49 protein-coding genes, 1 tRNA gene and 2 pseudogenes are annotated in these 53,964 nt (G+C 33.6%); 15 read left to right on the top strand and 37 right to left on the bottom strand.

Annotation, left to right across the window (positions count from 1 at the left end; genetic code table 11):
* Positions 1-165 precede the first annotated feature (165 nt).
* From BKH42_RS06055 to BKH42_RS06125, 15 genes are all read right to left on the bottom strand, one after another.
* On the bottom strand, positions 166-1,074 hold the full coding sequence (locus BKH42_RS06055; RefSeq protein WP_095295732.1) for a lipid A biosynthesis lauroyl acyltransferase: 909 nt from the start codon (positions 1,072-1,074) through the stop codon (positions 166-168).
* On the bottom strand, positions 1,071-2,114 hold the full coding sequence (gene waaC, locus BKH42_RS06060) for a lipopolysaccharide heptosyltransferase I (RefSeq protein WP_095295733.1): 1,044 nt from the start codon (positions 2,112-2,114) through the stop codon (positions 1,071-1,073). Before waaC ends, BKH42_RS06055 begins: the two co-directional genes overlap by 4 nt.
* Positions 2,115-3,590, bottom strand: coding sequence for a Ppx/GppA phosphatase family protein (locus tag BKH42_RS06065; protein ID WP_095295734.1), 1,476 nt, complete (start codon positions 3,588-3,590; stop codon positions 2,115-2,117).
* A complete protein-coding gene (locus tag BKH42_RS06070; protein ID WP_095295735.1) occupies positions 3,590-3,841 on the bottom strand; it encodes a YfhL family 4Fe-4S dicluster ferredoxin in 252 nt (83 codons plus the stop codon). The genes BKH42_RS06065 and BKH42_RS06070 overlap by 1 nt, the downstream gene beginning before the upstream one ends.
* 61 nt (positions 3,842-3,902) lie before the next feature.
* Positions 3,903-4,583 carry a hypothetical protein gene (locus BKH42_RS06075; protein WP_257874278.1) on the bottom strand — a complete coding sequence of 227 codons (681 nt, stop codon included), beginning with the start codon at positions 4,581-4,583 and terminating at the stop codon, positions 3,903-3,905.
* The gene (locus BKH42_RS06080) at positions 4,580-5,851 is read right to left on the bottom strand and encodes an ATP-dependent nuclease subunit B (RefSeq protein ID WP_095295737.1); all 1,272 of its coding nucleotides are present in this window, start codon (positions 5,849-5,851) and stop codon (positions 4,580-4,582) included. Before BKH42_RS06080 ends, BKH42_RS06075 begins: the two co-directional genes overlap by 4 nt.
* Positions 5,833-6,219 (bottom strand): YkgJ family cysteine cluster protein, encoded by a 387-nt coding sequence (locus tag BKH42_RS06085; protein WP_095295738.1) that lies wholly within the window; start codon positions 6,217-6,219, stop codon positions 5,833-5,835. The genes BKH42_RS06080 and BKH42_RS06085 overlap by 19 nt, the downstream gene beginning before the upstream one ends.
* Before the next feature lie 86 nt (positions 6,220-6,305).
* Entirely contained in the window at positions 6,306-7,727 is a 1,422-nt protein-coding gene (locus BKH42_RS06090; protein WP_095295739.1) for a hypothetical protein, read from the bottom strand.
* 187 nt (positions 7,728-7,914) lie between these two features.
* Positions 7,915-9,324, bottom strand: coding sequence for a major outer membrane protein (locus tag BKH42_RS06095; protein WP_095295740.1), 1,410 nt, complete (start codon positions 9,322-9,324; stop codon positions 7,915-7,917).
* 127 nt (positions 9,325-9,451) lie between these two features.
* A complete protein-coding gene (locus BKH42_RS06100) occupies positions 9,452-10,042 on the bottom strand; it encodes a hypothetical protein (RefSeq protein WP_095295741.1) in 591 nt (196 codons plus the stop codon).
* Entirely contained in the window at positions 10,039-10,581 is a 543-nt protein-coding gene (locus tag BKH42_RS06105; protein ID WP_095295742.1) for a hypothetical protein, read from the bottom strand. The genes BKH42_RS06100 and BKH42_RS06105 overlap by 4 nt, the downstream gene beginning before the upstream one ends.
* Positions 10,578-11,600 carry a hypothetical protein gene (locus tag BKH42_RS06110; protein WP_095295743.1) on the bottom strand — a complete coding sequence of 341 codons (1,023 nt, stop codon included), beginning with the start codon at positions 11,598-11,600 and terminating at the stop codon, positions 10,578-10,580. The genes BKH42_RS06105 and BKH42_RS06110 overlap by 4 nt, the downstream gene beginning before the upstream one ends.
* 52 nt (positions 11,601-11,652) lie before the next feature.
* Positions 11,653-12,213, bottom strand: coding sequence for a lysophospholipid acyltransferase family protein (locus tag BKH42_RS06115; RefSeq protein ID WP_343286869.1), 561 nt, complete (start codon positions 12,211-12,213; stop codon positions 11,653-11,655).
* A 62-nt stretch (positions 12,214-12,275) separates the two neighbouring features.
* A complete protein-coding gene (gene miaB, locus BKH42_RS06120; RefSeq protein ID WP_095295745.1) occupies positions 12,276-13,583 on the bottom strand; it encodes a tRNA (N6-isopentenyl adenosine(37)-C2)-methylthiotransferase MiaB in 1,308 nt (435 codons plus the stop codon).
* A 10-nt stretch (positions 13,584-13,593) separates the two neighbouring features.
* Positions 13,594-13,836, bottom strand: coding sequence for an HP0268 family nuclease (locus BKH42_RS06125; protein ID WP_095295746.1), 243 nt, complete (start codon positions 13,834-13,836; stop codon positions 13,594-13,596).
* Between the two features lie 214 nt (positions 13,837-14,050).
* On the opposite strand from BKH42_RS06125, the gene nusA reads away from it, so the two are divergent.
* Positions 14,051-15,184, top strand: coding sequence for a transcription termination factor NusA (gene nusA / locus BKH42_RS06130; RefSeq protein WP_095295747.1), 1,134 nt, complete (start codon positions 14,051-14,053; stop codon positions 15,182-15,184).
* Positions 15,185-15,193: 9 nt separating this feature from the next.
* Here the strand turns inward: nusA and BKH42_RS06135 are convergent, their stop codons facing one another.
* From BKH42_RS06135 to hisA, 12 genes are all read right to left on the bottom strand, one after another.
* A complete protein-coding gene (locus BKH42_RS06135; protein ID WP_095295748.1) occupies positions 15,194-15,859 on the bottom strand; it encodes a metallophosphoesterase in 666 nt (221 codons plus the stop codon).
* A gap of 26 nt (positions 15,860-15,885) precedes the next feature.
* The gene (locus BKH42_RS06140; protein WP_180674001.1) at positions 15,886-17,070 is read right to left on the bottom strand and encodes an MFS transporter; all 1,185 of its coding nucleotides are present in this window, start codon (positions 17,068-17,070) and stop codon (positions 15,886-15,888) included.
* Positions 17,054-18,706 carry an ABC transporter ATP-binding protein gene (locus tag BKH42_RS06145; protein ID WP_095295750.1) on the bottom strand — a complete coding sequence of 551 codons (1,653 nt, stop codon included), beginning with the start codon at positions 18,704-18,706 and terminating at the stop codon, positions 17,054-17,056. Before BKH42_RS06145 ends, BKH42_RS06140 begins: the two co-directional genes overlap by 17 nt.
* 39 nt (positions 18,707-18,745) lie before the next feature.
* Positions 18,746-18,949, bottom strand: a complete 204-nt coding sequence (locus tag BKH42_RS06150) for a copper ion binding protein (RefSeq protein WP_095295751.1) — start codon at positions 18,947-18,949, stop codon at positions 18,746-18,748.
* Positions 18,946-21,180, bottom strand: a complete 2,235-nt coding sequence (locus tag BKH42_RS06155) for a heavy metal translocating P-type ATPase (RefSeq protein ID WP_275542220.1) — start codon at positions 21,178-21,180, stop codon at positions 18,946-18,948. Before BKH42_RS06155 ends, BKH42_RS06150 begins: the two co-directional genes overlap by 4 nt.
* A complete protein-coding gene (locus tag BKH42_RS06160; RefSeq protein ID WP_095295752.1) occupies positions 21,177-22,727 on the bottom strand; it encodes a 2-isopropylmalate synthase in 1,551 nt (516 codons plus the stop codon). Before BKH42_RS06160 ends, BKH42_RS06155 begins: the two co-directional genes overlap by 4 nt.
* A 149-nt stretch (positions 22,728-22,876) precedes the next feature.
* A complete protein-coding gene (pssA, locus tag BKH42_RS06165; RefSeq protein WP_095295753.1) occupies positions 22,877-23,629 on the bottom strand; it encodes a CDP-diacylglycerol--serine O-phosphatidyltransferase in 753 nt (250 codons plus the stop codon).
* Positions 23,626-24,237 (bottom strand): phosphatidylserine decarboxylase, encoded by a 612-nt coding sequence (locus tag BKH42_RS06170; RefSeq protein WP_095295754.1) that lies wholly within the window; start codon positions 24,235-24,237, stop codon positions 23,626-23,628. Before BKH42_RS06170 ends, pssA begins: the two co-directional genes overlap by 4 nt.
* A 1-nt stretch (position 24,238) precedes the next feature.
* Complete coding sequence (gene ftsH, locus BKH42_RS06175) at positions 24,239-26,158, bottom strand: ATP-dependent zinc metalloprotease FtsH (RefSeq protein WP_095295755.1); 1,920 nt, start codon at positions 26,156-26,158, stop codon at positions 24,239-24,241.
* A gap of 35 nt (positions 26,159-26,193) precedes the next feature.
* Positions 26,194-27,096 (bottom strand): 50S ribosomal protein L11 methyltransferase, encoded by a 903-nt coding sequence (locus BKH42_RS06180; protein ID WP_095295756.1) that lies wholly within the window; start codon positions 27,094-27,096, stop codon positions 26,194-26,196.
* A 9-nt stretch (positions 27,097-27,105) separates the two neighbouring features.
* Positions 27,106-27,480, bottom strand: a complete 375-nt coding sequence (locus tag BKH42_RS06185) for a chemotaxis response regulator CheY (RefSeq protein ID WP_095295757.1) — start codon at positions 27,478-27,480, stop codon at positions 27,106-27,108.
* A gap of 149 nt (positions 27,481-27,629) precedes the next feature.
* Entirely contained in the window at positions 27,630-28,352 is a 723-nt protein-coding gene (gene hisA, locus BKH42_RS06190) for a 1-(5-phosphoribosyl)-5-[(5-phosphoribosylamino)methylideneamino]imidazole-4-carboxamide isomerase (protein WP_095295780.1), read from the bottom strand.
* 159 nt (positions 28,353-28,511) lie between these two features.
* Here hisA and BKH42_RS06195 point away from each other — a divergent pair, with 159 nt between their 5' ends.
* The 3 genes from BKH42_RS06195 to BKH42_RS06205 are packed head-to-tail and all read left to right on the top strand — an operon-like array spanning position 28,512 to position 31,639.
* Positions 28,512-30,194 (top strand): N-6 DNA methylase, encoded by a 1,683-nt coding sequence (locus tag BKH42_RS06195; protein WP_095295758.1) that lies wholly within the window; start codon positions 28,512-28,514, stop codon positions 30,192-30,194.
* Positions 30,191-30,661 (top strand): acyltransferase, encoded by a 471-nt coding sequence (locus BKH42_RS06200; RefSeq protein ID WP_095295759.1) that lies wholly within the window; start codon positions 30,191-30,193, stop codon positions 30,659-30,661. Before BKH42_RS06195 ends, BKH42_RS06200 begins: the two co-directional genes overlap by 4 nt.
* A gap of 9 nt (positions 30,662-30,670) precedes the next feature.
* A complete protein-coding gene (locus BKH42_RS06205) occupies positions 30,671-31,639 on the top strand; it encodes a Gfo/Idh/MocA family oxidoreductase (RefSeq protein WP_095295760.1) in 969 nt (322 codons plus the stop codon).
* A gap of 2 nt (positions 31,640-31,641) precedes the next feature.
* On the opposite strand, the pseudogene BKH42_RS06210 reads toward BKH42_RS06205, so the two are convergent.
* Positions 31,642-32,510: pseudogene (locus BKH42_RS06210) on the bottom strand (CfrBI family restriction endonuclease).
* A pseudogene (locus tag BKH42_RS09865) lies at positions 32,500-33,620 on the bottom strand (site-specific DNA-methyltransferase). The pseudogenes BKH42_RS06210 and BKH42_RS09865 overlap by 11 nt, the downstream one beginning before the upstream one ends.
* 142 nt (positions 33,621-33,762) lie before the next feature.
* On the opposite strand from BKH42_RS09865, the gene ung reads away from it, so the two are divergent.
* Positions 33,763-34,467: a uracil-DNA glycosylase gene (gene ung / locus BKH42_RS06220; RefSeq protein ID WP_095295761.1), complete on the top strand. Its 705-nt coding sequence runs from the start codon at positions 33,763-33,765 to the stop codon at positions 34,465-34,467.
* A gap of 90 nt (positions 34,468-34,557) precedes the next feature.
* Positions 34,558-35,013, top strand: a complete 456-nt coding sequence (locus BKH42_RS06225; RefSeq protein WP_095295762.1) for a DUF1104 domain-containing protein — start codon at positions 34,558-34,560, stop codon at positions 35,011-35,013.
* A gap of 129 nt (positions 35,014-35,142) precedes the next feature.
* Here BKH42_RS06225 and BKH42_RS06230 read toward each other — a convergent pair.
* A tRNA-Phe gene (locus BKH42_RS06230) sits at positions 35,143-35,218 on the bottom strand.
* A gap of 162 nt (positions 35,219-35,380) precedes the next feature.
* Here BKH42_RS06230 and BKH42_RS06235 point away from each other — a divergent pair.
* From BKH42_RS06235 to BKH42_RS06245, 3 genes are all read left to right on the top strand, one after another.
* Complete coding sequence (locus BKH42_RS06235) at positions 35,381-35,950, top strand: hypothetical protein (RefSeq protein WP_095295763.1); 570 nt, start codon at positions 35,381-35,383, stop codon at positions 35,948-35,950.
* Positions 35,951-35,960: 10 nt separating this feature from the next.
* Positions 35,961-38,426, top strand: coding sequence for a molybdopterin-dependent oxidoreductase (locus tag BKH42_RS06240; RefSeq protein ID WP_095295764.1), 2,466 nt, complete (start codon positions 35,961-35,963; stop codon positions 38,424-38,426).
* 85 nt (positions 38,427-38,511) lie between these two features.
* Complete coding sequence (locus BKH42_RS06245; protein ID WP_095295765.1) at positions 38,512-39,267, top strand: exodeoxyribonuclease III; 756 nt, start codon at positions 38,512-38,514, stop codon at positions 39,265-39,267.
* A gap of 86 nt (positions 39,268-39,353) precedes the next feature.
* Here the strand turns inward: BKH42_RS06245 and BKH42_RS06250 are convergent, their stop codons facing one another.
* Genes BKH42_RS06250 through mraY form a run of 3 tightly spaced genes read right to left on the bottom strand, consistent with a single transcriptional unit; the run spans position 39,354 to position 43,545 of the window.
* Positions 39,354-41,222 (bottom strand): mechanosensitive ion channel family protein, encoded by a 1,869-nt coding sequence (locus BKH42_RS06250; protein WP_095295766.1) that lies wholly within the window; start codon positions 41,220-41,222, stop codon positions 39,354-39,356.
* Complete coding sequence (gene murD / locus BKH42_RS06255) at positions 41,222-42,475, bottom strand: UDP-N-acetylmuramoyl-L-alanine--D-glutamate ligase (RefSeq protein ID WP_095295767.1); 1,254 nt, start codon at positions 42,473-42,475, stop codon at positions 41,222-41,224. The genes BKH42_RS06250 and murD overlap by 1 nt, the downstream gene beginning before the upstream one ends.
* A 5-nt stretch (positions 42,476-42,480) precedes the next feature.
* Positions 42,481-43,545 carry a phospho-N-acetylmuramoyl-pentapeptide-transferase gene (mraY, locus tag BKH42_RS06260; RefSeq protein ID WP_095295768.1) on the bottom strand — a complete coding sequence of 355 codons (1,065 nt, stop codon included), beginning with the start codon at positions 43,543-43,545 and terminating at the stop codon, positions 42,481-42,483.
* 138 nt (positions 43,546-43,683) lie between these two features.
* On the opposite strand from mraY, the gene BKH42_RS06265 reads away from it, so the two are divergent.
* Positions 43,684-44,604: a PDC sensor domain-containing protein gene (locus BKH42_RS06265; protein WP_095295769.1), complete on the top strand. Its 921-nt coding sequence runs from the start codon at positions 43,684-43,686 to the stop codon at positions 44,602-44,604.
* Here BKH42_RS06265 and proC read toward each other — a convergent pair.
* Both proC and fliW read right to left on the bottom strand, forming a co-directional pair.
* Positions 44,601-45,383: a pyrroline-5-carboxylate reductase gene (gene proC, locus BKH42_RS06270; RefSeq protein ID WP_095295770.1), complete on the bottom strand. Its 783-nt coding sequence runs from the start codon at positions 45,381-45,383 to the stop codon at positions 44,601-44,603. The genes BKH42_RS06265 and proC overlap by 4 nt on opposite strands.
* A gap of 127 nt (positions 45,384-45,510) precedes the next feature.
* Positions 45,511-45,906: a flagellar assembly protein FliW gene (gene fliW, locus BKH42_RS06275; protein ID WP_095295771.1), complete on the bottom strand. Its 396-nt coding sequence runs from the start codon at positions 45,904-45,906 to the stop codon at positions 45,511-45,513.
* A gap of 194 nt (positions 45,907-46,100) precedes the next feature.
* Between fliW and bamD the strand changes: the two genes are divergently transcribed.
* The 4 genes from bamD (at position 46,101) to BKH42_RS06295 (ending at position 51,484) form a co-directional block, all read left to right on the top strand.
* Positions 46,101-46,742 carry an outer membrane protein assembly factor BamD gene (gene bamD, locus BKH42_RS06280; RefSeq protein WP_095295772.1) on the top strand — a complete coding sequence of 214 codons (642 nt, stop codon included), beginning with the start codon at positions 46,101-46,103 and terminating at the stop codon, positions 46,740-46,742.
* 8 nt (positions 46,743-46,750) lie between these two features.
* Complete coding sequence (lon, locus tag BKH42_RS06285) at positions 46,751-49,153, top strand: endopeptidase La (protein ID WP_095295773.1); 2,403 nt, start codon at positions 46,751-46,753, stop codon at positions 49,151-49,153.
* Between the two features lie 248 nt (positions 49,154-49,401).
* Positions 49,402-50,607: a histidinol-phosphate transaminase gene (locus BKH42_RS06290; RefSeq protein ID WP_095295774.1), complete on the top strand. Its 1,206-nt coding sequence runs from the start codon at positions 49,402-49,404 to the stop codon at positions 50,605-50,607.
* A 49-nt stretch (positions 50,608-50,656) separates the two neighbouring features.
* Positions 50,657-51,484 (top strand): prephenate dehydrogenase, encoded by an 828-nt coding sequence (locus BKH42_RS06295; RefSeq protein WP_095295775.1) that lies wholly within the window; start codon positions 50,657-50,659, stop codon positions 51,482-51,484.
* Between the two features lie 21 nt (positions 51,485-51,505).
* On the opposite strand, the gene BKH42_RS06300 is transcribed toward BKH42_RS06295, so the two are convergent.
* Together BKH42_RS06300 and BKH42_RS06305 are read right to left on the bottom strand one after the other, a co-directional pair.
* The gene (locus tag BKH42_RS06300; RefSeq protein WP_095295776.1) at positions 51,506-52,006 is read right to left on the bottom strand and encodes a flavodoxin; all 501 of its coding nucleotides are present in this window, start codon (positions 52,004-52,006) and stop codon (positions 51,506-51,508) included.
* A gap of 66 nt (positions 52,007-52,072) precedes the next feature.
* Positions 52,073-52,654: a DedA family protein gene (locus tag BKH42_RS06305; RefSeq protein ID WP_095295777.1), complete on the bottom strand. Its 582-nt coding sequence runs from the start codon at positions 52,652-52,654 to the stop codon at positions 52,073-52,075.
* A gap of 194 nt (positions 52,655-52,848) precedes the next feature.
* Here BKH42_RS06305 and BKH42_RS06310 point away from each other — a divergent pair, with 194 nt between their 5' ends.
* The gene (locus BKH42_RS06310; RefSeq protein WP_095295778.1) at positions 52,849-53,682 is read left to right on the top strand and encodes a flagellar hook-basal body protein; all 834 of its coding nucleotides are present in this window, start codon (positions 52,849-52,851) and stop codon (positions 53,680-53,682) included.
* The last annotated feature ends 282 nt before the right edge of the window (positions 53,683-53,964 follow it).

The following is a 53,964-nucleotide window of genomic DNA, read 5'->3' on the forward strand; positions in this document are numbered from 1 at the left end:
TAGATTCAAAGAGTTTCAATCCCAGAAAACTTAATGATAAATACCAGAAGAGTTTTTAAATGAGGCTCACCTGAATGGGAGTGGAATATTACAAGCATATAGCTTAAGATTTGCTTAGGATAAAAGGAGTGGTTGGAAGAAAATCAGAGAAAAGAAGATGGAGGGTTAGTAAAGATGAGAATATCTTGCCTTCCATCGCTTGTGGAACCAGAACCAGCTAGATGGGTTAGCAGAGATAACTTGCTCAGTTAGCTTAGCTTGTGATTGAGTGGCTTCATAAATATCAGATTCATAATTCTCTGTATTTTTTGTTTTGATAGGAGGATAAAATTTGATTTGAAATTTTGAATAATCTGTATTAAAATCAATGAATACGGGCACAATATCAATTCCAAATCTTCTTGAAAGTATTGAGGCAACAGTGGTATGAGTAACTTCTTTACCAAAAAAATCGACCTCTATTCCCTCATTTCTAGACATATGTTGATCGACTAAAATTCCAGCTAATGCGTTTCCTTTAGCATACATTTTTAGCAAATGTTTAAAGGCTCCTTTTTTATCAATGAGTTTCACACCCCAATATTCTCTGCGGCTAATAATAAGTTTGTTGATGGCTTGGTAATCCGTAAGCCTTCCTAAAGATGCCAAATTGCATTGCCTGTATCTCTCAGGAAGTATTGTGGCCATTGCCTCCCAATACCCAAAATGACCCCCCATAAAAACAGCGCTTCCGTTTTTTGCCAAAGAATCTAGAATATAGTGTTCATCAATAATTTCAAATCTACTCTTGTATTTTGCTCTAGGCAAATAAACCACACGAATACCTTCTAACAGAATAAATGAAAAATTTCTATAACATCTCTTGATAATTATTTTTTTATCTTCTTGGCTTATTTTATCCCCATAGACTATACCTAAATTTGTCATTGCGTCTTTAAATCGTCTCTTATCAAGAATTCTCATTATCCATGCAAAAAAATCAACCGCATACAAAAAGCATCTATGAGGAATTTTTGCCAATATAAAGCCAAAAAAATTCACGATCGCTTCAAGTGATTTTGTCAATACGTTCAAAGTATTTTCCTTATGGATTTGAATATCTCCTCTGCAGAAATATTTTGAATTGAAAAATCATTTTTATCACAATTGGCGTTTAAATTGCCACTGAGTGAAATATTTCTCTCTCCAATCACTTTTAATCTTTCTATGGGAGTATTGCCATATAAAGTAATGGAAGGCCTACCCATAGCCCACCCAAGATGTGTCACACCAGTATCCCCGCCAATGACTACATCCACCTTTGAAATCAGTGCTTTAAGTTCATCTTGACTAAGTTCAGGTAAAACCAAGGCATCTATAAAGGTGTGTATTTGTGCAAAAACTTCTTGTGCTTTTTGAGGATTTCCTTTCCAAGGAAGAAGAATTTTTGTGTTTTCATTCTTGAGAAGTTTTGCTAATTCAACATACTGTGCTATGGGGTAAGTTTTAGATTCTATCGACGCTTCTAGTATAAACAAAATAGTTTTTTTACTACCATCAAAAACTCCAAGAGAGGCTATTTTTGATTGAGATGCTTGAGTAAATCCAAAGGCCTCAGATCTGTTTTTAGACACTTCCTCAACCCAATGCTCGTGACTTTCTCCCTCAAGCACAACATCAAACCCTCCTACTGCTGAAAACAAAACTTTTGCATTGCGTTCTAAAATATTTTTCTCATAAGCAATATCAACTCCCTCGTCATAAAAATAAGCTGCCACTTTCTCACGAATAGAGTTTTTATTGAAACCAACAAATCTTTTTTTATCAATAATCTTTCCTACAATCGCGGATTTTAAAAGTCCTTGCATATCAATGATTAAATCGTACTCTCCATAGGATTTTAAGGTTTTATAAAGTTTATAAAATTGATAAGGATTGAATGAGTGAAAAATTTTTTTAAAAGGAAGTTTATGGATCTTATCAATACAAGGCGAGTGCTCAAGTATTTGCGAAAATCTCTCATCAACAAACCAATGCACTTCTATATCGGGATATTTTTTTTTAAGATATGGTAAAAAAACCACGCTTACAATGATGTCCCCCAATGAGGAAAGTCTAATAATTCCAATTCTCAATTAAATCCTTTTATCGTGGAATTTTATATCAAAATCTACAGGTTTAATTAGTTTTTGCACAATTTCTGTTGATAAATAAAGTTCTTTAGAAGAATTCACTTTCAACGCACCTTTTTCATAGGAATAAGAAATATCTTTAGGGGGTGTGAGCACACACATTGCTTCTGCCATACCTAAGATAAAACTAAGCCATTGCAGAGTTAAAATAGGGGGCATAATATCACTGATATGTGCGATAGAAATATCTTTTGGAATTTTTTTATTGCTAAACTGTGCCAAAAGACAAATGATTGCCTTATCTTGATGAGAAAATCCATAATCAAGTGCATGAAGCAAAAAATAGGCACTATGCTCGTGAGAATCGTAAAAACTCAAAATCCTACCCACACTAGAAAACATCCCTGCACAAGATAAATGAAGTTTATATTTTTCATCAATCTTGTGTAATGGTTTGAGAGCATCAAAAATTCTCAAACACTGATTTTTAACATTTTCCCCATGGCGAGAATAGGATAAAAATCTATCTTTAAGTGCGTTTAAAGATGGATTCAAGTTGTTGGGAAAAGAATATTTCTGATTGCGCAACAAATCACTTAAAAAAACTCCCTCTCTGACACCAACACCACTAGTGATTATGTTTTTAGCCTCGAATTTTTTAAGTAGCATAGCAAATATCAATGCTCCACTTTGAATATTATCCTTTCTATCTTCTGTAACACCTATTGAAGAGAGTTTTTCTTCTTCAATAGCATAAATTCTTTCTATGAAGGAGAAATGTTTTTTTACATCCACTTCATAACCATGTAAAACATCAATAGGATATTTTGAATTCCTCATTATCATCTTTGAGATAGCCCGAATAGTCCCGCCAATACCAAATACATTGAAATGTTTATAAAATTGAGGTATTTTTTCAAGCTCTTTTTTAATAAATTCTTTTGCAATGTCTAAATCTTGATTTTTATCAAAAAAAAGCTCTTTGAGTCTTATTGTACCGATGTTAAGGGAAATCAAATCAATAATTTTACCTTCCTTGATGATGGCACATTCCGTACTTCCTCCACCAATATCAATAGTGATTCCATCTTTTTTGTGAGAAAGATTTGCACAGGCGATGCCTCCATAAAAAGCCTCTTTCTTCCCATCAATGACCTTAATATCTATTCCACAAGCTTGCTTGACTGCTCTTAAAAAGTCTCTTGCATTAGGAGCGTCTCTGATGGCACTTGTAGCGACACAAAAAAGCTTTCTGCTACCGTATTTTTCAGAGATTTGCTTGAATTCTATTAAAGCACTCAAAGCCCTTTTCATAGGAATTTCTTGCAACATCCCACCAAATTCATAACTACCTTCTGATATCCTAACCTTGGACTTGATTTCGCACAAAAGGTAAAAACCAAATCGACTAGTCTTACGAAAAATCGCCATTCTCGCCGAATTAGATCCGATATCAATAACGGTCGTTACTTTTGCCATCACTCACTCTTTTGAAGTTGTTCGTATTTATATTTCAACTCTTCAAAACTTTCAACATTGTCAGGATCAGGAGAAATAGCATCCACAGGACACGCACCTACGCAATTTGGCTCATCGTCATAACCCACACACTCAGTGCATTTATCTGGATCAATAACATAAATAGGATCTCCTTCGTCAATAGCTTCATTGGGACACTCTTCTCTACACGCATCACATGCAATACATTCATCATTTATCAATAAGGACATATCTAAACTCCAATAAGATTTTTGCGATTCATCTTTTAGCTAAAACATTCTTAACATTTATTTAATCCAATGCTTGAACAAAAAACATATCGACCCCATAAGAACTTTTTTCATCTAATTCACTGACATCAGAGGGCAAATCACACAAGATAATCTTAGAATTAGGAACAGATGCAATTAAATTTGAAAAATCTTGGGTGATATAAAAAACCTGTGCTTTTGCAAAAATTGCAGATTTAAGGTTTTTTAAAGAAGTGATTTTTACAATAGGAATGAGTGCAAGTCTGATTGCAAACTCGCACATACTCGCCAAATCTTTACCCAAAATCTCTGCATCAAGCACGATGCAATCACTCCCGTAAATACAAGACTCTAATATCTGGTATTCATTAAGAAAAATATCATTGTGTATAATAAACTTTTGAGAATATCTCCTTAGTTGCGTCAGACAATCAAAATCACCTGCTCCTAAAATATTTTCTTCATAAGTAGTCCTAAAATCCACCATTATGAACTCTGAATCTAAATCTATCACAAAAGAAAGTCTCTCATATGAAAACGCTGGGTAATTAAAACATTTTTTTGCAATTTTTCCATCTCTAGCTAAATCACTCACCAAAGCTCTAGGGACATAAGGGTTATATGCTAAAGTCCTTCCTAAAAAATCAAATGGCAAAAGCCCTTCTCTACGCTGAATACTTTTTTTAAGATTTTCAAAAGTTTTGAGAGAATAGTGCATCATTTTTGACAAGACTGAATACTTTGAAAATGCGAGTTCAGCTCGGGTTCAGCTCGTATTTGATCATCAGGTATGGTTGCAAAAATCTTTTTAGCTTCTGCACATTTTCCAAGTTTATAATAACCCCAGGCAAGAGAATCCACATAAGAAATTGAGCTTGGATCAATCTCTAGTGCAACCTTCACATAATCAATTCCCTTCTTGATATCAATGTCATAATCTATAAGCATATAACCCAAAAAATTATAAAAAAATGCATCTTGAGAATTCAAATTTTCCTTGATGGATCTGATTTCTTCTTTTCGTTCTTTGATGGATGTTTCTAGTTTTTTAACGATTCTTTTTATCTGATTTATTTGAGGATGTTGTAGAGATTCAAATAAATAAATCGCTTCAAGTCCTAAATATTTTGGGTTTTGTCTTTCTTGATAAATAAGTCCTGCCTGTTTAGAGGCTGCTGCAAAATTCTTCTGCACCACATATAATTCTAACAAAAGATGCCTGTTTAGGGGAAATTTTTGTGCAATGTCTTGTGCCTGTTTGTATTTTTTTTGAGAAGCAAGTATCCAAATCAAATACCTTGCATTTTCTACGGTAGGAGATTTATCATAAATATTTTGAAAAATTTTTTGAGCATCATTCATATCGTTAAGACGGGCAAAAATATCAATGCTTTTTTGACAAAGCTGATCTGAGCATCCATATTCTTGCAAATGCGATTTGAGCAAACTGAGTCCAGTATTAGAATTATTCTTGGTGAAATAAATCATCAATAGTTTGCCCAATGCCTCTTCATCGTGAGTTTGATTATAATAGCTATCCAAAAGCAAGAACGCTTTGTCAAATTCTTTTTCACTTAAATAAAGCGTACCTAAAACATTTTTCACAGGCAAAGAATCTTCTTGCTTTTTGATATTTTCTAATAGTGAGATTGCTTTTTTAATATCCCCCATTTTCATATAAGTATCTACCAATATCTTGTTGGTAGATAGATCATTTGTATTTTTAGTGGTGTTTTGATAAATCAAAGCCAATTTTGAGGCGGTCTCTAAATCACCCATATTCGCTGCAGATATTGCCGCTTCTTTAGCGTAAGAGATATTTTTTGTCCTCTCATAAAGAGTGAGGTACCCATCCTTTGCAGCAGCAAAATCTCCTCTATTAAAGGCATCTGAACTTAACATTAAATATGAATCTTCTGAAAAAGTGTTTGCATTCAAGCAAATACAGAAAATCAGACAAGAACTCCTAACTAGATTTTTTTTAAGCATTTCACACCCTTGCATAGTCTGTACAAATCCTTTAATATTTTTTTATCTATATTTTCCTTCTTATAACCCTCCCAAAATGGGAAATCTACGCATTGTTTGGGTCTGACTTCATAAATAAGGCATTTTTTGGTATTATCATCAAAAAAAATACAGGCCTGACCATCTACACTCATCTTCTCTAAAAATGAAAATTTATACCCTACCTTTTTAACATAAGTTTGTGTGAATTTATCAAATGAAATATTCAAAAAATTACTAATTTTCAACATTTCATCAATATTGGCAAAAATGTATCCACTTTCACCCACACAACATTTTCCTCCACAAGTATTGCACTCACTTTTATCAAAACGAAAATCAAATTCCATTCCAAGCCTTTTGACAACGATATTGGGAGATTATATAAAAGAAAGCCCTAAAAAGGGCTTATTACAAGAAGAAAATCTGAGTATTTTTAGAAATTATATTTTAAGGTTACCACACCTCTACCCATTAGCATATCTCCAACGAGTTGAGAATAAACAAGAGATCCACTGAAATCTTTAGTGAATTTATAGCTGATCTGTGGAGATATCTCAAATAACTCAGAGTCTTGAGTTAGGTTTGTGCTTCTAGCAGGAATGACCCCCCCCCTATTTTTTATTGGCATTCCTGCTGCTTTGGAACGAACCGCTTCATCTCTAAGTCTTTCTGAACCTTGTCTCATATAAGGAAATCGGTTGCCATTATCATATCCGTTCCCAACCCATACCAAATCAAGTCCAAGACCAAAACCATTGTGAAATTGATATTTATGAGTAAAATACACTGCTTGCAAACCTGTATTTTTTACTGATCCTGTTCCTGTCCAGCCAAATCCCATAATGCCACCAGCAATAATACCATTCCACAACTGACCTCCCACATCAAAGCCACCTTTACTATCTAGCATTGTTCCATATCCCTGACCAAAACTTCCGATATAGCCTAATTTTGTAGTGTAGCCTGCAAATTTAAGATTTGCTTGTAGATTAAAAATACCCCTAGTCTTTGCAATACCACCATATGAAGTACCATCTCTGAGCAAACTAAAATAGCTTCCTAAAGCTTTACCTTTTGTGTGGAATGCCTCACTATCATTCATCACTGTTCCAGCAACTTGACCTAATACACCAACAGAAAGACCATTATCAAAATCATATTTATAATGAACATCTCCAAACATCATCAGATCATAAAGTTTTTGTGCCCAACTATAATAAAGCTTGAAACCCAGTCCTTTTATAGGCAAACCTTTATTGCTCTCAATACCCATTATGACGAGGTTATTACCGATACCAATTGTGCCTTTTTCATTCATCATTAGCATAATATTATCTGTCATCCAGCTATCATAAGCAGAAATATAAAGTTTGATGCCTGTAATATCCTCATTGGTGATCATGCCCCCAAGTCCCCTATCTCCCCAAGTAGTTCCGGCATTGAGTGCTGATACAATATTCATTTGACCTAATCTTATGGTGGTTTTTGTAGATTCAAATGTTTTATTTATGTAAAGATTACTGATATTAAAAACATCTGGAGCAGAACTTTGATCAATTCTAGGAGCCCTAGAACCACCAATAGCATTATCTGATGTTACAGCATCAGGCACACCTGGCCCATAGGCTGCAAACACTCCCACAGAAAGACTATATCCATTCACCTCTCCTGAATGAATAGTTGGCAAGAAAAACATCTGATAACCCTGACCTGAACCATCTCTCCCATCACTATAAAAATACTTCCCTCTAACCCAGCCATCTAAAGTGGCATTTTCTATGGCATCTTTAAGCGAACTAGCACTCAAAACCGCTGCACTTAGACAAACCAAAGAGGCAATCTTTAACATCTTCATCCTGAAACTCCTTAATTTTTTGTTAATAAATCGTTAAGACAAATTTATTATAATTGGAGAAACTTAAAAGAGAATTAAGATATTTTTATTAAAAAAATGTTTAAAAATGATTTCACACTCCACAAGTTCCCTTCAATAAGTATCTTTATAACGCAATACTTTTTACTCTAGTGTGGGTTTAAAATTTTTAAAAATTATAGGTAATCTGCAATCTAGTTCTATTTAACGATATATCTCCAAATATACTTGCATAATAAATCTGAACTGTTAGCTTTTTACCCACTTTATATGAAATACTAGGAGTGATCTCAACAAAAGACGCATCCATTGTTCTTTTATCTGGATATCCAGCCACTTTTCCCCTATAGTCCCTGCCTTCTGTATGTGAACCTGCCAACAATAATGGGTGATTATTTTCCCCGCTTATCCACGCCCCATCTAAAGTAAGGATAAAAGATCCGATTTTATAATCTAATTGTGCATAAAGAGCATTTATAGAAGTATTTTTTGTAGCCCCACTACCCAAAAAACCAAATCCATCTGCACCGTGACCTTGCGAACCATTCCAAAGTTTTCCTGCAGTATTAAAACCCCCAACATTATCTAGTAATGCCCCATACCCATCACCAAAACTTCCTGCAAAACCAACTTCTGCATAAAATTTATGTATCTCTACGCTCGCTTGAAGATTGTAAAGTCCTCTATTATTAGCTATATCCTGCATGTGTCCAAAAGGAAGTGATTCAGCGTCGACTTTATTGGAAAAATAAGTATTTAAATAAATGCTCTTGCTTTTAAATTCAGCGATCTTATTCACCCCACTTGCAGCAATCTGCCCCATTACCTTCACATAGGTATGTTCTCCGAAGTTATATCTATACCCCAATTCTGCAAATATCATATAATCAATAAGATGATGTGCCCACAAATCATAAAGTTTAAAATTCAAATGATGCATAGCATTTTCATCTAAATCATAATCTCCATCTACTCCTGCAATAACAAGATTATTCCCTATCCCCGCACCCTTTTTATTGGAATCTCCAGTTAATTTACTTGCTTGTGCGACAATATAAATATCATCAGTGATCCAAGTATCATAACCTGAAAGAGAAAATTTCAACCCATTAATATCTGAATTTTGAGCAAAAGCACCAATACCCCTATCCACGCTTTTGTCAGTGAAAGGACTGATAATATTCATTTGACCAATCTGAACACTTGTTTTTGTATTGGAAAAGTTTTTGTTAATATAAAGATTGCTGATATTAAAGACATCTGAACCACTCATATCAGTTCTCACGCCCCTACTTCCTTGTATATCATCGTTAGTATAATTCCCTTCATCTGGAGTGCCTGATCCTTGAGAGAAAAATATACCCCCTGTGAGCGAGTATCCATCTATTTCCCCGGAAGTTAGATCTATTTTTGTGCGAAACTGATAGCGTTGTCCCTGTGCATCTTTACCCCCCATAACGCTGTAGCGACCAAAAGCAAAGCCTTTGATATTTGAATTTTCAAGAGCATCTTTTAAAGATGATGCCTCAGAAACGCTCAAACCAAACCCAAGAGTAATTGCTAAAACTTTATATTTCATTGACTTCCTTAATTTATTTTTTGCAATATTATTTTTATCGCAAAAAATACTATAAAGAACTCACTTTAAATATTCTGAAATGATATTGATATGTGTTATTGTTTTTGATATATGTAAGGCATTAATCTCATAGTGCTATTTCTGGTTTATAAGTGCTTTTTTCTATATTGATATAAAACTCTAAAATGAGCTTGTCATCTTTTTGTGCTTTTCTTATCACAACAGGTAATAAAATTTCAACACTCATAGGAGTATTTTTAAGCTCCCCCAATAGAGTATTCATCGTCTGAATATCGGTTACCTCTCCACTAACAAAATATACCTCTTTTTTGATTTGCTTTTCTAAATTATTTTCACTACTTTTTTTGATAACTTCGATATTTTTAAAATATTTTCCCAAAAATTTTGCAAGTTTATCACTAGTAGAAGGGTAATTAATCGCATCTAAAAAATGCTGATTGATAGTTTTTGTTTTTTTCAAAGATGCCTGAGCGGTATTAAGATCCTTTTCCACTTGATTGAATATAATTTTTGCCTTCTTTTCATCAATATGCTGTTGCTTATAAGCTATTATCATAGGCCACAAAGCATAATTCATACTCACTCCAATAAGGATACAAAACACAAGAAAAAAAATCATATTTCTTATTACGAGTTCAGCATCTATCTCAATATAGAAAAAATCTCTTGTTTTAATTTTTTTATCATTTGACTTCATTTTTGAGCTTCCTCTGATTCAGGAGATTCGATGATAGAAGTTTTTGATTTACTGAGAGAGACAAAATTATACCAACCGCTTGAGAGAGGAAAAAACGTTACAGAACTTTTTCCAAAAATTGCCTTCAAAGGATCTTGAAGCAAGAAGTTGAAAACTTCTTTTGAAGGTGTTAAGCCCTTCAGTCTCAAAGAATCATTTCCAATTTCAATATAACTGATAGTGATTTGATCAGGAATAATATTAAATAAATTTATAACTGCATCACGTATCATAACATTATGAACTCCTCTATCTTTGGCGAGTTCAGATTCCAAAACTATGCGTGCTTCATAGGCATCAATTTTCCTTATCTGGGCATAATAAAATGCCTGTTTGTCGTGATAATTATCCACTCTTGCTTTGGAGAGAAAAATCTGGTATTTAAGCAATGAGGCAAACCCAAATAAAATTACCAAGGAAAAAATTATATAAAAAATCCATACCTTGGTGATTTTGGTAAAAATATACTTAGGCTTGGAAGCAATGAAACTTAAATTCATTTTTTTGTCCTCTCAAACTCTATCCTAGAAAGATCTGCAAGTGCATCTGTTAGAGAAAAAGATTTCTTTGATACTTGAATCATCATCTTATCTCTTAGATAATCCAATGCCCCTTCACTCATTCCATAAACATCTAAAATAACAAACTCCTCAATAAACTTGCTATCGTATAAATCGTTGGAATAAAATTCCATTAAAGAGTTTTGAATGATATCTGCAACAACAGAGACTTTGTAAATATCATCTACCTTCCCCTTTGTAAGATTTTCTTCTTGATTATCTATAAGGAGTTTTTCGTTCAGCTTATTGATAAAAATATCAGAATCCAAATCTTCTAAATCTTCAATTTCGTCATCAAAATCTTCTTCAATTTCTTCTTTATGATCTTTGGGAATCACAACATCAAAGAAATTTTCTGTATTTGTATCAGAAATATTCACATCTTCCATTTCTCCTTCTACCATAAAGTATCCCCCAAAATAAATCTCAGCATTATCTGCGACAAGCAGAGAAATACTGCTTCTTTCTTGAAGAATATAAAGTCTTGTTTTGCTATCAAGTTCATTTTTTATCTTCGAATAAATAATCACAAAAGGAGAAAATAGATAGTCAATTCCATTGATTTTAAAAAACTTCTCTATATTTTCTTTAATTTCTGCATTTTTTATATAGACCTTCCAAGTTTTAAAATCAATTATATTACATTCTTTTGCATCGATACCGTATTTAGAATAATCTTCTTTTTTTTCTTTTGATCTGATTACCCCTTGATTATAGCTCTTTGACATTACTCCTATATAGCAAAAAGAATATTTTTTCTGATATTTACGGATAAGTTTTACCGCTTCTATGGGAATTTCATTGTTGATGGTTTTAAATTCTCTATTGATATTTTCTAATGTTTTTCCATCTTTTATTCGGATGATTTTAATAGAACACGTCCTTCCATCAATATTTATCCCAATAAAGACATTTGAAAAAAACGTTCTGATCAGCTTAGGAAAATTAAAAATACTCATTACAAATCCATTGTTTCATTTTGAATAATTCTACCAAAAATGAAATATTTTGTCATAAAGATTCTTCCATTCGCTCTTGCACCAATCTTTTTGCCTCCTGCATACTCATATCTTTGGGAATAAAAAAAGGTTCTAGCATGTAATAATCTATTGTGGAAAAAGGTTTTGGTATTTTGAATTTATCCCAAGTACGGAGTTCATAATAACGGCTGAAAACAACTTTAGTGACACTTACTCCAACACCTGTTTTTTGAGCCATGGCAACCACGCCATCTGCTATATGATGATAAGGTCCCCTAGGTCCATCAGGAGTAATCCCCATATCCCAACCATCTTTTAAGTGGCGAAAAGACTCAATCAAAACTCTAGTTCCTCCCTTATTTGTAGAACCCCTAATAGTATGAAAACCAAAAAAACTGTAGAGTCTTACCATCAACTCTCCATCAAAATGATTGCTAGAAATGACGCAAATTTTGGATTTTTTTTTGGATTTAATATACGCAAAAGGCAACATTAAGAACTCTCCGTGCCAAAAACTTGAGATAAAATTAGTTTCTTTAAGTCCTTCATAAAGATGAAATCTATTTTTACAACTCAAATATAATAGCCACATGACACACCATATCAAACGAGGTAAAATAGCTAAAATAATCTTTTGCTTGAAGCCTTTTAAGCTCATATAACAGGTCTTCCTATCAAGCTCCCACCTTCATTATGGATCACTTTCACACTCACAATATCACCTATCTTAAATACCTCATCAGGAATTTTAATTAGCTTTCCATTATCACTCCTACCTTCAGAAAAAACGTCTCCTGTTTCCTTTATATTTTCTACTAAAACCTGATGGGTATTGCCTATTTCTTTTTTTGCTTTTAGAGTGAGAATTTCTCGATGCATGGCTTGAAGTCTAGAAAGCCTAGCAGATGCTATCTCTGAAGGAACCCTACCTTCATCTCCCCAAAGATGAGATTCAGTATGCGGACGTGGAGAGTACACAAAACTATAAAGCGTATCAAATTGAACCTTTTGAAGAACATCCATTGTGTGATCAAAATCCTCTTCGCTCTCTCCGGGAAATCCAACAATAATATCTGTTCCAATAGTAACATTAGGGAGAAGGGATTGAAGTTTTTGGACTCGATTGAGATACCATTCCTTGTTGTATCCTCTCCTCATTTTTTTTAAAATATTACTAGATCCACTTTGTAATGGCATATGAATGGATTTACATACTTTTGTATTGGTGGCAAATTCCTCCAAAAATTCATCGTCCATATGTAAGGGATGAGGAGAAGTAAAACGGATCCTTTGAATTCCTTCAATATCGCTTATTTCTCTAAGCAAGTCCGCAAAATTTATCCTCTTATGCTTAGTAGAAAAACGAACCCCATAGTTATTGACATTCTGGCCTAAAAGCATTAATTCTTTAACTCCATTTTGAGCAAGTTTCCTGGCCTCAGAAACAATCATATCTGAAGGAATTGAGATTTCTTTCCCTCTTGTATGCGGAACGATACAATAGGCACATTTCTTATCGCAACCTATGGATATATTTAACAAAGCTTTCACGCCAGTATTTCTTGATGCATCAAACACATAGGTGCTATCATCATAATCAAGCTCAACTTCCACAGCTTTGTTTTTATGAATCACTTCAGAAATCTTTGAAACATTTCGTGCTCCTAGTACAAAATTTACGCTTGGAGCTTTTTTAATAATCTCTTCTCCCATATGACTTGCAGTGCAACCACAAACACCAATCTTTGCACCAGGCTTTTTAATCTTAGCAAACTGCCCTATTTCAGAAAAAAGTTTGCGTTCAGGTTTTTCTCTCACGCTGCAGGTATTGATGAGTATGAGGTCAGCCTCTTGAGCCTCATGTGTGAGCTCATAGCCTTCTTTGGATCTAAGTTCTGCTATCATATGCTCACTATCTCGCATATTCATTGCACATCCCAAAGTTTCTATATATAGTTTCATTCAAACTCGCTTAAACGATATGAAGCTCATAAATGTAATCTTTTTCATCAAGTCCAAATTTGACTTCTGAGAGATATGCATTCCTCCCCTTGGATTGAAAAAAACTAACCGCTTTCAAAAGATCTTTATGATTATTTTCCTTATCAAAATAGAACAATTGGTTATGATTTGGTTCAAGTTTTTGAGCCAACTTCTCTAAAGTGATTTTCTGAGGTTTTTCTTCAATGCTTGTTTTTGCGAGTATCAATTCCATTGCTACAGCTCCATGTTTAAAATATTCTTAGATGACATTCTAGCTAGATTTGCCTTATAGAAAGTTTGATATTCCAAGAAGGATTAAAAACATTTTGAATAAAATTCTGTTATAATGTCCGCCAAACCTCTTCGATTTGACATCGAAAAATCTCCCTGCTTCGTTAATCTTCACAATCAAGCAAATTTCGGGATAAAACTTAAGAAGGAATTAAATGGAAAAAATACTAGACATCATAGAGCTAATTGCTTATGAAAAAGGATTGCAAGTTTCAATGGTTTCGCAGGTTGTTAAAGATTCTATCATCAAAATGGCAAAAAAAGAAATTGATGAAAATATTGAGTACTCTGTGGAAGAAAATCAAAAAGATAGAACATTAAAGCTTGTCCAAACCCTGATTGTATGCGAAGATAAAGATGTGATAGCCAATGAAAATTCTCATAAATTTATGCCTATTTCTAAAGCCAAAGAAATGTCGCAAGATGTAAATATTGGAGATGAAATCAAATATGAACTAAGTTTGGAAGACATGAGTAGAAATGCTGTGAATTTGTTATTCAAAGATCTAGAATTTAATATACAACGTACCATCGAAAATCAGCTCTTTGAAAAATTCAAATCCAATGTCGGTAAAATTATCACAGGGGTTGTTGTGAGAGTAGATGAAAATCAAAATACGTTTATTGAAATAGATGAAGTGCGTGGCATTCTTCCTATAAAAAATCGCATTAAAGGTGAAAAATTCGTCGTAGGCAATACCGTTTCTTGCATTCTCAAACACGTTGGGATTGATAGAGATGGGATTCATTTGGAACTCTCGCGCACAACTCCAAAAATGCTAGAAGAACTCCTCAAACTTGAAGTTCCAGAGATTAAAGATGGTGAAGTCATCATAGCAAAGAGTGCCAGAATACCAGGTGAGCGTGCAAAAATTGCTGTTTATTCTAATAATCCAAAAATCGATCCCATTGGTTCTAGTGTGGGGGTTAAAGGGGTGCGTATAAATGCTGTAAGCAGAGAATTGAATGGGGAAAATATAGACTGTATTGAATACTCTGAAGTCCCTGAAATTTTTATTTCCAAAGCAATTTCACCAGCAAATATCATCAGTATCAAAATTCAGCCTCCTGAAAGTGAAAATTTCCCACCTAAGGCGATCATAACGCTTATGAGTGATCAAAAAAGCAAAGCAATTGGAAAAAATGGTATCAATATTCGTCTAGCTTCTATGCTCACAGAACATGAAATACAACTCATTGAGATCACTTCGGAAAAACAAGCTCATCACCAAGAAACAAATACATCAAAAGTCGGTGTAGATGCTTTGCAGTCGCTATTTAAGGATTAGAATTAATCTTTAAGAATGCAAAGCCAATATATCCCTAATTTTAACAGGGATAAAGCCTATTCTCTCTCCGCTCACATTCACGCAAAATTTATTTGAGGTATCCCGAGAATGAGTATGCCCGTGTATATTTAGCGAACAATCGCACATCCTATAAACACTATCTAGCATATCTCTTGTATCACAATAGCGATCATTTTTTTTTCTGCTCATTACAGGAAAGTGAGAGAACATGACACGATGAATTCCCATATCAAGTACGATGGCATTTAAAAGTTTGTCTTTTTTAAAAGCCTTGCCCCATTTGAGCTCCAATTTTTGTAAGATTGCTTTTTTATTGTCTATCTTAAGCTTTATTTTTTTACATAAACTCCAGTCCTCATAATCTTTTAAAAGCTTATATTTTTTCAGATCATTATTCCCCACTAGGAGTTTTTTATTGCCATTTAGTTTATGGAGATACTTATACCCTGCATTAAAATACAGATCTCCAAGATGCAAAACAAAATCTCCAGTATTGATATTGGCATTCCATACATTCACGCTATAACAATCAAAGTTATCAAAACCATTTTTCATTGCCAAAATATTACGCACAGGCTCTTTTAAAAGAACATCAGAATGTCCAAAATGGCTATCAGAAATAACAAAGGTATCCAAACTTAAATGAAATTTCATTGGGTTTTTCTCAAAATGAATTTTTGTTATTTTAGTTTATTTTTTATTAAATTCCACATAAACGATAAAAAACCTAAAATACCCATCATTCCGCCAACAAAAAAAGCTATTTGATACCCAAAATGAGCATAAAGATACCCGCCCAAATAAGAACCCATAGCACCACCTATGAAAAACATCACCATATATAATGAATTAAGCCTAGCTCGAATATCATTTCCAAGTACATAAATTATACGTTGCCCAATAACAAGATTTAAAGACACACCAAAATCAAGCACAATCCCACAAAATGCCAACCAAACAAAAGCAACAATACGATTTTCTATATAAAAAATTGATAAAAACATTGAAATACCTACAGCTAAAAGGGCTATTCCTGTTGCCCAATCACTTTTGCCGCTATCTGCGAACCTTCCTGCCAATGGTGCAACCAATGCACCTATGACTCCTATAAGGGCAAACAATGCGACTTCATTGTTATTGAAATCAAAAATTTCAACTAAAACCAAGGGGGTAACAATCCAAAACAAACAAAAAGCACCAAAAGCTAAAAAATGGTAAAAGCCTCTCTGTCTTAGAATTGAAATAGTTTTAAATAATCCCAGCATTGAATAGATGAGTTGGAAATAATTTAATCTATGTGATGGTTTTCTAGAAGGAATAGCAAACAAAAACACGACTGCCAAAATCAAACTTAACACTGCAGAGATGAAAAATACTCCTTGCCATTTTATCACTCCAGAGACAAAGCTAGAAAATGGACGTGCTAACATAATTCCAAAAAGTAACCCGCTCATAATCTTTCCTATTGTTGCTCCTGTATTTTTAATACAAGACATTGATGCTCCAAATGGCACAATCATCTGTACGCTAGAGGCAGAAATACCCACACATAAAGACATAAAAATAAGTTTGTAAAAACCCTCAGAAATACTTATAAAAAATAGCGCTAAGGCATTCAAAAGTATCATAGAAATTATCAATCTCTTATTTTCAATCACATCAAGCAAAGGTACAAGAAAAAACAATCCTATTGCATAGCCAATTTGAGTAAGAGTAGTTATTAAAGCAATATCATTGATAGGAATACCCAAAGAATCAGAGATATTCGCCAGTATGGGCTGAGCATAATACAAATTAGCTACTATCACGCCAACAGCAATAGCAAATAAAAAGTTTAATGATTTAGTGCTATCTTTTGACTTCATCAATAATTTCCCCATTTTCAAAACGATAGATTCTATGTGCAAGCTCAATAGTACTAGGACGATGTGCAATGAGAATGATAATTTTATTTTTAGCTATACAATCAATGGTATCTTTGAAATCTTCTTCTGTTTTTGCATCTAATGCGGAGGTTGCTTCATCCAAAATCAGCACTTCAGGATCTTTATAGATAGCTCTAGCAATAGCTATTCTCTGTCTCTGGCCACCGCTTAAATTTGCTCCAAACTCATCTAAGATCGTATCAATCCCATTGGGTAACTCAGAAACAAAATCCCAAGCTTGTGCTTTTTTTAAGCTTTGAATGACTTTCTCTCTGTCGTATTTTCCTCCGTATGCAACATTGGCACAAATACTATCATTAAAAATAAAAATTCTCTGTGTCACGATAGCAATATTATCTCTTATACTCTCTTGTCTATAGGACTGTATGGAAACATCATTGATAAAAATTTCTCCAGAATTTGGTTCATATAAACGCAATATCAAATTTACAAGTGAGCTTTTTCCACTACCGCTTTTGCCAACCAACGCAACGATTTGATTTTTAAAAAACTCCACATTCACTTTATTTAATGCACGTGTGTCATCATATTTTAAACACACATCTTTGAAACTAATCCTTTCAATAGGTGCACAAAGAGATGCTTCTCCATCTTTTATTTTGGGTTCTCTATCAAGTATTTCAAAGATCCTATCAGCAGCAACAAAAGCTTCTTGAAATGAGGAAGCAATATTAACCAAACGCTTAAAAGGAGTATAAAGCATAAAAAGAGCGGTGATGAAAGAAAAAAATGCTCCTGCACTCATTTTTCCTGCAATGACCTCAGCTCCCCCTAGATAAATCACCAAAGCAATAGCAATAGATCCCAAAAACTCCATTAGCGGAGAAGATAATTGTCCAATCAAGGTCGCCTTAAGCCCCAACTTGAAGAATTTATGATTTTCTTCTGTGAAAATTTTTTGTTCTATCTTCTCGCCATTGCTTGCCTTGATGATTTCTACATTGTTGAATATTTCTGAAAGCTTTGCAGTAATATCTGAATTCTTCTCTTGATTGAGTCTTGAGATTTTTTTGATTTTTTTAATGATACTAGCTAATGGATAAATTGCTAAAGGCATAATAATAAGTCCGACCACAGCAAGTTTTGGACTCTGGTAGACAACAACACACACAAGCCCTATAACCGTAAGAGATTCACGAACAAATTCAGCTAAAAAATTTGAAACACTCGCACGAATAAGACCAATATCATTAGTGATTCTAGATATTAGCTCTCCACTTCGCATTTTATTGAAAAAATCTATTTCCATTTTTAGCAAATGCTCTAGCATACGATCACGAATCTTTCTAATAATGTCTAGACCAATGTAATTCATAAAATACATCTGAACATACATTCCAAAACTTTTTCCAAAATATGCCAATACAACTAAAAATGGCAAAAAAACAAGCATTGAAGTATCTTTTTTGATAAAAATATCATCTAGAACTGGTTTGACTAAATATGTTCCCCAAGCAGTACAGCCTGCGGTAAGGAGTGTGGCTAAAAATGCAATAAAAAAATGATAATAGTACGCCTCAATATAAGGACGAAACCTCTTTAAAAAAATTCTCATCAAAGTGCCTTATATAAATTCAATAAGTCTGCTAATGTTTCAAGAAATGATCTCAAATCCAGCATCTAAAATTGCATCTGAAATCATTTTTTCATTCGCAGGAAATTCAAATTGAACATTTACAATTTTTTTTGTCAAATCCACTTCAATCAACTCAACTCCATCAATTTCTCCGACAAACTTTTCAATCTTATCAACACATTTTTGACAACTCATTCCAGCGACTTTGAATTCCTTTTTCATTTTAAATCCTTAAATTTAAATTTTCTTAGCCTCTGGGCATTTAAAACAACACTAAGGCTACTCAAACTCATTGCTAAAGAAGCAATCATAGGGTTTAAAAGGATCCCCGCTTTATATGCAACTCCACAAGCTAGAGGTATGAATATGACATTATAACAAAAAGCCCAAAATAAGTTCTCTTTAATATTCTTTATCGTTGCTCCACTAAGTGAAATGGCATTCACAACAGATTTTATATCATTATTAAAACTAATAATATCTGCTACTTGAACACTCACATCGCTTCCTTTTGCCATCACTAAAGAAATATCCGCACTAGCTAACGCAGGAGCATCATTCATCCCATCGCCCACCATCATCACAATTTCTTTTTCTTTTTTGAGGGATTTAATTTTTTCAAGTTTGTCATCAGGCTTTGCTCTTGAAATAGCTTCATCAATACCAATTTCATCTGCAATAGCCTGAACACTTGATGAATTATCTCCACTCAAAAGAATTGTCCTAATATCCATATTCTTAAGTTTGGCGATATATTCTCTGACTTTAGGCTTAAGTTTATCTTTGAGTATAAAAGCTCCTAATAAGCGATCATTATCTCCTTGTTCTCCAACCAAAACAACGATAGCTTCATCATTTGGAAGATTTAAAGGAGCCATGAAGTTGAAATTTTCCTCATTCCCTAGCTTGATAATTTTCCCATCAATATTTGCACTGATACCAAAGCCTGCCTTTGTGTGAAAATCTTTGGCATTTTTGGGTATTATGTGCTCAGTTTTGGCATATTCAATGATAGATTTAGCAATCAAGTGTTCACTCCCACTTTCTACGCCACTTGCTAAGGCTATCATTTCTTTTTTATCTAATGTGTCATCAAATATCAAAACTTTTTCAACCATAGGTTTTCCAACGCTCAATGTGCCTGTTTTGTCAAACACAACTGTAGTAACTTTCTGTGTATTTTCTAATGCTTTAGCATTTTTAAAAAATATACCTCCATAAGCTGCCCTTCCACTTCCTATCATAATAGACATAGGTGTTGCAAGACCTAAGGCACAAGGACACGAAATAACAAGCACACTCACAAATATTTGAAGTCCAAAACCAAAATCTTCTTGATACACCCACCAAAATATACCTGCTAAAACTGCAATCATAATCACGACTGGTACAAAAATTCCTGAAACTTTATCAGCAATTCTAGCAATAGGAGCCTTGCTATCTTGTGCATTTTGAATCAAATGAATAATCTGACTAAGAGTACTATCTTTTGAGGATTTACTTGCACGCATCAAAAATGCTCTATCTGTATTAATAGTCCCTGAATATACATTATGACCAGAAACTTTAAAAACAGGAAGCACCTCTCCTGAAAGCATTGATTCATCAATATTGACCTCACCTTCAAGGATAATTCCATCTACGGGGATATGACTACCTGGAAGAACCTTTATGACATCATCAATAGAAATTTCATCAATACTGATTTGTATTTCTTTGTTATTTTCTACCTTTATAGCCGTTTTGCTTGTATGGGACATAAGCCTCTTAAGTGCATCTGTAGCTTTTAATTTTGATTTTTCTTCAATGCTTTTGCCAATAAGCACGAACATAATAATCATACAGACACTCTCAAAATAAAGTCCATTAACCTGTGCACCCATAAAAATATTCACAACCAAATAAAAACTATAAAGGAACGCACTTGCTGTACCTATTGCAATAAGTGTGTCCATATTTGGATTACCTGCAAGTAAAGATCCAAATCCTCTAAAATAAAACATTCTTCCCATATGCATTACAATAAGTGTGAATAAAAGTTGCAAAACTCCATTTATCTTGGGGTGAAGCAAAAAAGATGGTATGAAGGCATCAAAAAACATTCCAATCATTGATAAATACAACGTACCTAAAGTAAAGATAATCGCCAAAATTAGCTTTATTTTACGAGAAAGGAATTTTTTTTCAAACTGCTCAAACAATCCTTTAGCTTGATTTTGTGTTTGTGTTAGCTGATCTAGACTTGGAGAATATCCAAGTTTAGTAATGATGGCAAAAATTTCTTCCAAATTTGTCTTGCCCTCTTCATAGGAAACTTTAGCGGTTTTTGAAAGCAAATTTACCTCTATGTCATAAATAAAATCTTTTCTCTTTAAAGAACGTTCAATCCCTAAAGAGCAAGCCGAACAAGTCATACCTTCAATATAAAACCTCTGTGTTTTTATATTTTTCACAGACACATTGTTCCCTTTTTATCAGCTATGAGATCTTTCATACTCAAATAGCTATTGAGGGCACAAACATATGCTTTTGCAGTGGCATTCATCGTATCAATATCCATTCCATGACCAATTATAGCGGGTTTTCCCTCTTCAAATTCAACCTTTACCACTACCTTTGCCAAGGCATCTTTTCCGCCACTAAGTGCTTGAGCTTGATAATCTTTCAAATTTCCCTTAATGCCAGTAATCCTGTCAATGCCCTTTAAAATACTATCCACACTTCCATTTCCTAAAGCACAATCACTGTATTCAATTCCATCCCTCTTGATACTCAAAACTGCAGAGTATTTCCCTGAAGAATTTGCACTGATTTGAATAAGTTCAAGAGAAAAAATTTGCGGTATATGGATAGTTTCTTCATTTAAAATTGCACGAATATCATCATCAAAAATCTCTTTTTTGCTATCGCAAAGAATTTTAAAACGTTCAAATGCAGCATTCAATTCATCCTCTGTAACACTAAATCCCAAAGATTTAATCTTATCCTTAAATGCCGCCCTACCTGAATGTTTCCCAAGCACTAAAGTATTGGCTTTAATGATTCCAATATCAGCAGGTTTCATAATTTCATAAGTCTCAGGATTTTTAAGCATCCCATCTTGATGAATACCACTTTCGTGTGCGAAGGCATTTTGTCCCACTATGGCTTTGTTTGGTTGGGGTCTAATACCTGTAATATCTGCGACCAATTTACTAGAAGCATAAATTTCTTGAGTTTTGATTTTATTACTAAAGCTGCCAAACAAATCTTTTCTAGTTTTTAATATCATCACAACTTCTTCAAGTGCTGTATTTCCGGCACGTTCACCCAATCCATTTATGGTGCATTCTACCTGTCTTGCTCCATTTTGAATCCCATAAATAGAATTCACCACCGCCAATCCTAGATCGTTATGACAATGTACAGATAAAGTTGCTCTTGTGCCTACAAAATCTGAAATTTCTTTGATGATGCTACCCATCTCGCTTGGAAGTACATACCCTACAGTATCAGGGAGATTAAGAGTGTTGGCTCCTGCTTCCATAGCAGCTGCAAGAATTTCTTTTAAAAATCCTATGTCACTTCTAGAGGCATCTTCACAACTAAATTGCACATCATCAACCAAACTTTTAGCATATGTAATAGAATCAACCGCTCTTTTAATAACCTCATTTGGTTTCATTTTTAGCTTATATTCCATGTGAATGGGGGAAGTTGCTATGAAGGTATGAATTCGTTTGGATGTGGCTTTTTTAAGTGCATTTGCAGCTGCCAAAATATCCTTATCAATAGCCCTACAAAGAGAACAAATGGTGCTTGTTTTTACAACCTCTGATATCCGCTCAATTGCTTCAAAATCCCCTGGACTAGCTGCTGCAAACCCCGCTTCAATAATATCCACACCTAATTTTTCAAGTTGTTTTGCTATTTTAATTTTTTCTTCAATATTCATTGAAGCACCAGGACTCTGTTCGCCATCTCTTAAAGTTGTATCAAAAATCTTAATCACACTAGACATTCATGATCCTTTTAATTATATTATTTGTAAGCAGTAAAAAATTAAGGATTTAAATGCCCAGAAGGAGGGTGGAGTAAATTTTTTTGCTACAATGATAAGTAATAAAAATACACACTCTCATTGAATTACTCCTTGAAGTTTTATTAAGTCTATCTTTTTTTGTTAAACGAGCTAAAAATTCTCTTGAGTTGCATTCTAAGAATCAAAAGCAACCAACGAAAAATCCCATAAATAACATATAAAGACATCAATAAAGTCAATGTTTCAATGAATGCCCTATTGTAGTTTGCAAATACAACTGCCAAAAAAATCAATAAAATCACAAAAGTTTTTAGATTCCATTTAACCTTCTTAAAACTTGGATAACGAATATTGCTGACCATCAATATCCCTGAAATGAAAGCAACAATAAGAAGAATATATTTGTATTCTACGGAAAAAATATCATATTTAATATCCATCAATATCCACAACACAATCAAAACCGCTGCAGAAGGAATGGGGAGTCCAACAAATGAGTTTGGTTCATTTTCAGAACTTCCAATATTAAACCTCGCTAACCTGATAGCCCCAAAAATCACAAACAAAGCTGACACAACAATCTTATATCCCTCTCCATTGGATATATAACTTTGACCCATATAAAAATACAAAAGCATTGAAGGAGCAACTCCAAAAGCAATTACATCAGCTAAAGAATCAAACTCGACTCCAAACTTGCTCGTTGTATGGGTTATTCTAGCAACTCTTCCATCAAGACCATCTAAAACCATCGAGACCAGAATAAAATAACAAGCCAACTGGAAATCAGAATTCGAAGAAAAAACAATACTCATAACGCCTAAAAAAATACTTCCTGCTGTGAAAAGATTGGGAAGTGCATAGAGTGGATTGATATTCATTTTATGTATCCTATTAAAGTTTGTCCGCCTTTTATTTTATCACCTACATTGACTTTTAAATCTAAAAATTTTGCAGGAAAGAAAAGTTTGAGTTCGCCCAGTTTCATAAAACCCATCCTATCATTACTTATAAAAGCGGGTTTGTTGTAAAACTTAGCTGAAGAAAAAATTTGAGGGTAAAGCTCGATTTTAAAGTCATATTTCCCTGTAGAAAAAAAAGTGATTTGAGTATTGAGATTATTTTTCAATTCATTATCTGAAAATCTTAAAAATAGCCCATTTTTTTTGACTATTTTATATTCCAAAACATCTACAGGGCTCCTAAGTATCCCAACATCAAGCCAATCCACATCAATAGCAACACATATAAAGCCTTCTTTATTAGACACTTGAATGATCTTGCCATCAATAGGGGCTATCAAAATGGGATTGAACTTATCTTCTGCAAGTCTCTCAGGATTTCTAAAACCAAATATCGACAAGATCAAGCATAAAAAAGATAAAAAAATAAAAATATTCCAACCCAGCCATAAAAAAATAACAACAAAAATAGTGATTATAATGATGCCCTTATAACCTTCTTTTGCAATAATCTGGGTATCTGTCATCTTAATTCTCTTCTCTATTGACCAATTTACTTGGAAGATTGTTTTGAATCTCAAAATCTGAAATAATCTCTCTTACTCTGTCTCCATCAATGACTTCTTTTTCAAGTAACTCCTGAGCCATTTTCTCAATAGCTTCCCTATAATCCTCTAATAATTTTTTGACCTGAGCATAACGATCGCTAAGTGTTTTTTTGATAAACTCATCCATATTTTCTGCAGTTTTCTCACTAAACTCACGCACATTTCCCGCACCTGCACCCAAAAAATTATTCCGACGTTTTTCTAAAACCATAAGCCCACTGACATCAGTCATTCCATAATAGCTCACCATGGCCTTTAAGATATCTGTAGCTCTCTCTAGATCATTACTAGCGCCTGTAGAGATTTCTCCTAAAAATACATCCTCAGCAACCCTACCACCAAGCAAAACATCAATTTCTGCAAAAAGTTCATGTTTTTGCTTGAGATATTTATTATCTTCTGGAGTATTCAGAGTATACCCCAATGCTGCCATTCCTCTAGGAATGATAGAAACCTTATTCACTCTAGCTGAACCTTCTGTCATTTCCGAAACAACAGCATGTCCACTTTCATGATAAGCCACAATCTTTTTATCTTTAGGCGAAATACGGCGAGATTTTTTTTCTAAACCTGCAATACCTCTCTCTACTGCCTCTTTGAGGTGCTTTTGACTCACTTGTTTTTCATTGTTTCTTCCTGCTAAAAGTGCGGCTTCATTGATAATGTTGGCCAAATCTGCTCCCGCTAAACCTGCTGTGAGTCTAGCAATCTCTTGCAAATCTACATCTCGACCAATTTTAATGGCTTTAATATGAACTTTCAAAATCTCCACCCTACCATTAAAATCAGGTTCATCGACAAGCACTTGCCTATCAAATCTACCTGGTCTAAGCAACGCAGAATCAAGCACTTCTGGCCTATTTGTGGCTGCCAAGACAATCACCGGTGAATTTTCAGATCCAAATCCATCCATCTCTGCAAGGAGTTGATTTAAGGTTTGTTCACGCTCATCATTCCCGCTCACCATACCTCCAGCAGCACGAGATTTTCCAATTGCATCAATCTCATCGATAAATATAATGCTTGGTGCCTCTTTTTTTGCCATCTCAAACAAATCTCTAACTCTGCTAGCTCCAAGTCCTACAAACATCTCAATAAAGCTACTTCCACTCATTGAAAAAAATGGCACATTTGCCTCTCCAGCAACTGCCTTTGCCAAAAGTGTCTTTCCAGTACCAGGAGGACCCACGAGCAAAACTCCCTTAGGAATCTTCGCTCCTAAAGAGGCGTATCTATCAGGATATTTTAAAAAATCTACTATTTCAACAACCTCTTCTTTTGCTTCTTGATTTCCTGCCATATCATCAAATCTCACCTTAGGTTTCTCTGCATTTACAAGCTTCTTAGAGCTTCCCATACCAAAGATCCCTCCTCCCATATTTTTTTGCATTCGATTTGCCATAAACATCCACAAACCCAAGATAATAAATATAGGGAGCAACCAACTAAACAGATCTGTAAAAAAATTTGACTCACTAAAACCACTATAGTCAATTTTTTGTTGCTCTAGTAATGGCACAAGTGATGGATCTTGAACCTTCTTGGCGATATAAGTGATTTTTTGATTGTTTGAATTAACTCCAATAGCTTTGATGATGGTTTGACCGATACTCACAGAAGTAACTTGTTTATTTTTTATGATATCTTTAAGTTCAGAATAATCTATTTTTTTTGTTGTGTTTACCCCAAAACGATCACTCAAATCACCTTCTTGTGGATTCATAATTTTAAATGCAATCAAAGCAATCACCACAAAAATAATCAACATCAAGATAGGGTTTTGCGTAAATGGTTTTTTATTGTTGGGGTTGTTTGGATTTTGATTGTTTTTTTGTGACATTTTTTCCTCGTTTTTTGATTTTAGTCTTAATTATATTATTTTTGTGTAAGTTTTATGCTTATCCAGCCATCTTTCTCAAAAATATCTAGCAACCTAAACTCACTAAATTTATTCAATATTTTCTCTTTATATTCTTTTAAAATCCCTGATAAAATCAAAATAGAATGCGGTTTTAGGGATTTTATAAAATCTTGATGGAGTATTAAGATAACATCAGCAATAATATTAGCAACAATGACATCATAAGTCTTTTTAGATTTTTCTATGGAGCCCTGCCAAATATTATCAGGTTTAAGATGATTAAGAGTAAAATTTTTTGAACTTTCAGAAATTGCAAACTCATCAGTATCGCACAAATCAACTTTTGCACCGAGTTTTTTTGCTGCTATAGATAAAATACCGCTTCCACATCCTACATCAAGAAATTCTTTCCCTTCTAAAGTCATTTCTGAGAGCATTAAAAGGCACATAGAAGTGCTGCAATGATGACCTGAACCAAATGCTAGAGCTGGATCAATCAGAATATCGATAGCATCCTCAACGCTTGTATGCCAACTAGGTCTAATATAGAATTTCCCTTGTCTTATAGGGATGACACTTCTTTGATACTCAGTAATCCAATCTTGGTTTTTGCAAAGTTTTGTTTTGTATGCAAAGCCTACAGTCCTACCTAGATTCTTGCTCAGATAAGAACAAAAATCACTCAATAACCCGATCAGATCTACACTAGGATCGCTTAAAGAATATACAATCAAAGCAACTTGAGGATTTTCAAGGGTCTTTATATTAAAATAAGTAAGCTCATCAATGGTTTTGAATATTTCTTGTGAAATATCCCGCTCCTCTATCGCTTCCCCAGTTTTTTCAATAATAAAATCTGCAAAAACGTCTGCACAATCACCTGGGATAATGACCGTTTCAAAATAATATTCCTGCATCAATGTCTTTTATTCATTCACACCTAAAACAACTTCTAGCTTTTCTTTTAACACTTGAGGAGTGAAGGGCTTGACAATATAATTATTAACCCCCGCCTTCAGAGCGGTAATAACCTCAGCCTTACCTCCCTCTGTGGTAACCATAATTATCGGAATCTCTCCATATCGAGGATCAGCTCGAACTTTCTTTACAAGCTCAAGTCCATTCATTTCTGGCATATTCCAATCGGTGATTAAGACTTTTACGTCTTCTGTTGTGTCTAGCACCTGCCAAGCTTCTAGGCCATTTTCACCCTCTAGGATATCTTCATAGCCTAATCGCTGAAGAGTGTTTTTTATAATTCTTCTCATTGTGGAACTGTCATCTACTACCAACAACTTCAATTTCTACTCCTTGAAAGTAAATCCGTGACCTGTATAGAATACTCAAAATTATGTTAGCAAAATCTCACTCTTGAAATGATAACACAATTTAAGATCATTTAACATTAATAACTATCTAATATAAATAGAGAAGAAAAAATCTTGGATAATTAAATACGAAAGTTCTTTAAGATCTCACTCAAGTCAATTTTTCCCTCATAATAAGCCTTACCGACGATAACTCCCCCTTTAATTTTATGTTCTTGAAATTTTTCACTCAGCTCATATATGTCTTTTTCGCTCTTAACTCCCCCACTTGCAATACAAAAACACTCACTAGCTTTGGCTAACTTCAAAGTTAAATCAACATTAATCCCACTAAAGGTTCCATCCCTATTAATGTCCGTACAAATGATAGCTTGTATATCAGATTCTTTAAACTCTTTTGCAAAATCTAATGCTTCAATTTGTGCACTTTTTACCCATCCCTCAAGTGCAACTTTCCCATCTTTTGAATCAATGCCTACAGCAATATTATATTTACTAGCCATTTCCTTAGCAAAAAATGGATTTTTAAGTGCAATAGAGCCCAATATCAATCTATCAATTCCCATGTTTGTATATCTTAATATCGTTTGTTCATCTCGTACTCCTCCACCTAGCTGGATTTTCAACCTAGAACTTTTACGAATTGTTTCTATCACTTCAAGATTTTTAGGTTCTCCACCAAATGCACCATCAAGATCAACTATATGAAGCCATCTTGCCCCCATATCTTCAAATTTCTTGGCAAATTCAGATGCATCTCCATATACCTTTGCACTTTTAATTTCGCCTTTATATAGACGAACTGCTTTACCTTCTTTCAAATCAATTGCTGGAAATATATCTATCATCACTTGCTCTTTTTAGAATTTTTAGAGCCTATATTCTATCACAAGAGAAAAACTACCTCATAGATATCTTTAACTTAGAGATGAATTTAGTTCAATCTAGTTTAATCCTATACTTGTGGTAGAATTCCCTAAGAAATTTTTTATAATCGGAAACCAATGAAGAAATTGCTAGATTTTTTTGAATATCTCAAACGCTACCATATTGATGTTCTTGACACAATAAGCATTATGCTAGAGCTGTTCATTTTAAAAATCCAAGACCCTAAAGCAATCCATTCCCTCATATCCAAAGAAGCAAAAAAAGAACAGATCTATGAGCAATTTTGTGATCTGATTCAGACTCTTATCAAGCATTCATTTTACGTCAAAATCAACCCAAATGCAAATATTTTAAAAATACTCAAAACAATTGATCAAATACCCATAAATAACCAAATTATTGAACAATTTTTGCACACCATCACACAAAAAAAAACTTCCAATAAGCTTTATTATTATTCTACTCCATTGGAGATAAATCAGCTACTCATATCCTTACTGGAAATAAAACCTAATGATGAGATCTATAATCCTTGTTATGGAATTGGAAGTGTATTTTTAGGTCTTGGAAACACAGCCCATAATATTAAACTTTATGGAGAAGAGCTTGATGAGAGACTTTCAAATATAGCTCACTTAGTTGCACAAGTGGCAAAAATACAAAATGTCAAACTTTGCGTGAATGACATACTCAAACAACCCATTTTTAAAACAAAAGACGGATTTGAACATTTTGATAAAGTCCTTTGTAATCCTCCGTTATATGCTCATATGGGGATAGAATATCTTAAAGAAGATGAACGTTTTGGGAAAATGGGAATCTTGGTTAAGAACTATCCTGAACTAGTGTTTCTCACTCACGCCCTTTCTCATCTGAAAAAACGTGGTGTATTTATTATCCGCAATCAAACTTTACAAAAATCATCCCTAGAAGAAAAACTTCGCGAACGTCTGTGTAAAGAAAAAATGATAGAAGCCATCATTGAATTACCAAAAAATATTTTTCCTCATCAAAATCACGAGTTTTCTGTTTTGGTGATTTCTCCAGGGAATGAAAATATACTACACATCAATGCAAACAATGAGCATTTTTATCAAAAAGATGGAAAATACAATCGACTTATCAATATTGATGAAATTTCAAATATTTTCTGTAAAAAACTCTGTACCCCTTACTCCACACTAACAGCACTTGATAAAATTCAAATTCACGATCTAAGAGCACAAACCTATCTCAATAAAAACAATACAAGTGGAGATATTCACACTTTAAAATCCCTAGAAATAGAAATTTTTAGAGGTCAAAGGGCTTATGGTAGCCCAAAAGATAAAAAAATTCAATTCTATGATGTGGGAATTGCAGATTTTAAACCTTATGGATTCACGCAAGATTTCGAAAATAAAAAAGAATATGGGGATATCGCAAAAATACAAAAATACGCACTCAAATCATATGATATTTTACTTTCTTTAAGAGGTATTTCTCCTAAAATTACTATTTTAGGAGAAATCAACTCTCTTTGCGTGGCAAATGCTGGAATCATTACTTTAAGGGCAAAAAATAAAGAAATAGCTATAGGACTTTATTGTTATTTTTTCTCATCACAAGGAGAGAAATCGCTCAAAAAAATTTATGAACAAAGTGGTGAAAATACCGTGAATATAGATAATTTACACCATCTAAGTATTCCTAAAAATTACAACAAAGATTACAAAATGATTTTCTCAAAAATAGAAGAAGTAAGCAAGGAGTTAGAAATTATTAGCAAAAAAATAAACCTACTCAAAGGAAATAAATGAAATCTCAAATCAAGATAATAGAAAGCAAAATTGTTAATGTTGAATATGGCGAAAATGTTTGCGTGATGACTCCCTCTAACCTCTATGGATGCAAACTTGGAAATAATGTATTCATAGGTCCTTTTGTAGAAATTCAAAAAGATGTGTTCATTGGCGATAACACTAAAATTCAAAGTCATAGCTTTATTTGTTCACTTGTAAGTATTGGTTCAAACTGCTTTGTCGCACACGGAGTGATGTTTATCAATGACCTTTTTGAAGAGGGTTATCCTGCTTTAACTCCTTCTAATTGGAAAAAAACTAGTATTGGAGATAATGTATCTATTGGTTCAAATGCAACTATTTTGCCTGTGAATATTTGCAATAATGTAGTTGTTGGAGCAGGGAGCGTGGTGAGTAAGGATATAGCAGAACCAGGAGTTTATGCAGGCAATCCTGCAAAAAAAATACGTGCTCTAAAAAAATAAAGAAACTATATGAAAGTAGCCATTATCGGGTATGGGTATTGGGGTATCAATATCGCCAAAAGTGTTTTTAAAAATCCAAATTTTGAACTTAAGACAATTTTTGACGAAGATCAATCGCGAATCAAAGAAGCAGAAAAAATCTATCATTTAACCCCTTATGATAGTTATGAGTCTATTTTGAAAGATGACACCATAGAAGCGATATTTATTATCACTCCGCCTCATACGCATTATGCTTTAGGAAAAGCTGCGTTATGTGCAAACAAACATACCTTTATAGAAAAACCATTAACAACAAATATTCAAGAAGCTTATGAGCTTTATGAAATTGCTCAAAACAACAATTGTGCCTTGCATTGCGACCATACTTTTTTATACTCTCCTGCAGTAAAATGGCTAAAACAAAATATCCATACATTTGGAGAAATAGTTTATATTAATTCCCGTAGAATCAATCTAGGACTTTTTCAAAGTAGCTTGGACGTAATTTGGGATTTGGCAATACACGATCTATCCATTATAGACACCCTTGTGGGATTAAAAATCAAAAAATCAAAAACATTTAGCAAAAAATATCAGAACTATCCTCATGATGCAATTGCAAATATCAATTTAGAACTTCAAAGTGGTCTCATAGCTACTATCAATGTCTCTTGGCTCTCGCCTATCAAAGTCAGAGAAATGATTATTGGAGGGGACAAGAAAACAGCCATCTATGATGATACAAAAAGAGACAAAATCACTCTTTTTGATAGCGGGGTCATCATTAAAGACAAGTTTGATAAAAATAGTCTTTATCAGAAAATGATTGAATATAAACTAGGAGAGGAAGAAATTCCTGTATTGGAAAATTTTATGGCACTAGATAATTCCATCGCCTCATTTTTCTCCTCAATTTCTGAAAAATCTTGCTATCAAAACCAAAAAGAGCATGTCTTAAGAGTGATTCAAGCCTTAGAGATCATCTCAAAATCGTAGTATTACCTATGTGGGATATCCAATTTCCTGAGAATTTTTCTAAAATCATTCAAAGAGTTTTGATTATTTTTGAGTTCCAAAAACTCTACTCCCAATGATTTGAGCTGGTTTTTATTTTGATCACTTAAGGTATCTGCTACAAAAATATCCGTATCTCTGGCAATAACTGCATCTGCAGATTCTGGGTTGCCTTTTCCCATTAATTTAACTTCTACCCTATATTCTTTGCTTTTAGAGGTGTCATAAAGTTTGAAATCCACTTCCCTATCAAAATCCAACTCTCCATTTTTCTTAAAAATATCAGCATTGATAGCATCCTTGCTAACTCCACTCAAATGACATAATTGTAACATTAATGGTTTTTTCAACTCTTTTACCAATGCTACTCCAAGCACCTCCACGCAATGCAATCTTTTTGGTTGCCATCGCATTAATCACCAATAAACTCTCCATTAAATTCAATTCAACAAAAATGTCTTTGTAACCTATTTTTATTGAGATTCCAATATTTTGATCCATATCGCTTTCTAATTAGCTTAATAAGTTTTCTAGATAATCAATATTTGTATTTGCAACATTTAACATTATCTCTTTTTTTGCACTTCCATAAATATTTCCTATTGTTTTTTATTCATACCTGCAAAAATTACTGCTTCATCAGAGTTAATAGAATCACTATTGATAAAGTGATTTTTATAACAACTCAGATCTATACTCTTATCATTGAGCTTGGTATCTAATATCTTCTTGAAAAAATCCAATGCAAAATCCAAAAATTCCAAATTAATGGCATTCACAACTTCTTTTCTATAATCATCTCCCCTAATAAGTTTTCAACCGTATTCCTGAGAACTATTTCACTAAATCTCATTAAAACCACTCCTTTTTAAGTTTTGGACATAATCTTTATTTTGCTCACACAATAATGGTATTCTATGCATACTCTTGGCAACCTTACCAAAGGTTCCACTTCCTGCAAAAGGATCGCATACAACATCCCCTACAAAAGAATAATATTTCAGTACTCTTTCACATAGCTCTTCAGGGAAAACTGCTGGATGGTTTTTGCTAGATTTTGGAGAGACATACCAACAATTTGTTGTGTCTATTTCATCATCGTTTTTAAGATTCTTGTTATAAGAATTGATATTTTTATCTAGTAAAAAATGAGTATTTTTACGATAAACCATCACGCTCTCTGTGATGCAATTAGGTTTATAACCAAGTGGTCTTTTAGTCTGCAAATACCCTGCAATTCTATTTGGAACAGAATATTCTGGTTTTATCCAAATAATCTGATCAATAAAAATAAAATCCTGACTTAGTTAAAATATTATGAAAATCAAAGTGTATGAGATAACGAATAGATTCAAATTCCCTTCCTGCTCGTTTTGTGATCGCAGGAGAAACATTGATGAGAATAAACCGACCATCTTCTAAGATTCTATGGCACTGTTTTAGAGTCTGTTATATTGACTCAAGATAATCTTCATAGCTTTTATAATCTGAATAAACCCTAGCATTATAATAAGGCGGGGAAGTAAAAATAAACTGCACTTGAGCATCTTCTATTACTTTAAGAGTGATTCTGTTATCTCCAGCCAAAATAGAAGGTTTCGTGATTTGTCTAAAAATTTTTTTAAGTGGTTTTTTTATTTTTTATATTCATAATAATCAAACATTTTTTGCAAAACTTCGTTCTTATAAAACTCCAAAATTTTATCTCTTAGCTGTGCAAAACGAATATCCTCCCTAGATTTATAAAGAGTGGTTCGGAACATTTGATATACAAGCTCCATATAATTCCCATTAAAGGCTTCTTTAGATAAAAAATCATAGACAATATCATTATTTTGTTGCCTCCCTATAGAAGAAACAATCTCTCTTTTGAGTTCAATGTCTAAATCTTCATTAAAAAGTTTGATCAAAAAATCTAAATTAGAATCGTTTTTTCTAGTCCTAGCTTTTTAATACAAGTCATATTTGGAATTTCAAAAAGATTATTTGGTGCCATTTGATTTACCTCTTCTTTTATGTCAGTCTGCATTATATCAAATAGTTTTAGAGACATAATGGAGGGAATATTGTAAAATCTTATCTAGAGAAATCACCGAAGGATTCAAATGAACTATGATTCAATCAAGATAATACCCCAATGGAAAGAATTACTCAAAGACGAATTTGAAAAGCCTTATTTTAATCAAATAAAGACTCATTATACACAGGCAAAAGCCAAAGGAGAAATTATCTATCCTCCTGCAAAATTAACTTTCAATGCTCTCAATCTAACCCCGCCTAAAAAAGTAAAAATCGTTATTTTAGGACAAGATCCCTATCATGGAAGCTTTGTGCACAATGGAATGGAAATACCACAAGCAATGGGATTAAGCTTTTCTGTGCCTAAATGTGTGCCTATTCCGCCTAGTCTTAAAAATATCTACAAAGAACTCAATCTATCAATTGGGGTTTCCATACCTTCTCACGGCGATCTAACACAGTGGTGCGAAAAGGGAGTATTACTTTTAAATGCGATTTTTAGTGTTAAAAAAGCGAATGCAGGTTCTCATGCATATTTTGGTTGGGAAAATTTCAGTGATAGCATTATTAGAGCCATATCAATTCATTGTGACAAAATCATCTTTATGCTATGGGGTAATTACGCTAAAAAGAAAGCTTCCCTTATAGATACAAATAAACATATCATTATCACTGCACCACACCCTAGTCCATTAGCACAAGGATTTGTTGGGAGCGGTGTGTTTCTCAAAGCACAAGAAGCACTAAAAAAACTGGGTAAGGAGCCTATGGACTGGGAAATTAAAGATTAAATTTACCCCTAAGATCTATAGAAATCTATTAATATATGATTCACACTACCACTCTATAATCTAAGATATCTCAAAAAAAAAGGAAATAAGATGAATAAGTTCGTTTCAATGGTTTTGGCAGCAGCATTTTGTGCCTCATTGGCATTTGGAGCTAGTTTTTCTAAAACAAGCAATGATGATTTAATAAAAATGGCAGGAACGGTTGCACCAAAAGATGTGCCTGATTACAGAATAGAGCTTCATAAACGAATGAAAACAATGAAGCAAGATGAAGCAAAGACTTTCCATCAAAAGCTTGAAGCTTCTATGAAGAAAAACACTGAAAAAATGAGTGTAAAAGATATGAGAGCTAGAAGAGAAGCTATCAAAAAGGCTATGGATGAAAAAATCAAAGGCATGACAAAAGAGCAGATCAAAGAAAGTGGTCTAGAACATCCTCATCACAAACACAAAAAAACTCATAAAAAAGATATGGAAGCAAAACCCACTAAAACAGCAAAAACAACTGATACAAAATCTTCAACCACAAAACCCTCACAAAAATAAAACCTTCTCTAGGCACTATGCCTAGGGCTTTGAGCAAATCATAAAAAGAATTGTCTTTTATACACACAAAATTCGCACTAAATTAAAAATAAATCCAAGAGATAAAAAAATATTTGAGGGATATTGAAGTGGTGGCTTGAGGCGGAATCGAACCACCGACACGGAGATTTTCAGTCTCCTGCTCTACCGACTGAGCTATCAAGCCTAACATTGCAAGGGTGCAATTATTACTAAAAACGCTTGAAAATTAACTTAAATTCATTTCTTAAATACATATTTGTATTATATCAAATACTTAAGGTTATTTTTACTTTATAAGGGGGATAATTAGGTGTTTGAATAATCAAATGACAATAAAGGAGAGCTTATGAGGGTAGCATTAACTGTATTTTTATTTTTAGGAATATTAGGAGCACAGAATGCTTTCATCAACAAAACCACTGCTCTAAAAGTAAATGATAAGGTCGTGGGAGAAATAACTACACTCACTCCTGTTCAGGTTATCCAAATACAGGGCAGTAAGGCTAAAATCAAACTCAAAGGCTTTGTGGATGAGAACTATACAAAAATCGTTCAAAGAAGTCCAGAACTCGGAGAAGTTTATGCGATTTTAGACAAAAACAACAGTACTTTTTTGAAAACTATTTCAAAAAAAGAGAATGATTATGGAGATTTATGGCTTGAGGTGGAAGGGGAATTTGAAGTAGATAAATCTATGCTTGATATGAGCAATGAAGCTTTGAATCAAAAGGCAAAAGATATTTATGAGAAAACCTGTTCGCAGTGCCATAGACTTCATAGTCCTGATGATTTCACCGTCAATCAATGGCCAAGTAATATCAGTAGCATGAAAGATATGGTCTCACTTGATAAAGATACAAAAGAACTCATCACTAAATATCTACAGCAGAACGCTAAAGACACAAAAAATCAATAAGGAGAATAATATGAAAAGAAGAGATTTTATCAAAGCAACATCAGTTATCGCAGCTGGAAGTTTGCTAGAGGCAAGCAAGTTTGACGCCGCTACACAAACAATATTTGATTCCAAAAAGATGCTCACAGGGAATCGTTATGGAGTATTTTATGCTAAAACAAGTGGAAATCAAATTGTCAATGTAGAAGCATTTGAAGGTGATAAAAAACCCAATAACCTTATCTATGCAATTCCAGATGTAGTCAATAATGAAAGCCGTGTGGAATATCCAATGGTAAGAAAAAGTTACCTAAAAGCAAAAGGTGCGTCAAGATCCGATCTAAGAGGGCAAGAAGAATTTGTTAGGGTGAGTTGGGAAACAGCACTTGATCTTGCCGCTAAGGCACTGAAAGAGAATTTTGATAAATATGGTGCTGAAAGTATTTATGGGGAATGCTACTGGTGGGGAGGATCAGGCAAAGTTAGTTGGGGACGCACAGTTGCACATAGAATGCTAAAAATACTCGGTGGGTATGTTGAAGAAAGTGGAGATTATTCTACGGGAGCAGGAATGGTGATTATGCCTCATGTAATGGGAAGCAACACAGTTTATGAAAGCCCCACCAAATGGAAAGCAATCTTAAAAGGTGCCAAAAATATAGTTTTTTGGGGAACAGATCCACTTATCACCAATCAAATCGCAGTGAGTTCGCCTACTCACGAAAACTATCCTGTATTTGAGGAGCTCAAAAAAGCTTCTCAAAATAAAAAGCTCAATCTCTATAGTGTTGATGTCAAACAAAATGACACTCAAAGATACTTAAAATCTAGCTTTATTTCAGTGATTCCAAATACCGATACGGCATTGATGATAGGAATGGCACACTATTTATTCAGTTCAGGACTTTATGACAAAGAATTTGTACGTAAATATACGGTTGGTTTTAATAAATTCAGAGATTATTTTTTAGGGAAAGAAGACGGGATAGTAAAAGACATCAATTGGGCGTCAAAAATTTGTGGTGTCAATCCTAAGCAGATTCAATCTCTTGCAGAAAGTTTTGCTAAAGAACCTACAATCATCATTGCTGGTAGAGCTCTTCAAAGACAAGACCACGGGGAACAGTCCTTTTGGATGATTGCGGTTCTAAGTGCAATGCTTGGCCATATTGGCAAACTTGGATGTGGATTTGAGTTCTCTTTGAGTTATTATTCTCAAGGAATGAGTGATAAAATTGCCCCCACACTCAAAGGTATGAGCACGAGTATTCCTGAAAAATATAACCAAAAATTTCCTAAAGGAGGATGGATAAAAGGAAAAAATATCACTATTCCTTCTTCAAGATCTATTGAGGCTCTACAACATCCTGGAAGCATCATTGATCAAGATGGCAAAAAAATAAAACTTCCACATATGAGAGTACTTTATTTTGCCTCAGGTTCTCCTTTGACAAGACATCAAGATGTCAATAATGCTATTGTTGCCCTAAAAAAAGCTGATACCATCATCACAGCTGATCCATACTGGACATCAATGGCAAAGATGTCTGATATTGTTTTACCCGTAGCCACAGAACTTGAAAGAATTGATATTGATCAAACCCTAGCCAATAAGGAATATATCATTGCTAGAAAACCTGTTATTGATCCTATTGGGGAAAGTCGAAGTGATTTTTGGATATGCAAAGAGCTATGCAAAAGATGGGGTTATGAAGAAGTCTTCACAGAAGGCAAAGATGAATTAGCCTGGGCAAAAGAGTTTTATGAAGACGCAAGGAAACAAGCACAAAAGCTTAATGTTTCAATGCCTAAGTTTGAAGAGTTTTGGTCAAAAGGAATCGTGCGTTTTGCAAAAGACAGTCAAGAAACTGAACTTTATACTAGATTGCAAGATTTCATCAAAGATCCTTACAAAAACAAGCTTGGGACACCTTCTGGAAAAATTGAAATTTACTCTCCTGTTGTCGCTAAATTTGAATATGATGATTGTAAGGGTCATCCGACTTGGTTTGAACCCATAGAATGGCTAGGATCACCTAAAGCTAAGCAGTATCCAATCCATATCGTGAGCCCACATTCACGCTACAGACTTCACTCACAAATGAATAACTCTTTTGTCCGCACATTTGCAGAAATAAGTGGTAGAGAACCCATATTGCTACACCCAGAAGATGCGCGTACTAGAGGCATAAAAAGTGGTGATATTGTCCGGCTTTTTAATGATAGAGGAGAAATTCTAGCAGGAGCAATAGTCACATCGCAAGTTAGAAAAAATGTTGGGATTATCTGTGAAGGTGCTTGGTATGATCCTGAAGTTTTTGGCAAAAAAAGCCTCTGTCAACACGGAAATATAAATGTCCTCACTATTGACAAAGGAACATCCAAACTTGCCCAAAGCAACATCGCTCATACCACGCTTGTTCAAATTGAAAAATTTACGGGAAATATTAGAGAAATCAGGGCATTTTCTAAACCAAAAATTTCTCAATCTATATGATAATTGATGATGAGTTCTCTTAAATCTCTGAAATATAAATCATAAAAGATATAATTTTGTGCAATTTAAATTGAAGGGATTATATATGAAATTAATATCTTGGAATGTCAATGGTCTTAGAGCTTGTATGAACAAAGGTTTTATGGATTTTTTTCATCACATAGATGCAGATATTTTTTGTATTCAAGAAGCAAAGATGCAAAAAGATCAGGCTACCTTTGAATTCAAAGGCTATGAAGAATACTGGAATTGTGCAGAAAAAAAAGGGTATTCGGGTGTGGTGGTATTTTCAAAAAATAAACCTCTTTCAGTGAATTATGATATGGGAATAGATCATCACGACAAAGAGGGACGTATCATCACTGCTGAGTATGAAGATTTTTATCTGGTGAATGTATATACTCCAAATTCTAAGCGAGAACTTGAGAGACTTTCTTATCGCATGGAATGGGAGGATGACTTTAGAAAATTTTTAAAAAAACTAGAAGAGAAAAAACCTGTTGTTATTTGTGGGGATCTGAACGTCGCCCATAAAGAAATTGATTTAAAAAATCCAAAAACTAATCGGAGAAATGCAGGTTTTACAGATGAAGAAAGAGGAAAATTTAGTGAATTGTTACAAACAGGCTTTATTGACACTTTCAGATATTTTTATCCAGATTTAGAGGGGGCTTATAGCTGGTGGAGCTATATGGGAAAAGCTAGAGAAAACAATACAGGATGGAGAATTGACTATTTTTTATGTTCAAAAATACTAGAATCTAAACTCAAAAGTGCCAAAATATATCCTGAAGTAATGGGAAGTGATCATTGTCCAGTTGAGCTTGAACTCACTCTGTAGTTGAGATGATACAAGCTCATCTAAATCAACGCAGTCCTTATTTCCCTATTTATCATAAAAAGAATAGTGAAAATCCTAAGGTGTTTTTATGATAAATTTTTGATTCCATTTTTTTCTCCCAAAGGAAGACTTTCAACATAGAGACTCTGACTTGGAAATGCAAAATTCAAGTTATTAGACTCAACAATTTTCATTATCTCAAGCATAATCTCTTCTTTCACCTTTAAAAATTCTGCCCAGGCAACGGTTTTGCTAAAACAATAAATCAAGATATTTATAGAGCTAGGTGCAAATTCATCTATGAATACCATCAACGTATTTTTATATCCCAAATAATCATCAATTGAAACAATATCTTTTTTGAATGCGGCTTGATATTCTATAGCACCACGTTCATCGGTAGATTTAGATATGTAAGGATTGTTAGCAAGCAATTCTCTGATTTGAGCAACACATTTTTCTAATTTTTCACGTGGAGAATCATAAGTAAGACCTATGTTCATTTTTATTCTTCTACCAACTTTTCTACGATTCCAGTTTCTGATCGCCTTATTTGCAAGTTCCGAATTAGGAACAAACAATAAAGCATTATCAAAAGTTCTAACCGTAGTGCGTCTTAGCCCTATTTCTACTACCGTACCCTCAATATCTGCACACACAATCCAATCCCCTTGTGAAAAAGAATTATCAAACAACAACATCACAGATGCAAAAAAATTCGCTAGTAAGTCTTTGACTGCTAGAGCGACCGCAAGTCCTCCTATTCCCAAAGAAGCTACGATTGTAGAAATATTGAATCCTAAATGTTTCAAAATAGCCAAAAGAGCAAATACAACCACAATGAAATAGATAATTTTTAAAATCAAATTAATGACTTCTTTTCTGAATCCATCAGAACTTTTTTGAGCAATGCTTGAAATAAATGCTCCTCCATAACCCTTCAGAAGCGAAATCACAAACCAAGCAAATAAAACAATATATACCACACCAAACCAGACTTGAAGTTTTGGGGACACAATACTGGGGTAATACAAAATATCTAAAGAAATATCAATACTCCAAAAAAGCAAAAACCAGGAAATAGGAGTCGTGATATCATTGCGAATCTTGCTTTGAATTTCTTCATTATGTCTAGTGAATTTCACGAAAAAATCAACCACTTTAAGCACAATTCTTGCAACAATCTTTCTACAAGCAAGCAAAACTAATAATGTCAATAAAGATAAAACAATCTTTGCCAAAATAAAATTATGTGTATTGATTGGAATATAATCATCTATTTTCTGCAAAATCTTTTCCATTCCAATGTTCATTATTTCATTTTTAGGAAGCATATCCTCAGAATGTTTCTGAAAATAGTTCAGTACTTCGACATAAGTTTCAAGCTTGGTTCTGTAGCTATTAAACTGATGTTGAAGATTTTGTTTTTGGCTACTATTAAAATTATCAGGGATCAAAAATTTCACATCTAATCTCTCATCAAAACGCATCAAAGCATCAGAAAGAATGTTTGTAATATCTTCTTTTTGACTAAAAAATCCTAGATTTTTGCGTAATTTTTGGAGCAAATCATACATCTGTTGATCTAAAATCAATGAATCTAATGAGATTTTATTTAAGGCCAATGAATAAGTATCATTCATATGAGTATTTTTTTCAATATCAAGTTTAATTTTTTCTTGCATTTGATTATTTTGAACAATATCTATACCTATCTTTTCTTTAGAGTCATTTATTTTTAAAGTAAGTTCCCTCATCAAAGTTGTCTTTTGTTGATTATATGCTTGAGCTTTCTGAGGATTATTTTTATAGGCATCAAGAGTAGAATTGATATGCTCAATCTGATTGAGCATGACATACAAATCTACAAAATCAGGACCCTCATTTGCCTTTAGAGTATTAGGCAAAAAACCACAACAAAACACAAAAACTAATGCAAGAATAATATTTTTCATTACAGCCCTTTATTTTTTTCTAATGCGTATTGTTTGAAAAGTTCGCCCCTTTGTTTGTAGGAACTAAACTGATCTAAGCTAGATGCGGCAGGTGAAAGCAAGGCAACATCGCCCATTTTTAAAACCTTTTTGATTGTACAAACTGCATTTTTTAAATCAGCACATCTATGGACTTTGACACCATAATTTTTACTCAAGATAAAAAGTTTTTCTTGATTGCTTCCGATTGCAAAAACCTCAACATCAAGAGATCTGATAAGTTCAAAAATTGGACTTTGATCAGTGCCTTTATCATCACCACCTAATATCAAAAAAATCTTCTTATTGCTATAGCGCTTAATCGCTTCTAAAGTTGCATCCACATTTGTTCCCTTGCTGTCATCAACCCATAGACGAGATTTAAAATCTTCAAACTCTTCTATGCGATGTTTTCCAACTTTAAACGTATTCAGTGTTTTTATATCTGTCTCTCCAAATAACAACTTACTAGCATATAATGCCAAAATACTATCAAGCAAAAAAGGTTCTGTAAAATGAATATCTCCGATTTGTATTCCTAGTTCTAAGGCTAAACTTTTAGAATCTTCATATAAGACTATTTTTCCTTTGTAGTTTTTAACCTCTTGGGTTTGAGAAAATTCTTTTGGAATGATTGCAAAACTTTCAGATTCCATCAATTTTAATGGTTTAAGTTTGTCACTTATGTAGGCCTGAAAACTTCCGTGCCAACTGATGTGATCCTCTCTAACTGGCAACAATAAATATAATTTTGGATGTGCTTTTTGAGTGTAATGCATACTAAAAGAACTACTCTCTAATACCCATAAAGTAGCTCTATTTACAAAAAGTTCTGCAAGAGGAACACCAATATTCCCACCACTTTTTGCCCCATGAGAACCAAGTAAAAGAGTGAGCATTTCTGTTGTAGTGGTTTTTCCATTTGTCCCACTAATCCATACAGTTAATGGAGAGAAGTCTTCATCAAATAAAGAATAAAAATAATCATACTCACTGATAATGTTTTTTGCCTTTAAAATCAACTGATGATAAGGCGGGATACCTGGACTTAAGATTTCAAGTTTAGATTTTTGAGATTCAAAAGCACTAGAGGGTAAAAGTAAATTTCCAAAATCATCATAAGATTGACCAGAAAATTTATCGTCAAAAACAACACATTTTTGACCCTGTTTGGCCAAAAACTCAATGATTGGTTTTGTTGTAACTCCATATCCAAAGATTGAAATATCTTTCATGAAGCCTACCTTATCTTGATACTCATCAGTGCGATAATATTACTTAAAATCGCAATCACCCAAAATCTCACAATAATCTTATTTTCTGCCCAACCTTTAGCCTCAAAATGATGATGGATAGGTGCCATTAGAAAAATTCGTTTTTTACGTGTTTTATAGCTTCCTATTTGAAGAATAACTGAAAGTGTTTCTATCACAAAAATAGAACCAATAAGAATAAGCAATACTTCATTGTTTGAAACAATAGCCATATAAGCGATGAATCCCCCTATTCCCAAACTTCCACTATCACCCATAAAAACCTGCGCTGGATGGCAGTTATACCACAGAAAACCAAAAAGCGATCCAATTAAAGCCATCGAAACAATAAATAATTCTCCTGCATCAACAACCCTAGGCCACAAAAGATATCTAGATAACTCTGCATTCCCTGCAATATATACAAACACAGACAAAGACAACAATGCACAAATACTAGGAACAGTAGCAAGTCCATCAAGCCCATCAGTAATATTCACAGCATTAGTAGTGGCTAAAAATACTAAAGTCCAAAACATTATTGCCAAACCTGGATAATCTCCCAAATAAAACAGAGGCTTCTTCATGAATGGTACATACAAGCTTGAATCCAATCCATTGAAACTTAAAGCACTCGAAATTAGAGCTGCAACAATAAAGAGGAGTGTGAATTTCAATCTAGCACTCATCCCACTATTTTTCTTTGCACTGATTTTCATATAATCATCTCTTGCTCCAATCAAACCAAACACAATCAAAACAATCAAACCCAAAATGACATAATTATTATTGAGTTTAACGCTCAAAACTGATGCGATCACGGTGGATAACAAAAACACCATACCACCCATCGTAGGAGTATTCACTTTCCCTTGATGAGCAGGAACAAAGGTAGAGATAGGCTGATTTGCTTTTTTTGCCTTAGCCCAATTGATAAAATAAGGCATCATAAAAGAACACAAAAAAAATGCAAGAAAAAAACTCACTCCAGCTCTAAAGGTTAGGTATTGAAAAACATTGATACCAAAATCTGAGTATAAATAATACAACATAGACATTCCTAATTTTTTGATTTGAAATTATAAATCAGTTTTTAAGATAAAATCTTTAAAACTGATTTATTTTTAGGTTTATAATAAAAACTCTCTGAATATAGTAAAATGTGCCCAACAATAAAATCAAGGAAAAAAATGCTCTCAAAAGACATCGTAACATATTCTAGGATTCGATATGAACTCAGAGCATATATTTGCTATCTTTTTACCCAAAACATCAAAAACTATATGCCTGGAACAACACTAGAGTCCATTATAAGTGCAGTAAAGAAAATCCAAAATGAAATTCACGCATTTGATTGTATTTATATTTTGGACTCTAGGGGTAATCAAGTAGGTAATAATATTTCAAATAATCCAACGATGCATGAAAATGATGGGGGAAATTTTTCTGATAAAGCCTACTATTATGAAGCGATCAAAGAACAAAAATGCATCATCACCAACCCATATCCAACAAGATCTGATGGAAAACTTGTAGTCACTTCTTCTTATCCTGTTTATAATCATCAAAATGAATTACTTTTTATCGTTTGCATTGATATACCCCTTCAGGAAGCAATAAATATCAGTTCGCCAAGTAGATTTTATGATATTTTTTCTAACTTCAGCATACTGATGTACTTTTGTCTCTCCACAATGCTAACTTTAATATCCATCTTGCTCTTTATTAAGGGTATTGCAAGTTTTTGGACAGCGGGTATTCATTTTAGGAGTTTTGACATCAAAGAAGTGTTTGAATCAACTATCTTACTCACTCTTGCCCTTGCAATATTTGATTTAGTAAAGGCTATATTTGAAGAAGAAGTTTTGGGAAAAAATAGTGGGGATAACCACCGAGCCATCCATAAGACAATGATTCGCTTCTTAGGCTCGATTGTTATTGCTTTGGCAATTGAAGCACTGATGTTGGTATTTAAATTTACCATCAGCGAACCTGATAAAATTATTTATGCTGTCTATCTCATTGGAGCGGTTTCAATGCTTTTATTAGGTCTATCTGTGTATGTTAAATTCGCTTATGGAGCGATGGATAAAGATGAAAGAAGAGGCTAATGTTTCTTCTTTGATTTTGCAACCGCCTGATGACAAGCTGAGATAATAGCCCCTCTCACTGCTCTATCTTCCAACACGCAAAGTCCTTCTATTGTTGTTCCACCTGGACTCGTAATAGAAGAAATGATTTCATCGGGGGTTTGTTCAAGTAAAAGATGAGCAAAGCCCTCAAAAGTTGCACGCACTAAAGCTAAAGCATCATCTCTTCTGATGCCCTCTCTCACTCCCGCATCTATTAGAGCTTGTGCAATAAGTGCCAAGAATGCCGGAGAGCTTCCGCCTGTGGCTATAGAAGCATCTACCAAAGCTTCAGAATCTACAAACACAACCTTTCCAAAACTTGATAAAATCTCACTAGCTTCTTCTTTGATATTTCCTTCAATACAGACCGCCGTTGAAGATTTTTGGTATCTAGCCCCAACATTAGGCATCACTTTTGCATAATTATCTGAACGAATATGTTCTTTAAGCATTACAATATCCACTCCAGCCATCACGCTGTAAACTGAGCTTGCATTTCCCTTATATTGAAAATTCCCTAAAGCATAAGGCTTAACACATAATATAACAATCTTTTTATTCACATCAATCACAGAACTTTCAAGACAAGTACTAGCAATATCTTCAAGATGATTGTCTTTAATGAAAGCTTGAGCTTTTTTTAGATCCCTACCAGCAATTTCAAGTTTATATTTATTTCTTAAATCACTATGAGAAATACCATAAGCAATCGCCTTTGCCATACTTCCATAACCCACAAAAAGTAAAGTCTTACTCACTATGAACTCCTTAAAATTATCTTGGTTTCATCATAAACCAGATCTCTCAACAAGAAAATAACCAAAAAATAAAAACAATTAAAGACTCTAAGGTAGAAAAATAAAGTATAGTAAAACCAGGAAAAGACTATTTCTCTTCTGGCTGATAGTAATTGGAAATAGATTCTGCTAGTCCATATTGAGGATATTTTAGACTATCTAATACAACTTGACCCATCGTATGATTGTCAAAATTAAAAACAACAGGAGCTAAAAAATTAATAGTGGAATTTTGGATAGGAGTCTGAATAACCATTATATTTGCTGTGAATACATTTTTACTATTATCAAGATCAAGTAAAAGCTTCAATGCAATAGGCACATCAAATTCGTATTCTCTCAACACAAAAGGATTAATAAGAGTAAAAACAGGCACCTCATCATCTGCATTACTCAAACGGATGAAAATATCATCTATCTTTTCTAATTTCATTTTTGTGACTTTTTCAAATCCCAAAATTGGCGATTTTACATCAAAAACCATTCGCTAAACCTCATATTTGACTTGTTTATATTCAATTACCTAGGGAAATCTTACCATTAATTCTCCACATTCTACCTAAATTTCAAACTAAAAATCAACTTTATTAATAGGAATTTTTAAAATCATTAGAAAGATATAAGATATAATATGCGTATTTTAAAACATTCACAACAAAACTAGGTATTAGGAGTTTTATGAACTATACGAAAATTATATCTTTAATCTTGCCAATCGTGATATTTATAGGCTGTGCAAAAACAAACAACGAATACAATAAACCTGCTATGTATTGGTATCAAGGTATTTTAAAGGAAATAAAATTTGGAAATCTTGAAGGTGCGGATAATTATTACTCATCACTTCAAAGCGAACATATCAACTCTCCTTTACTTCCAGAGGCAATGTTTATTTTAGGACAAGCCCATATGAGTCAAGAAGAATACATTCTAGCAGAATTCTATTTTGACGAATATCTCAAAAGATACGGAACCATACAAAATGCTGATTATATAGCGTTTTTAAAATTACAAGCACATTATTATGCTTTTAAAAATCAGAGCAAAGATCAAGAATTTATTACAGACACCACCCAAGCTTTAGATGACTTTATAAATAAATACCCTAATAGCCGTTATATTCCGTATGTTGAATATATGCAAGTAAAATTCGTCTTGGGTCAAAATGAACTCAACAAAGCCATTGCAAATGTATATAAAAAACAACACAAAAAAGAAGCTTTAGAAAAATACTTGGATAGAATTGATGAAGAACTCGATAAACAAACACATCCAAAACCCTCTCATATCCCCTGGTATGTTTTTATATTTAATTGGTAAGGAAATCAATGCAAATAAGTAACTATGGGAGTTTTCCCAGCGTAATCCCGGTCATTATAGAAGATGAAGCCTTTATGTATCCATTTATGATCACACCTATTTTTATCACCGATGAAGCCAACATCAAAGCTGCCAATAAAGCTCTAGAGCAAAACGATTTAGTATTTGTAAGCTGTGCAAAAAGCTCTGAAGAACAGAAAAAATCTAAAAATAGTTTTTATGATGTGGGTGTTATCGGCAGTTTAATGAGAAAGGTTGCCCTTCCTGATGGGAGAGTAAAACTCCTTTTTCAGGGCATCACAAAAGGTAAAATTATTTCTATACAAGATGAAAATCCACTACAAGCACTTGTGGATGTTATCATTTACAAGGATTATGAACCTGAAAAAATCAACGCAATTATGGCTATTTTACGTGAAAAAGTCATTGCCTTAGCAAATATCAGCCATTTCTTTCCACCTGATTTGCTCAAGGCTGTAGATGAAAACGATGACCCTAATCGCATCGTTGATCTCATCGCTTCAGCACTTCGTCTAAAAAAAGATCAATCCTATAAGCTTTTTTCAAGCAATGACACCGAAGAAAGATTATTGTTGTTAATAGATCTCGTGATAGAAGAAACTCAAACCCAAAAACTCCAGAAAGAAATTAAAAGCAAAGTTCATAACAAGATAGAGCAGATTAATAAGGAGTATTTTCTCAAAGAACAACTCAAACAAATTCAAAAAGAACTTGGTGTAGATAAACAGCGAGATGAAGAAATTGACCAATACTTTGAAAAACTTGAAAAAATAAAACCTTTTATGCATGAAGATGCCTACAAAGAAGTAAAAAAGCAAATAGATCGCCTGAGCAGAATGCATCAAGACAGTGCTGATGCCAATATTATTCAAAACTACATTGAGTGGGTTCTTGAAATTCCATTTGGAAAAGTTGGGAAGAAAAAACTATCCATCAAGAATGTTCAAAAACAGCTTGATTCAGATCATTATTCGCTAGAAAAGCCAAAAGAACGTATCGTGGAATATTTTGCCATCAGAGAACTTCTTGCTCTCAGAGATAAGACAAATACTGAAGGAAAAGGAACTATTTTATGCTTTTATGGTCCTCCTGGTGTGGGAAAAACAAGCTTAGCAAATTCAATCGCTAAGGCCATCAAACGACCTTTGGTCAGAGTTGCATTAGGGGGACTTGAAGATGTGAATGAATTACGTGGACACAGACGTACTTACCTAGGAGCTATGCCAGGAAGAATCATTCAAGGTCTTATTGAGGCAAAAGAAATGAACCCTGTGATGGTTTTAGATGAAATTGACAAAGTAGGAAGAAGTATGCGAGGGGATCCTACAAGTGTGTTGTTAGAAATTTTAGATCCTGAACAAAATGTCTCTTTTAGAGATTACTATACCAATTTCAACATTGATCTCTCGCAAGTTATTTTTATTGCCACAGCAAATGATATTTTCAATATACCAACCCCGTTGAGAGATAGGATGGAATTCATAAGCGTTTCAAGCTACACACCTCAAGAAAAAGAAGAAATTACAAAAAAATATCTGATTCCTCAAGAACTTAAAAAACACGCCTTGAAAACTGACGAAATTTCTTTCACTCAAGAAGCCATCAGACTTATCATAGAAAAATATACTCGAGAAGCTGGAGTGCGAAATTTAAGGCGAAATATCGCAACCATTATGCGTAAATGTGCGAAAAAAATTTTAGAAAGTAAAAATGAAGTTAAAAAAACCATCATCACCCCAAAAAATTTACCTGAATATCTTGATAAAATAGTATTTGAGATTGATAATGTGGATAAAGAAAATAAAATTGGCATCATAAATGGTTTAGCCTGGACAAGTGTAGGAGGAGATGTTCTCAAAATAGAAGCCATTAAAATAAAAGGTAAGGGGCTACTCACTCTTACAGGAAGTCTAGGAGATGTCATGAAAGAATCTGCTAGAATTGCTTTTTCAGTGGTAAAGGTATTGATAGATTCAAAAATAATAAAAATCCCTCCAATAAAATCTAAAAAAACTAAAAAGCCTGAGGAGGAAACCCAAATTTATAATCTATATGATATTCATTTGCATGTTCCTGAGGGGGCAACACCAAAAGATGGCCCGAGTGCTGGAATTGCTATGGCAAGTGTCATTGCTTCTATCTTGTGTGAGAAAAAAACAAGATCTGATGTAGCAATGACTGGAGAACTCACACTCACGGGCAATATTTTACCCATTGGAGGACTCAAAGAAAAACTTATCGCCGCACACAAAGCGGGTATCAAAACAGCTCTCATACCCCAGAAAAACTACGCAAGAGATCTTAAAGATATACCTGAAGAAGTAAAAAAGGAAATAGAAATCATTGGCGTTGATAGAATTGAAGACGTGCTTAAAAAAGTACTTATCTGAAGCGATACGCCTATTGCTTCCTTTGTATTTGCAAATTTTATTTCTTTTGATTTTACTATTTTTTTCAGACTAATGCCAATCTTGGTTTATTCACATTTTTTACATTCTAGTATGAATCCTCTCATTTCTGTGAATGTCACGTTTTAATACTTTTAAAAAATTTCCTATAAATTCAATTCGCTTTTTGCATTGAAAAAAATACATCAGTAGTAGCATATATCTAAATCTAAAAAATAAAGGATGCCTGTATGAAAAATATTAAACAAGATAGCGAATCAACATTTCACAGACGAGATCTAATGAAAACATCTACGATCTTATTTGGAGGACTTTTATTAGGAGGACTAGGAAAATCCGTATATGCCAAAACTAATCCAAGCGAAATATTCAAACCTTTAAAGGAGAATCCCTTAATTTTAAATTCAAATGAAAACTCTTTGGGGATGTCAAAAAAAGCTCACAATGCGATTATACAACGCCTTCCAAAGGCTTTCAGATATTTGCGTTATTCCTCACATTCTCCAAGAATGGAATTAATGGATAAAATCGCAAGTATGTTCAAACTCACTCAAGATAATATTACTCTAGGTAATGGTTCTTCAGAAACAATTCAAGCTGCAATTCAAGCGCTTATCACAGAACAAAAAAATACCAATGTTCCTGTTCAATTACTCATACCCGAGCTCACCTTCGAATTTGCAGAGCTTTACGCTAAGCCTTTCAATATAACTATCACTAAAATTCCATTTGACTCAAAAATGGGTATAGATATTCCTAAAATGAAAGAAAATGCAGAAGCTTTCAAAGGATTTTCTATCGTTTATATTTGCAACCCAAACAATCCTACTGGACTAATCACTCCAGCAAAATATATTGATAAATGGATAAAAGAGGCTCCAAAAGATAGAGTATTCTTTATCTTTGATGAAGCTTATGGTGAATATGTAGATGACAAAAGATTTCAGAGTGCTATAAAATGGATACCTTTAAAACAAGAGAATATTCTTGTTACAAAAACTTTTTCTAAAATGTATGCTTTGGCAGGATTGCGAATTGGTTATGGGGTGGGATCTCCTAAGACCATTAAAAAAATACGAGCATTCGTAGAGTTGGATAATATAAACGCATTGGCTGCTGTGGCTGCTAATGCCTCATTAGAAGATAAAGAATTTGCTAAAAGAAGTATTCAGGCGAATGCCACCTCAAGAAAGATCCTGAGTGATACGCTTGATGAACTAAAAATCAAATATCTTCCTTCTCAAGCTAATTTTATGTTTTATCAAATAAAAGGCAATCTTAAAACCTTTCAAAAACGAATGGAAGACAAACATATTATCGTCGGTAGAGAATTCTCACCTTTGAGTCAATGGAATAGAATATCTCTTGGGGTTCCTGCAGAAATGAACGCATTCACAAATGAACTTAGAAATTTTCGTAAAAAAGGCTGGATTTAATAATTTCATATATAGGCTATAATTCTCTTATATACTTTAAGGATAGAAGATGCAAGCTGGAATTATTGGTCTAGGTCTTATTGGTGGATCAATGGGGTTGGCTCTAAGAGAAACAAAGATGTTTAAAACCATCTTGGGCTATGATATTAACCCTTTACATAATCAACAGGCATTGTCTTTGGGTCTTGTTGATGAATGTATTGAACTCAAAGACATTCAAGAATGCGATGTCATTTTTCTAGCCATTCCCCTAGATGGTGTCATAACAACGCTTCAAACATTTGATAATATATCCCCGCACACAACCATCATAGATTTAGGCGGTGCCAAAGAAAAAATCGCCTTATCTGTGCCGAGCAATATTCGTAAAAATTTTATCGGTGCTCATCCGATGAGTGGAACAGAATTTTTTGGCCCAAAAGCGGCTCTTAAAGATTTATTTAAAAATAAAATTATTATTCTTACAGATATCCAAGACAGTGGTGAATTTCAAGTAGCTTATGCCAAAGAAATTTTTGTATCCATTGGAATGCAAATTATTAAAATGGATTCCAAAGAACACGATTGGCACATCGCACTTATAAGCCATTTGCCCCATATTATTAGCTATGCTTTAGCTAATGCAGTACTCTCTCAAGAAGATCCTCAAACCATACTCGCACTCATTGGTGGAGGATTCAAAGATATGAGTAGAATATCAAAAAGTTCCCCTATTATGTGGAAAGACATCTTTAAGCAAAACAAAGAAAATGTATTAAAATCATTGGAGATATTCAAGAAAGAGATAATGCTAGGAAAAAAGCTGATAGAGGAAGAAAAATGGGAAGATCTTAAAGCGTGGATGGCCAAGGCCAACACACTTCAAAATTTTATGTAATAAAATAGAGGGTCGCAACAATCAAGCAAAATTTGATTTAATTTGAGAAACCCAAGCATCAATACGACTATCAGTCATATCATCTTGATTATCTTCATCAATGGCTAGTCCAACGAACTTCCCACCATCAACACCCTTTGAATCATCAAAAGTATAGCCATCTGTAGATGTTTGACCTATCAATTTGCCACCCTTTGCTTTATCATACAAATGATACAACGCATCACAAAATGTATCACTATAAGTATCCTGATCGCCAAGTCCTACAAGTGCAACCGTTTTGCCCGAAAAGTCTGCTTCATCCAAAGATCCGATAAAATCTTCCCAATCTGTTTGAAGATCGCCACTACCATAAGTAGAACTAGCCAAAATCAAATTATCAAACCCTAAAAGCTGATCTTTAGAGGCCTTTGCAACATCAATTAATTCTGTATTTTCCTTACCAAGTTTATCGGCAATCTTCTCACAAATTGTCTGTGTATTGCCACTATCACTTCCATAAAAGATTCCTACTTTTTTCATTTATTGTCCTTTATAATTTATTTTCAGTGGATTATTATACATCAAAAACTTTATATAAAAACCTAATTAAATTCTCTTTTGTTTTTTGCTGATTTTTTTGAGAAAAATCCACACAAAACCTAAAATTACAAGAAAAATGACTGGCATCAAATAGGGCTTATCTCCGATATAAGAGAAAATTCTCTTCACAAATTCACTAGCAAAAAATGAAAGTATTCCTATTAATAGTGCCCAAATCAAACAAGATAACGCATTTAAAATCAAAAAACGACTTATTTTATACTTGCTCACGCCAATAGCAATTGGCACAATCGTCTTGACTCCATAGATATATTTATTAAAAAATATTAGCCAAATTCCATATTTTTTCATCCATATATGAACGAGGGCAACTTTTCTACGATGTTTGACAAAATATTTCAAAATGTCATTTTTTTGATATCTCCCTAGAAGTGCTAAAATGCTACTCCCAAAAGTATTACCCAAAAAAGCCACAATAATTGAAGTTCCTATATCCATACTACCTAAAGAACTAAGTATGCCAGCGGCAACAATGCCCACATATCCACTGCCCATACAATAAACAAATAAAAATAAATATCCCCAAGTCTGATAAGAATCCTGGAATGATTGGATTGTTTGTTGCATTTACCCTCTTTGTCCTGATTTTAGATTTACCTGAAAAATGGTTTTATTCTATCTTTAAAATGATAACAAATATCATCTACAAAATATAAGGAATAAAATTTGCTAGTATTGACCAAATAGAAGAACATTGCGTTCTAGGTATTTAAGATTCTAACTTTTCAAGTTATTAAAATGATAAAATAAAAAGGTTTCAAATGCAAAGTGGATATTATTCGGCTACTGGCGGTATGGTCACGCAGTTCAATAGACTTGATATTATTTCAAATAATCTTGCTAATCTCAACACAAATTCTTTCAAGCGTGATGATGTTGTCATAGGAGACTTTTTGAGACTTTATCAAACTTATCAAGAAACTCTTCCGCTCAAAAATCAAACTCGTGAAGCCGCTAAATATATCAATAGAAATCTTGATAGAGTGCCTATTATTTCAGAAGAATACACAGATAAAAGTATTGGATCAATGAGCAAAACAGACAATCCTTTAGATTTTGCTCTTGATAAAGAAAATGCTTATTTTGCAATTCAAACACCAAATGGTGTGAGATACACACGTGATGGGAGCTTTACAATTAGCACAGATGGAACACTTAGCACTAAAGAAGGTTATGAGGTCTTGAGCAGAGTTGGCTTGGATAATGAAGGTGGGATTATGATTCCTCAAAGTATGGAGGTAGAAGCAGATAAAAATGGTAATTTGTATTTTAGAGATACCGCAAATGAAAATCTAGCTGAACCATTAGCCGCAGGAGCAATTGCCATCGTTAGCTTTGCAAATCCAAAATATTTAAAGAAAGTAGGCAAAAATCTGTATGAATATCCAAAAGACAAAATCAATGAAAGAGAAAATCTCATCGCCCCCAATGCACTCTACCAGCACTATATCGAAAAAAGCAATGTGAATGCAGTCATTGAGATGAGCAATTTGATTGAAACCAACCGTTTAGTAGATATGTATTCAAAAGTTCTAAAAACTCATATGGATGATCTCAACACAGAAGCCATCAGCAAACTTGCGACAAGAGCTTAAGGATAAGATTTTGAATAAATTGGCTTTGAAAAATTATTGTAGATTTTGTTAAGACCTTAAAAGAGTATGTGTCTGATAACTGCAACAGTTGGTCGATAAAAGGTTTTATTAATGATAAAAAATTTGCTAGTAAATTGGATTTGAACTAGTATTGAATAATGATTATTTATTGTCTCTATCAATGCTAGAAAAAGGTATTTTAGAACAAATTATTTAGACAAATAGATCTATTTTGATATTTCAAACCTCTATCACATATTCCTCGCTTTTTGTTTTTGGAAT

The organism is Helicobacter sp. 13S00482-2 (genome assembly GCF_002272795.1).
Classification (GTDB): domain Bacteria; phylum Campylobacterota; class Campylobacteria; order Campylobacterales; family Helicobacteraceae; genus Helicobacter_J.

Coding starts and splice junctions, on each gene's coding strand:
- BKH42_RS06065 (WP_095295734.1), bottom strand. CDS start 3,590: ATGGCAAAAGTAACGACCGTTATTGATATCGGATCTAATTCGGCGAGA.
- BKH42_RS06070 (WP_095295735.1), bottom strand. CDS start 3,841: ATGTCCTTATTGATAAATGATGAATGTATTGCATGTGATGCGTGTAGA.
- BKH42_RS06075 (WP_257874278.1), bottom strand. CDS start 4,583: ATGATGCACTATTCTCTCAAAACTTTTGAAAATCTTAAAAAAAGTATT.
- BKH42_RS06080 (WP_095295737.1), bottom strand. CDS start 5,851: ATGCTTAAAAAAAATCTAGTTAGGAGTTCTTGTCTGATTTTCTGTATT.
- BKH42_RS06085 (WP_095295738.1), bottom strand. CDS start 6,219: ATGGAATTTGATTTTCGTTTTGATAAAAGTGAGTGCAATACTTGTGGA.
- BKH42_RS06090 (WP_095295739.1), bottom strand. CDS start 7,727: ATGAAGATGTTAAAGATTGCCTCTTTGGTTTGTCTAAGTGCAGCGGTT.
- BKH42_RS06095 (WP_095295740.1), bottom strand. CDS start 9,324: ATGAAATATAAAGTTTTAGCAATTACTCTTGGGTTTGGTTTGAGCGTT.
- BKH42_RS06100 (WP_095295741.1), bottom strand. CDS start 10,042: ATGAAGTCAAATGATAAAAAAATTAAAACAAGAGATTTTTTCTATATT.
- BKH42_RS06105 (WP_095295742.1), bottom strand. CDS start 10,581: ATGAATTTAAGTTTCATTGCTTCCAAGCCTAAGTATATTTTTACCAAA.
- BKH42_RS06110 (WP_095295743.1), bottom strand. CDS start 11,600: ATGAGTATTTTTAATTTTCCTAAGCTGATCAGAACGTTTTTTTCAAAT.
- BKH42_RS06115 (WP_343286869.1), bottom strand. CDS start 12,213: ATGTGGCTATTATATTTGAGTTGTAAAAATAGATTTCATCTTTATGAA.
- miaB (WP_095295745.1), bottom strand. CDS start 13,583: ATGAAACTATATATAGAAACTTTGGGATGTGCAATGAATATGCGAGAT.
- BKH42_RS06125 (WP_095295746.1), bottom strand. CDS start 13,836: ATGGAATTGATACTCGCAAAAACAAGCATTGAAGAAAAACCTCAGAAA.
- nusA (WP_095295747.1), top strand. CDS start 14,051: ATGGAAAAAATACTAGACATCATAGAGCTAATTGCTTATGAAAAAGGA.
- BKH42_RS06135 (WP_095295748.1), bottom strand. CDS start 15,859: ATGAAATTTCATTTAAGTTTGGATACCTTTGTTATTTCTGATAGCCAT.
- BKH42_RS06140 (WP_180674001.1), bottom strand. CDS start 17,070: ATGAAGTCAAAAGATAGCACTAAATCATTAAACTTTTTATTTGCTATT.
- BKH42_RS06145 (WP_095295750.1), bottom strand. CDS start 18,706: ATGAGAATTTTTTTAAAGAGGTTTCGTCCTTATATTGAGGCGTACTAT.
- BKH42_RS06150 (WP_095295751.1), bottom strand. CDS start 18,949: ATGAAAAAGGAATTCAAAGTCGCTGGAATGAGTTGTCAAAAATGTGTT.
- BKH42_RS06160 (WP_095295752.1), bottom strand. CDS start 22,727: ATGTCTAGTGTGATTAAGATTTTTGATACAACTTTAAGAGATGGCGAA.
- pssA (WP_095295753.1), bottom strand. CDS start 23,629: ATGAATATCAATCCACTCTATGCACTTCCCAATCTTTTCACAGCAGGA.
- BKH42_RS06170 (WP_095295754.1), bottom strand. CDS start 24,237: ATGACAGATACCCAGATTATTGCAAAAGAAGGTTATAAGGGCATCATT.
- ftsH (WP_095295755.1), bottom strand. CDS start 26,158: ATGTCACAAAAAAACAATCAAAATCCAAACAACCCCAACAATAAAAAA.
- BKH42_RS06180 (WP_095295756.1), bottom strand. CDS start 27,096: ATGCAGGAATATTATTTTGAAACGGTCATTATCCCAGGTGATTGTGCA.
- BKH42_RS06195 (WP_095295758.1), top strand. CDS start 28,512: ATGAAGAAATTGCTAGATTTTTTTGAATATCTCAAACGCTACCATATT.
- BKH42_RS06200 (WP_095295759.1), top strand. CDS start 30,191: ATGAAATCTCAAATCAAGATAATAGAAAGCAAAATTGTTAATGTTGAA.
- BKH42_RS06205 (WP_095295760.1), top strand. CDS start 30,671: ATGAAAGTAGCCATTATCGGGTATGGGTATTGGGGTATCAATATCGCC.
- ung (WP_095295761.1), top strand. CDS start 33,763: ATGAACTATGATTCAATCAAGATAATACCCCAATGGAAAGAATTACTC.
- BKH42_RS06225 (WP_095295762.1), top strand. CDS start 34,558: ATGAATAAGTTCGTTTCAATGGTTTTGGCAGCAGCATTTTGTGCCTCA.
- BKH42_RS06235 (WP_095295763.1), top strand. CDS start 35,381: ATGAGGGTAGCATTAACTGTATTTTTATTTTTAGGAATATTAGGAGCA.
- BKH42_RS06240 (WP_095295764.1), top strand. CDS start 35,961: ATGAAAAGAAGAGATTTTATCAAAGCAACATCAGTTATCGCAGCTGGA.
- BKH42_RS06245 (WP_095295765.1), top strand. CDS start 38,512: ATGAAATTAATATCTTGGAATGTCAATGGTCTTAGAGCTTGTATGAAC.
- BKH42_RS06250 (WP_095295766.1), bottom strand. CDS start 41,222: ATGAAAAATATTATTCTTGCATTAGTTTTTGTGTTTTGTTGTGGTTTT.
- murD (WP_095295767.1), bottom strand. CDS start 42,475: ATGAAAGATATTTCAATCTTTGGATATGGAGTTACAACAAAACCAATC.
- mraY (WP_095295768.1), bottom strand. CDS start 43,545: ATGTTGTATTATTTATACTCAGATTTTGGTATCAATGTTTTTCAATAC.
- BKH42_RS06265 (WP_095295769.1), top strand. CDS start 43,684: ATGCTCTCAAAAGACATCGTAACATATTCTAGGATTCGATATGAACTC.
- fliW (WP_095295771.1), bottom strand. CDS start 45,906: ATGGTTTTTGATGTAAAATCGCCAATTTTGGGATTTGAAAAAGTCACA.
- bamD (WP_095295772.1), top strand. CDS start 46,101: ATGAACTATACGAAAATTATATCTTTAATCTTGCCAATCGTGATATTT.
- lon (WP_095295773.1), top strand. CDS start 46,751: ATGCAAATAAGTAACTATGGGAGTTTTCCCAGCGTAATCCCGGTCATT.
- BKH42_RS06290 (WP_095295774.1), top strand. CDS start 49,402: ATGAAAAATATTAAACAAGATAGCGAATCAACATTTCACAGACGAGAT.
- BKH42_RS06295 (WP_095295775.1), top strand. CDS start 50,657: ATGCAAGCTGGAATTATTGGTCTAGGTCTTATTGGTGGATCAATGGGG.
- BKH42_RS06300 (WP_095295776.1), bottom strand. CDS start 52,006: ATGAAAAAAGTAGGAATCTTTTATGGAAGTGATAGTGGCAATACACAG.
- BKH42_RS06305 (WP_095295777.1), bottom strand. CDS start 52,654: ATGCAACAAACAATCCAATCATTCCAGGATTCTTATCAGACTTGGGGA.
- BKH42_RS06310 (WP_095295778.1), top strand. CDS start 52,849: ATGCAAAGTGGATATTATTCGGCTACTGGCGGTATGGTCACGCAGTTC.